Annotated in this window: 42 protein-coding genes (1 of these 42 running past the window's edge); 16 read left to right on the top strand and 26 right to left on the bottom strand. The window is 40.9% G+C overall.

Features of this window, described 5'->3' with window-relative positions:
* The first annotated feature begins 73 nt into the window (after positions 1 to 73).
* The gene (locus tag ACHFIY_RS00005) at positions 74 to 472 is read left to right on the top strand and encodes a nuclear transport factor 2 family protein (RefSeq protein ID WP_410843978.1); all 399 of its coding nucleotides are present in this window, start codon (positions 74 to 76) and stop codon (positions 470 to 472) included.
* Positions 473 to 861: 389 nt separating this feature from the next.
* Positions 862 to 2,406, top strand: coding sequence for a magnesium chelatase (locus ACHFIY_RS00010; RefSeq protein WP_410843979.1), 1,545 nt, complete (start codon positions 862 to 864; stop codon positions 2,404 to 2,406).
* 124 nt (positions 2,407 to 2,530) lie between these two features.
* On the opposite strand, the gene ACHFIY_RS00015 is transcribed toward ACHFIY_RS00010, so the two are convergent.
* From ACHFIY_RS00015 to ACHFIY_RS00085, 15 genes are all read right to left on the bottom strand, one after another.
* Positions 2,531 to 3,364: a TerC family protein gene (locus ACHFIY_RS00015; protein WP_410843980.1), complete on the bottom strand. Its 834-nt coding sequence runs from the start codon at positions 3,362 to 3,364 to the stop codon at positions 2,531 to 2,533.
* Between the two features lie 173 nt (positions 3,365 to 3,537).
* Positions 3,538 to 4,773 (bottom strand): L-fucose:H+ symporter permease, encoded by a 1,236-nt coding sequence (gene fucP, locus ACHFIY_RS00020; RefSeq protein ID WP_410843981.1) that lies wholly within the window; start codon positions 4,771 to 4,773, stop codon positions 3,538 to 3,540.
* A 291-nt stretch (positions 4,774 to 5,064) separates the two neighbouring features.
* A complete protein-coding gene (locus ACHFIY_RS00025; protein WP_410843982.1) occupies positions 5,065 to 5,961 on the bottom strand; it encodes an ROK family protein in 897 nt (298 codons plus the stop codon).
* A 236-nt stretch (positions 5,962 to 6,197) separates the two neighbouring features.
* Positions 6,198 to 8,510, bottom strand: a complete 2,313-nt coding sequence (locus ACHFIY_RS00030; RefSeq protein WP_410843983.1) for a hypothetical protein — start codon at positions 8,508 to 8,510, stop codon at positions 6,198 to 6,200.
* A gap of 566 nt (positions 8,511 to 9,076) precedes the next feature.
* Complete coding sequence (locus tag ACHFIY_RS00035; RefSeq protein ID WP_410843984.1) at positions 9,077 to 10,033, bottom strand: family 43 glycosylhydrolase; 957 nt, start codon at positions 10,031 to 10,033, stop codon at positions 9,077 to 9,079.
* A 154-nt stretch (positions 10,034 to 10,187) separates the two neighbouring features.
* Positions 10,188 to 12,512 (bottom strand): glycoside hydrolase family 31 protein, encoded by a 2,325-nt coding sequence (locus tag ACHFIY_RS00040; protein ID WP_410843985.1) that lies wholly within the window; start codon positions 12,510 to 12,512, stop codon positions 10,188 to 10,190.
* Between the two features lie 159 nt (positions 12,513 to 12,671).
* Complete coding sequence (locus ACHFIY_RS00045) at positions 12,672 to 12,791, bottom strand: CHRD domain-containing protein (RefSeq protein ID WP_410843986.1); 120 nt, start codon at positions 12,789 to 12,791, stop codon at positions 12,672 to 12,674.
* A 5-nt stretch (positions 12,792 to 12,796) separates the two neighbouring features.
* Positions 12,797 to 13,315, bottom strand: a complete 519-nt coding sequence (locus ACHFIY_RS00050) for a CHRD domain-containing protein (RefSeq protein WP_410843987.1) — start codon at positions 13,313 to 13,315, stop codon at positions 12,797 to 12,799.
* 79 nt (positions 13,316 to 13,394) lie between these two features.
* Positions 13,395 to 14,297: a DUF5017 domain-containing protein gene (locus ACHFIY_RS00055; protein WP_410843988.1), complete on the bottom strand. Its 903-nt coding sequence runs from the start codon at positions 14,295 to 14,297 to the stop codon at positions 13,395 to 13,397.
* Positions 14,298 to 14,322: 25 nt separating this feature from the next.
* Entirely contained in the window at positions 14,323 to 16,356 is a 2,034-nt protein-coding gene (locus tag ACHFIY_RS00060; RefSeq protein ID WP_410843989.1) for a RagB/SusD family nutrient uptake outer membrane protein, read from the bottom strand.
* A gap of 30 nt (positions 16,357 to 16,386) precedes the next feature.
* A complete protein-coding gene (locus tag ACHFIY_RS00065) occupies positions 16,387 to 19,695 on the bottom strand; it encodes a SusC/RagA family TonB-linked outer membrane protein (RefSeq protein ID WP_410843990.1) in 3,309 nt (1,102 codons plus the stop codon).
* 33 nt (positions 19,696 to 19,728) lie between these two features.
* Positions 19,729 to 21,636: a glycoside hydrolase family 97 protein gene (locus ACHFIY_RS00070; RefSeq protein ID WP_410843991.1), complete on the bottom strand. Its 1,908-nt coding sequence runs from the start codon at positions 21,634 to 21,636 to the stop codon at positions 19,729 to 19,731.
* A gap of 254 nt (positions 21,637 to 21,890) precedes the next feature.
* A complete protein-coding gene (locus ACHFIY_RS00075; protein ID WP_410843992.1) occupies positions 21,891 to 23,090 on the bottom strand; it encodes a glycoside hydrolase family 88 protein in 1,200 nt (399 codons plus the stop codon).
* A 503-nt stretch (positions 23,091 to 23,593) separates the two neighbouring features.
* A complete protein-coding gene (locus tag ACHFIY_RS00080) occupies positions 23,594 to 24,757 on the bottom strand; it encodes a PKD domain-containing protein (protein WP_410843993.1) in 1,164 nt (387 codons plus the stop codon).
* 164 nt (positions 24,758 to 24,921) lie between these two features.
* A complete protein-coding gene (locus tag ACHFIY_RS00085) occupies positions 24,922 to 26,199 on the bottom strand; it encodes a PKD domain-containing protein (RefSeq protein ID WP_410843994.1) in 1,278 nt (425 codons plus the stop codon).
* Between the two features lie 394 nt (positions 26,200 to 26,593).
* Here ACHFIY_RS00085 and mgtE point away from each other — a divergent pair, with 394 nt between their 5' ends.
* Positions 26,594 to 27,973 (top strand): magnesium transporter, encoded by a 1,380-nt coding sequence (mgtE, locus tag ACHFIY_RS00090; protein WP_410843995.1) that lies wholly within the window; start codon positions 26,594 to 26,596, stop codon positions 27,971 to 27,973.
* 222 nt (positions 27,974 to 28,195) lie between these two features.
* Here mgtE and ACHFIY_RS00095 read toward each other — a convergent pair whose 3' ends face one another.
* Together ACHFIY_RS00095 and moaA are read right to left on the bottom strand one after the other, a co-directional pair.
* Complete coding sequence (locus ACHFIY_RS00095; protein ID WP_410843996.1) at positions 28,196 to 29,137, bottom strand: nucleoside hydrolase; 942 nt, start codon at positions 29,135 to 29,137, stop codon at positions 28,196 to 28,198.
* Positions 29,138 to 29,305: 168 nt separating this feature from the next.
* Positions 29,306 to 30,286 (bottom strand): GTP 3',8-cyclase MoaA, encoded by a 981-nt coding sequence (gene moaA, locus ACHFIY_RS00100; RefSeq protein WP_410843997.1) that lies wholly within the window; start codon positions 30,284 to 30,286, stop codon positions 29,306 to 29,308.
* 1,275 nt (positions 30,287 to 31,561) lie between these two features.
* On the opposite strand from moaA, the gene ACHFIY_RS00105 reads away from it, so the two are divergent.
* The gene (locus tag ACHFIY_RS00105; protein ID WP_410843998.1) at positions 31,562 to 34,063 is read left to right on the top strand and encodes a T9SS type A sorting domain-containing protein; all 2,502 of its coding nucleotides are present in this window, start codon (positions 31,562 to 31,564) and stop codon (positions 34,061 to 34,063) included.
* 91 nt (positions 34,064 to 34,154) lie between these two features.
* On the opposite strand, the gene ACHFIY_RS00110 is transcribed toward ACHFIY_RS00105, so the two are convergent.
* Positions 34,155 to 34,631: an Lrp/AsnC family transcriptional regulator gene (locus ACHFIY_RS00110; RefSeq protein ID WP_410843999.1), complete on the bottom strand. Its 477-nt coding sequence runs from the start codon at positions 34,629 to 34,631 to the stop codon at positions 34,155 to 34,157.
* A gap of 307 nt (positions 34,632 to 34,938) precedes the next feature.
* Here ACHFIY_RS00110 and ACHFIY_RS00115 point away from each other — a divergent pair, with 307 nt between their 5' ends.
* From ACHFIY_RS00115 to ACHFIY_RS00155, 9 genes are all read left to right on the top strand, one after another.
* A complete protein-coding gene (locus ACHFIY_RS00115) occupies positions 34,939 to 36,396 on the top strand; it encodes a CoA-acylating methylmalonate-semialdehyde dehydrogenase (protein ID WP_410844000.1) in 1,458 nt (485 codons plus the stop codon).
* A gap of 106 nt (positions 36,397 to 36,502) precedes the next feature.
* Positions 36,503 to 37,849, top strand: a complete 1,347-nt coding sequence (locus tag ACHFIY_RS00120) for an aminotransferase class III-fold pyridoxal phosphate-dependent enzyme (protein WP_410844001.1) — start codon at positions 36,503 to 36,505, stop codon at positions 37,847 to 37,849.
* Between the two features lie 288 nt (positions 37,850 to 38,137).
* On the top strand, positions 38,138 to 39,586 hold the full coding sequence (locus tag ACHFIY_RS00125) for an NCS1 family nucleobase:cation symporter-1 (protein ID WP_410844002.1): 1,449 nt from the start codon (positions 38,138 to 38,140) through the stop codon (positions 39,584 to 39,586).
* Between the two features lie 233 nt (positions 39,587 to 39,819).
* On the top strand, positions 39,820 to 41,196 hold the full coding sequence (gene hydA / locus ACHFIY_RS00130) for a dihydropyrimidinase (RefSeq protein ID WP_410844003.1): 1,377 nt from the start codon (positions 39,820 to 39,822) through the stop codon (positions 41,194 to 41,196).
* 65 nt (positions 41,197 to 41,261) lie between these two features.
* Positions 41,262 to 42,128, top strand: coding sequence for a nitrilase-related carbon-nitrogen hydrolase (locus ACHFIY_RS00135; protein ID WP_410844004.1), 867 nt, complete (start codon positions 41,262 to 41,264; stop codon positions 42,126 to 42,128).
* 94 nt (positions 42,129 to 42,222) lie between these two features.
* Entirely contained in the window at positions 42,223 to 43,557 is a 1,335-nt protein-coding gene (locus ACHFIY_RS00140) for an NAD(P)-dependent oxidoreductase (RefSeq protein WP_410844005.1), read from the top strand.
* 123 nt (positions 43,558 to 43,680) lie between these two features.
* Positions 43,681 to 44,025 carry a four helix bundle protein gene (locus tag ACHFIY_RS00145; protein WP_410844006.1) on the top strand — a complete coding sequence of 115 codons (345 nt, stop codon included), beginning with the start codon at positions 43,681 to 43,683 and terminating at the stop codon, positions 44,023 to 44,025.
* A 132-nt stretch (positions 44,026 to 44,157) separates the two neighbouring features.
* Positions 44,158 to 45,426 (top strand): NAD-dependent dihydropyrimidine dehydrogenase subunit PreA, encoded by a 1,269-nt coding sequence (gene preA, locus ACHFIY_RS00150; protein ID WP_410844007.1) that lies wholly within the window; start codon positions 44,158 to 44,160, stop codon positions 45,424 to 45,426.
* A 151-nt stretch (positions 45,427 to 45,577) separates the two neighbouring features.
* Positions 45,578 to 46,126, top strand: a complete 549-nt coding sequence (locus ACHFIY_RS00155) for a hypothetical protein (RefSeq protein WP_410844008.1) — start codon at positions 45,578 to 45,580, stop codon at positions 46,124 to 46,126.
* A 1,090-nt stretch (positions 46,127 to 47,216) separates the two neighbouring features.
* On the opposite strand, the gene ACHFIY_RS00160 is transcribed toward ACHFIY_RS00155, so the two are convergent.
* The 3 genes from ACHFIY_RS00160 to ACHFIY_RS00170 all read right to left on the bottom strand — a co-directional run bounded on the left by ACHFIY_RS00160 (position 47,217) and on the right by ACHFIY_RS00170 (position 50,481).
* Positions 47,217 to 48,395 carry an acetate/propionate family kinase gene (locus ACHFIY_RS00160; protein WP_410844009.1) on the bottom strand — a complete coding sequence of 393 codons (1,179 nt, stop codon included), beginning with the start codon at positions 48,393 to 48,395 and terminating at the stop codon, positions 47,217 to 47,219.
* 209 nt (positions 48,396 to 48,604) lie between these two features.
* Positions 48,605 to 49,228, bottom strand: coding sequence for an HAD family hydrolase (locus ACHFIY_RS00165; RefSeq protein ID WP_410844010.1), 624 nt, complete (start codon positions 49,226 to 49,228; stop codon positions 48,605 to 48,607).
* A gap of 107 nt (positions 49,229 to 49,335) precedes the next feature.
* Complete coding sequence (locus tag ACHFIY_RS00170; RefSeq protein WP_410844011.1) at positions 49,336 to 50,481, bottom strand: formylglycine-generating enzyme family protein; 1,146 nt, start codon at positions 50,479 to 50,481, stop codon at positions 49,336 to 49,338.
* A gap of 91 nt (positions 50,482 to 50,572) precedes the next feature.
* Between ACHFIY_RS00170 and ACHFIY_RS00175 the strand changes: the two genes are divergently transcribed.
* The 3 genes from ACHFIY_RS00175 to ACHFIY_RS00185 all read left to right on the top strand — a co-directional run bounded on the left by ACHFIY_RS00175 (position 50,573) and on the right by ACHFIY_RS00185 (position 51,187).
* A complete protein-coding gene (locus tag ACHFIY_RS00175; RefSeq protein ID WP_410844012.1) occupies positions 50,573 to 50,791 on the top strand; it encodes a hypothetical protein in 219 nt (72 codons plus the stop codon).
* Complete coding sequence (locus ACHFIY_RS00180; RefSeq protein ID WP_410844013.1) at positions 50,791 to 50,949, top strand: type II toxin-antitoxin system VapC family toxin; 159 nt, start codon at positions 50,791 to 50,793, stop codon at positions 50,947 to 50,949. The genes ACHFIY_RS00175 and ACHFIY_RS00180 overlap by 1 nt, the downstream gene beginning before the upstream one ends.
* A 130-nt stretch (positions 50,950 to 51,079) precedes the next feature.
* Positions 51,080 to 51,187, top strand: a complete 108-nt coding sequence (locus ACHFIY_RS00185) for a PIN domain-containing protein (protein WP_410844244.1) — start codon at positions 51,080 to 51,082, stop codon at positions 51,185 to 51,187.
* 12 nt (positions 51,188 to 51,199) lie between these two features.
* Here ACHFIY_RS00185 and ACHFIY_RS00190 read toward each other — a convergent pair whose 3' ends face one another.
* The 5 genes from ACHFIY_RS00190 to ACHFIY_RS00210 form a co-directional block, all read right to left on the bottom strand.
* Complete coding sequence (locus ACHFIY_RS00190) at positions 51,200 to 52,093, bottom strand: PstS family phosphate ABC transporter substrate-binding protein (protein ID WP_410844014.1); 894 nt, start codon at positions 52,091 to 52,093, stop codon at positions 51,200 to 51,202.
* Between the two features lie 252 nt (positions 52,094 to 52,345).
* A complete protein-coding gene (locus ACHFIY_RS00195) occupies positions 52,346 to 54,181 on the bottom strand; it encodes an arylsulfatase (RefSeq protein WP_410844015.1) in 1,836 nt (611 codons plus the stop codon).
* Between the two features lie 193 nt (positions 54,182 to 54,374).
* A complete protein-coding gene (locus tag ACHFIY_RS00200) occupies positions 54,375 to 55,454 on the bottom strand; it encodes a sterol desaturase family protein (RefSeq protein WP_410844016.1) in 1,080 nt (359 codons plus the stop codon).
* Positions 55,455 to 55,685: 231 nt separating this feature from the next.
* Positions 55,686 to 57,548: an arylsulfatase gene (locus tag ACHFIY_RS00205; protein WP_410844017.1), complete on the bottom strand. Its 1,863-nt coding sequence runs from the start codon at positions 57,546 to 57,548 to the stop codon at positions 55,686 to 55,688.
* A gap of 50 nt (positions 57,549 to 57,598) precedes the next feature.
* On the bottom strand, positions 57,599 to 57,671 hold the 3' portion of the coding sequence (locus ACHFIY_RS00210) for a RagB/SusD family nutrient uptake outer membrane protein (protein WP_410844018.1). The gene runs 1,556 nt beyond the window's last position; 73 of the gene's 1,629 nt are visible here — the last part of the coding sequence; its start codon lies off the right edge, out of view; the stop codon is at positions 57,599 to 57,601.

The raw sequence follows: 57,671 nt of genomic DNA on the forward strand, positions 1-57,671 counted from the left end.
TTAACTCAAAAAGCCTGAGCGATTAGTACAGACGACAACAATTACAAACTCAAATCAAAATACATCGGAAGAAATGGGTAATATTGAAACAGTAAAAAAAATGTATGAGCTTTTCGCTACCAGAGACAACAACGCAATTAGACAAATATTTGGCGAAAATATAAAATGGAACCAGATGAAAGGTTTTCCCGGTGGTGGACAACATATTGGAGCAGACGCAATATTTGAAAAGGTTTTTGGTGGGTTCAGACAAAATTGGACAGATTGGAAAGCAACAATTACTCGTTACATAGACAGCGGTGACGGAGTTTTTGTTATTGGTTTTTATGAAGGAACTTTTAACACAACAGGAAAATATATGAAATCTGACTTTGCCTGTGAATACAAAGTAAAAGACGGAAAAATAACCGAGTTCAATCAATATACCGACACATTTTTAATTGCACAGGCAATGGGACTAACTAAAGAGTAACAACAAACCCCGCTAAGATGGTGTTTTCTGCTATGCTGATTGACGAATATGTACTAATCGTCTCCCCAGCTAGTCCACGTCAAGTTGCTGGCACAAGTCTATGACTTCTGCCCTTCGCTTCGTTCTTCCCGTCCTTTCGAGGTACGAGAAATCTAACCTAACTGTAAGCCTGATTGCTTTTTGCAAGCAACCTAACAAGATAAATAGTTGCCTTTGTGCGGTGAGAATTCTCCTAACGTGGAAATGACGAAGGATGCAAAACCGAGATTGCAGCTTCCCGAAAGCTTATTTTTCCCTTATTTCCAATTTGGTAATGCGTTTCCGCTAACAAAAACGTATGTTGGCTGTTTATTAAGCAGTTGATTGGTTTACAACTTTAAAACATTTGAATGAATATCAATAAAATCATCACTTTAGGGGAATTGAAGAAAAGTGGTTACCAACCGAAAAGCATCAAGGAAGAGGTAAGGAAAAACCTGATTGGCAAAATAAAAAACAAGGAAAACCCCTTTACGGGCATACTTGGCTATGAGGATACCGTGATCCCCGATACCGAGCGGGCGTTGCTAAGCCGCCACAATATCCTGTTCCTTGGCTTGCGTGGGCAGGCAAAAACCAGGATGGCACGCCAAATGGTTGATTTGCTGGATGAATACATACCCATTATTGCAGGCAGCGAAGTAAATGACGATCCCCTTGCCCCATTGAGCAAATATGCAAAAGACAAAATTGCCGAGCATGGCGACGACACGCCTGTACACTGGGTGCACCGCAGCGAACGCTATGGCGAAAAGCTTGCTACACCAGATGTAAGCGTGGCAGATTTGATAGGCGATATTGACCCTATCAAGGCTGCCAACTTGCGTTTGAGCTTTGCAGACGAACAAGTGATACACTATGGCATAATCCCCCGTAGCAACCGTTGCATTTTTGTGATTAATGAACTGCCCGATTTGCAGGCACGTATCCAAGTGGCATTGTTTAACATTTTGCAGGAAGGCGATATACAAATCCGTGGCTTCAAACTGCGGATGCCTCTGGATATTTTGTTTGTGTTCACTGCCAACCCAGAGGATTATACCAATAGGGGCAGCATTGTAACGCCTTTGAAAGACAGGATTGAAAGCCAAATATTAACCCATTACCCCAAAAGCATAGAAACATCGCTAGCTATTACCGAGCAAGAAGCGGATATTTTGCCTGAGCAGGAAGACAGGGTAAGCATCAGCGACTTGGTAAAACGCTTGATAGAGCAAATAGCTTTTGAAGCCAGGAGCAATGAATATGTAGATAAAAAAAGTGGCGTAAGTGCCAGGCTTACGATAGCTGCTTACGAAAACGCCATCAGCGCAGCAGAGCGCCGTGCCATTATACACAATGAAAAGCATACGCAGGTATGGGTAAATGACTTGATGGGCATTATACCTTCTATCACGGGTAAAATAGAGTTGGTGTACGAAGGAGAGCAAGAAGGCCCCTACCAAGTAGCTGTAAACCTGCTGGAAAGGTCTATCCGTACCCAGTTTGTACAATACTTCCCCAATCCTGAACAAGCCAAGAAAAGGAAGCCTACAGGCAAGAAATCGGTGGATGAAAAAGAAGCAGAAAACCCTTACAAGCAAATAACCCGTTGGTTTGATGCGGGCAACCACCTTGATTTTTTACTGGATATGAAAGACAGCGACAAAATTGCTGCCTTATATAAAGTTGAAGGCTTGTATGGGTTTGTGAAAAAACACTTCCACGCCGCTAACGACTTAGAGAATGCTTTGTTAATGGAATTTGTTTTACACGGATTGTCTTCTTATTCTATCATAAGCAAAAAAATGATTGACGGGAAAATTGCCTTTAAAGACTTGATGGGCAGCATGATAGATTTAGGAGGCATTAATTTTAATGATGATGACGAATTGACGGAAGATGATTTTAAATAATGTAAAATTTTAGCCACAAAGGCACTAAGAAAATAGGGCACAAAAGCATAGGTTTATGTATGCCACTTCCTAAAATAGGTTAGCTAAAATTTAAACACTATTAGTACCACTATGTTGCCGATTACTACCTACCACTTTGTTTCCTTTCCGGAAAATTAAACAGCCAGCTAGTAATTATGGGAATTGTAAAAATAGAAACAGTGGCTATGGATGTCAATACATCGCCCCATACCATGGCGTGGCCTTCTGGTATAGGCAGCCCATTTGATTGCAGGCATTCAGCATCGCCCTCTATAAATTTAGAAACATTGCTACAAGGGCTAAAATGAGCATATAATGAAAATAATAATTTTGCCCCTAGCAAAGCTATCACAGCGAATGCGGAAGTTTCTAAGAAAGGGTATTTCTCCATTAGGTTTACAAAAGCCTGCGCCACAAAACGCATGGCAAGCATACCCGTGAACACGCCTAGCCAAATAATAATAATATTCTTGGAAAAAGCTACGGCGGCAAAAACATTGTCTATGGAAAAAGCCATGTCCATCAGTTCTACCAATGCCACAGTGGCCCAAAAGCTGCCCATGTAGTTGATAATTGCCCTGTATAGCCAATTGCCGCTTTTGTCAACGGCTTTCTTCCCGGTATCTTGTTGCTGCTTTTGCTTGCTACGCCACCAACCCCAAACAAGGTATAGGAGGTACCCCCCTCCCAAAGGTTTCAAAAACCAGAATTTTACTAGGAAAGTTGCAAAAAGCAATGCCAACCCCCTGAAAACATAAGCTCCTACAATACCATATTTCAACGCTTTCTTACGTTGTTCCGTTGGCAAATCCATTACCATAGTAGCCAGCACGGCTGCATTGTCAACAGAAAGCAGGCTTTCTATAACAATCAAGCTAGCCACCATCAATAGCGATGGGATGGGGTTGTCAATAATCTGCCGCAGCAATTCTTGCATCTTTTTTAACTCTTTTTGCCATTAAAAACAAGCCCGCCTGTTTGTTGCAACAAGTCGGGCTGGCTATGCAAGATAAGTAACAATGCCGAATATTACTAGAATGAATAGGTGTATATAAAACCAAAACTTAGCAACAGTGCGTAGGCGATACACACTTAAGTGGTGGCCCACCATTAATGTTTTACCTTATATAATTTAAACCCAAACATAAAAATGACAAAGTAGCAAATAATAGGCAGGTAATAGGCTTGGGCAATATCATGGTTAGCTATTAACCCCATAAAGTAAGGGAAACAAGCCCCACCAACTACACCCATAGAAATGAACGAAGATGCCTGCTGGGTATGGCTGCCCAAGTTCTTTAGGCCAAGGCTAAAAATGGTTGGGAACATGATGCTGAAAAAGAAATTAATCATAAACAATGCCCCGTAGGAAGCCCAGCCCCAGCCCTGTGCTACCAATATGCAGCAGATAATACTGCCAAATGCAAAAGCTGCCAGCAATTTGTTGGGGGCAATAAATTTCATGAGGAATGTGCCAACAAAACGCCCAATAGCCATCATAGCCATGAAGCCTGACATATAATTAGCTGCCACTTCGTCTGTAAAACCCATTACCTTATTGCCGTAATTGATAAAGAAACTCCATGTGCCAGCCTGTGCCGCCACATTGAAAAACTGTGCAATAGCCGCCCAAACAAAATGCGAGTGCTGATACAATTTCTTATTGGGTGCTGCATCCACATTCACAGCATCCAAATCAATTTCGGCAACAGAAACATGTGGGTCGATGAGGGTAGGTACTTTTATAAAGGAAAAGGCAATGGCGATGGACAAGATGAAAGCACCAAGGAATGGGTATAAAATTTTTACAGAATCTAGGTTATTGCTTTCATTGCCGCCACCTGTACGCAACATGAAATAACCCCCTATGGCTGGACCAACAATGGCCCCAACTGCATTAAAAGATTGGGCAAAATTCACCCGTTGGTCGCTCGTGCGCTGGTCGCCCAAGGATGCCGCAAAAGGGTGGGCAACCGTTTCTAGAGTTGCCATGCCACAGCCAACTATAAATAAAGCAAAACGGAACATGCCAAACGACTCAGCGTTGGCAGCAGGGATAAACAAAAAACAGCCGCCAGCAAACAGCGAGAGCCCTAAAAGCACCCCTAATTTATAGCCAAAACGCTTCATGAAAATACCTGCTGGTATGCTCATAATAAAGTATGCACCAAAAACAGATAATGGCACTAATGCAGATTGCGACTTGCTTAACCCTAATACCTTTTGGAAATGGCGAATCAATACATCGCTCATGCTGTGGCAGATACCCCACAGCATGAATAAGGAAGTAACAAATACAAACGTAACAATAAACCGTTTCTCGGTAAAAGCAGCTTTTGGGCTCATTTTTTTGAATCGTTAGAGAGTGAAAGGAAATTTTAAATTTTGTATTTTAAATTTTATATTAATCACCATATAGGCACATAGTAAGAAAAAAGAAAAATGCAATTGTTTCATTATTACAAAGGGCAACATAGGCTATTCATTATGGCTTCTTTTTTTAGAAAATCTATTTCATTTTAAAACCTATGTTGGACTTTTTTATAAGCTTGTGGCTTTTTATATTTTATAATCTATGTAGCTATGTGTCTATCTTGGGAAATTATCAACAAAGAAATAAACTTGTGTTTACTCATTCTAAGAACCTGCTTGCAGCACTGCCGACTCCATCTTGAAGCAACAGGCACCGCCAATCAACAAAGCAGCTTCCCCCAAAATGGCTCTTTCTATTTTCGGCACTTTTACCAATACTTTAGAAAGGTTGCTTATTACATCTAGCATAAACAAGTCCCAGCTAAGTGTAATGTTGCCACCTAATACCACTATATCGGGGTTTTCGCGCTGGATAAACTCGTATAAAAACCAAGACAAGGCATCACTAAATATTTTAAATGCTTTTACTGCGTTTTCATCTGTTTTTACTTTGTCTGCAATTTCTTTTACGTTTTCAGCAGTTTTGCCAGACAATTGATTATAGGTTTTTACCAAACCCCTTGTAGATACGGCTTCTTCTATTTTATCTCCTTTGTATGGAAGCACGCTTAATTCCGCATCAATGGTAACCCCATCTTTGCTAATGGCAGAGCCTAAGCCCGTGCCTAATGTAATGCCAATGGCGTTTGTAAACCCTTTAGCAGCACCACAAAATACTTCCCCTTCCAAAAAAGCAGCGGCATCGTTTTTAAACCGTATCCTTTCGCCAGTAATATGCAATTTTTTGCTCAATAGCTGCCGGATGTCCATTTCATAAAGTGCCTCGTATTTGTTGAACCCTTTTATTAAGCAAATTCCATTCTCATAGTCAAAAGGTCCAGGCATGGCTATACCAATATTATAAAAAGAATTGGGGTGGCTATCTGCCACATCTGTAACAGTGCTTGCCCAAACCGCTATAATTTCCTCTGAAGAGGCATGAGGGTTTACTTTTTTGCGCACCTGCGTGTTTTGTATATAACGGGTATTTGCCAAATCTATCAATCCCCCTGTAATGTGCGACCCCCCAATGTCTATCCCCAGCACAAATTTCTTATTCATAACCACCTATTTTAATTGTCCCAATACCTAGCTTTATCAAAAGTAACATAAAGAAGCATAAACGTTTAACTTTTTATTGAAAAAATAGGATTTTGCATGTAAAAAAGCCTCCAAAAAACCTAGCAGATAGACCTTATTATTTTTGACCCCACCCCTACCCCCACTCCAAAGCCGAGGGGAAGCCAAGCTCCGACAAAAAGCAAGAGCATGAATCTTGGCAACTTATTATTAGCGTTCTACATTTTATATAAAACAACTGTTGTTTGCGCAGGCACCTTAATGGTTTCCAACTTCCCTATTTTTTTGCCGTCAACTAGGTTGATTGCATTGGCAAATGCTTTGGGCACAACTACCTCAAATTCTTTGTCTGTGGCAGCATTCATGGCCACTATGTAATTGCCATACTGCATTTTATAAAAATTTGCCCTGCCAGCAAGTGGGTGTTCCTGCCCAGTTTTATAAGGCACATCAACAGGTATTTTGGGGATAGGCAGCTTCTGACCGGCATTTGCAAGGTGCAAGTCATCGGGATATTTAAGCCCGCCGTTGGCAAAACCCATGTTTGTATAATCTGGCACGGTAAAAAACAGGCCGCTGCTGTCAAATTTTTCTTCAATGGCTATTGTAGCCACCCTATCGTAATTCGGTGTTAAATAATGAACCTTAGCCAAATTGTTGATTGCGTGCCTAGCTCGCCAATACAAAGAGGCATATAAAATTTCTTTGCCATTTTTTATAGCTACTACCCCGTCCTGCTCGTCTGCAAAAACAAAATCGGGCTGGTCCCAGCTCATCGGCAATTTATAGTTGGTGGGCTTTTGGGCTTTTGCCATTTCATATTGATCCGGCACTTGCAGCAAGCCAATGGTTACCCGTAGCCCATTTTCCTTCATCCTTGCTTTCACCGTAGCAAAATATTGATTATCATCAAACATTTGTTGTACAAAGCCTATCAACTTAGGGTTCAAGGTAGCTGTTGCCATTTGCAATGGGCCGCCATCCCATGAAGGCCGCTGTGCGTAGGTAACATCACCGGGGTAGTGTGCATCCCTCCAGCCTACATGTGTTTCTTGGCGCATCGCCGCATATTTGTCATCGTCTAGCATAGGGTAGCGGAAATAAGAACGTGCCAAGGCAATTTTCTCTACCTGTGCTTTTATTTTCTCGTCGCCGGGTAATTCTGGTTGTGGGCGAGTAGCTTCGTATATCTCGGCACACCAGTCTATCACTTCGCCATAATTGCCTACAAAGCCCAATTCCTTCGTTAAGCCTTTTGCTGTCAATTGCCAGTAATCTGTACCCATGCTGTAGTTTGGCTTGCCATCTTCACCATCGCTGCCAGTCCATGGCTGCAAGCCTACTGCCTCGTACAGGTAGTGCAAAACATCTTTTTCGGGTATTGCATCGCTAGGGCTAATGTCCTCTAGGGCTTTATTTGCATAATAAATGCCATACAAGTCCTTTATCATGGTTTGGTTGGTGTATTGCCTTCGGCTTTTTTGGTTCAGCCCCCTGGCATACAACAGCATTTCGTTATAAGCAGCCCTTCTTGTTATTTTATTTCCAGCACCATCGCTAATGCTTTCATCTAGTTTCTTTTTAAATGGCTCGTGCAATAAATGTATAGCCTGCCCTATCATGCCTACCCCAAACCATTCTGGGTTTGGCGTGCTTGGGTCTGCAAAAGCCAATTTTGGGTTTGCTTTGTACACCTTATAAAAATCATCTATGCTATACAGCACCCTGTCGGCAAGTTCTTTATTATTGTAGCCAAAACTCCATTTTACACGATATGCTTTAGCCAATAACTGCATTTGTGGCTGGTTCAAAGGTTTTGCTCCTTTGATTAATTTATCAATTTCATTGTTTACACGTATTTTAACGGCATCCAACACCTCTGCACCGGGAAAAGGTCGCTTGGCATAAGCTGGCGGCACGCCTTGTTTTTCATCGGCAGGTGGCGTAAATGCCCCATCGGTATGGGTATATACTTTGTAAATGCCACGGGTATCTTCCACCATATCTTTTTGGTATTTGTCCCAAGTTTGGCCATAACCCCAAATCAACCCTTGGCTCCTTATTTCAAATGTTAGTTCTGTTTTGCCTTTTGTGAGGGACAATGGCAATAGCGTGGTGGTATAATAAAACCGCTCGTTGTAAAAAGGGTAGTCGCTGCCAATATCCAGCATGTCTATATCGCCTAGGTGGCGGCTGCCTATCTGTTTGTCGCCGCAAACTAGATAAAGCCTATCGTGGCTAACATCGGAACCCCAAAAACGAACGGTGATATAATTTTGCATATCAGGGTTTACCTTGATGGTAAACGACATGCTGCCGCCCTGCCAGCCCTTTTCGGGCCTAGGCAGCAAAATCCTTGCTGTTTCACCCAATCCGCCTTTTATTTCTTTGCTCAATTCACCTGAAAAATGGTGGGCTTGCTCAGAGGCTGCATTGCCCAATATTAATTCATCGGTAACGCTGTTTTTACTTACTTGCCCATTTACTTGCAAGGCTGTCCATATAAATGCAAACAATACAATTTTTTTCATGCAATTCATTTTGTTCTTTGAGTAATTGGCAAGTATGACTGAATAAAGCATAATCGTTTAATCAGAAGGGGATAAAAATATTTTTAATGATTTTATGCAATTGAGCTATATGCTTAAATGTTATCTATAATCTCTCCCTTATTTCAACTATGCTATGGGCTACAGAAACCTCAGCGAATGGGCGTATGCAATACTCCCCTACATGCAGGGTGTTTTTGCCAATTTAAACCTAGAAGGTAGGCTGTTCAGAATAGGCATAAACATCTTCGTACAGTTTTAAGCGAAGGTTTAACCACAAAGGACACAAAGTTTTTCGCAAAGAAGCACAAAGGATGCTCCCTTTTAGGTAAAACGTTTCACTTGCCCCCACCCCCCTAAAGTGGGCAAAGAAAACACAAAGAATGTTGCAGCTGGAATACTAAACAGTAAATGTACTTATGCGTAGAGTAGCTGAAAACCGTACGAAAACACTTCCTAGATTCTGAACAGCCTACCTAGAAGGTTTCCTAAAACCTTCTAGGTTTAAATTGGCAGAGGCTTTGAAACAACCATTTGAACATCACTTACTAATCCGAGTGCCTAACCTTTACTGGTTTCAGTTCTTCAAACACATCAACTGGCAAAATATTGCCGTCTTTATCAAACCGCATAGGGGAGATGCAGGTTTCACGATGGTAGCCATTGCCACCCGGGATTTTAAATCGGTGATAGGCAATGTACCACTCGTCTTTTCCAGGAATTTTAACTACAGAATGATGCCCTGCGCCTTTTACAACGCCCATGCCTTTTAAAACAGGATTGTTCATTGCATTTACAAAAGGGCCCAAAGCAGAGTCGGATGTAGCGTAACATACAGAATACCTTGGGTCCCGGGTGTCATATTCAGACCACATCAGGTAATACTTCCCTTTCCTTTTAAATACAAACGGCCCTTCATTGTAGCCAGTTGGCTTGATGGTGATTACATTTTTTACGTCAAACGAAATCATGTCGTCTGCTAGTTTTACCATGTTGCAATTCCCTTGGCCAAAGTACAAATAGGCACTGCCATTATCATCCACCAAAACCATTGGGTCTATCATTTGCCCACGAAACATCCCTTTTCTAACCAGTGCTTTTCCAAGCGGGTCTTTAAAAAGCCCCGTTGGGTTGTCTGAAACCGCTACCCCAATACTGCCCTCAGCAGCAAAATAGTAATAATATTTCCCATTCTTGTAGGCGATTGCGGGTGCCCATGCTTTCTCTTTTGCCCAAGTAAGGTCCTTGGGAAAATCCAGTATCACGCTTTCATACTTCCATTTTACCAAATCCTTTGACGACCAGCAAGTGAAACTTGGGGACTTCCACCCCGCAATGCCGTCTGTAGTTGGATAGAGATAAAACTTTTTTCCAAAAACAGCAATATGCGGGTCGGCATAAAAACCAGGCAACACTGCTGGTGGCGCATGTAGCGTATCGGTTTGGCAATAGGCAATTCCTGAGAACAGGCATACAGTTAATAGCAACAAGAGGCGATGTTTCATATTTTTTAGGTTTTCTTTTTTGCACAATTAAAGGCAAAGCCTTGCTATTAATACGGATGATTAAATAATGGACATGATATAATGATGTTATGATATAAATACATGCAAACCTTTGCTTCTGCTGCTAGATTATATAATTTGTACAACTCATTTATTAGAATTTTGCAACCACTTGTTTCCCATTGTAAACAATTACCTTATCGTACTTGGCACTACTATTGGTGCCAAGCACATTTTTCTCATTCACCAAAACAATATTGAATTTTCTTGATGCCAACATACCATTAAAACTACCTTTTCTATCGCTTATGGTTAACGTTTTTGAGGTATTGGTCCAATGAAAAGCAATTTCTGTATAGCTGCCTTTTTCGTAATTATAGTTGTTGTTTTCATCTTCATATAAAACAAAGTCTGCATCTGCATCAGGGTAAACCCTTATTTCCAAGTCATCCCATTTTTTTTCCTCGGCAAACTGCACTTTTGGGCCCCATGGAATAATAGAACCTGCTTTTACATATAAGGGTAATATATTCATTGGTGTGGGTTTTTCAATGGTTTGGCCGCCATGAACAGATACTCCAGTCCAAAAGTCAACCCAATTAGTACCTTCTGGCAGGTAAACAGCTTGTTTTTTTGTGCCTTTTTCAGTAACTGGCGTTACTAATATTGATTTACCATAGAGGTACTCGTTATCTATGGCATACACTTTTTTATCTTTTGCATAATCCATAAATAAAGCACGCATAATGGAACCTGAATGACTGGTTACTTGCCATGCGGTAGCATACAAATAAGGCAACAAACTATAACGGAGGTTGATGAATTTTTCCTGTATATCAAAAATAGAATCACCACGTTGGCCAAACTGGTAAATTTCGCGGGGAACAGCGGTGCCATGCGACCGCATCATGGGGGTAAAGGCACCAAACTGTAGCCAACGTGTATATAATTCCTGAAAAGCGGGGTTCCTAGCACCACCATCTTTCACAAAAGCACCTGCAAAAAAACCACCAATATCGGTGTTCCAATAAGGGATGCCACACAATGAAAAACTTAACCCAGCTGCTATCTGCTTGCGGAATGTTTGCCAATCTGAATGGATATCGCCACTCCAAGTATTGGCAGCATAACGTTGTTGCCCTGCAAAGGCCGAGCGAGTTAAAATTGCAACCCTTTTTGCATCGGTTGTTTGGCGTTGATGATCGTACACGCCACCTACATGCTGCAATGGGAATGCATTGCGCACACTACGGAATGTTCCCAAATAAGTGGGCAAATCAAAATCGCTTTCTTTCAAGTACACATGATCTGGTTCTGAAGAGTCTAACCACCAAGCATCGGAACTTAATGAAAAAATGCCTCTATTCATATAGCCCCAATAAATATCCCTTGCCGATGGATTGTACACGTCATAAGGCCTGGAACCACTTTTGGGTGGCCATGTTTCAAAATCAATTAGCATGTTTTTTTGCTTAAACTCGGCAAACTGTTTGGTTTCAACACCAAAGCCAGGCCAGCCTACAATAAAAATATGTGCATTCATTTGGTGTACACTATCTATCATTGCCTTAGGCTCTGGGAAAGTGGTTGCATCAAAGCTCATGGCATTCCAATTGTCATTCTTGCCCCAATATTGCCAATCTTGTATAATGCCATCTAATGGCACTTTAAGGCTGCGGTATTTTTTTACCACATCTACCAACTCAAATTGTGTTTTATAACGCTCCCGCGATTGGTTAAAACCATATACCCACAAAGGCATCAACGGTGCTTGGCCTGTTAAATCACGCATTTGTGCCACCGTGCCATCACCACTACCCCCATATAAGAAATAGTAATCGGCACAATCGCCCACTTCCGAATCGAAAGAAGTTTCTTGCAGGTTATCTAAAAAAGTGGTGGGCGAATAATTATCCCAAAAAACGCCATATCCTTTTACAGATTGAAAAAAAGGAATGCACACTTTCCTATTGTCTTGACGCAAATAAACCTTTTGAAAACGTTGGCTCATTTTACCATTTTGCTGTTGCCCCAAACCATAAATTACTTCATCTTTATCTAAAAAGAAAGCTTGCCTCACCATAAAAGACTGTTTTGAAGCATCTTTTACAGGTGTAAATTGTGTGCCATAATCCTTTTCACTGAAAAGCGGATTTCCCAACAAATCGTTGAATACAACCTTTCCTGTTACCAGGTTCACATTTACTTGCATTGCATTGCTTTTCAACTCAGCAACCTCACCTTGTTGGGTAATACCAATATCAATGGCTTCGGGGGTTTTAATAACAGAAAGGCTTGCTTTTTTATACTCAAACCCAATTGGAGATTTTATCACACGGACAATTTTAGGGCTTAAAAACTGTATTTCTATGTTAAGCCCATCACTGGTTGATTTTACACCATTGCTTGTTTTTGTAAAACTTTGTGCAAATGAAATTTGATAAAAAAGTACGAAGAAAATGAAGCAGTTTTTTTTCATGTTTAAATTAACTGTTTTTTTAATAAACTCGCACATTAACCTCTTGCATTTATTAACAGGAATCCTTATATATAAAACTGGTTGCACATCACTAATAGACTTTTCATAAAGTCATTCCTTTATCCTTGCATGGCATTGCCATTGTCATTTATAAAGTTTTCAGTAAACTGTTTTTTCTAACTTTATCTGCCCCCTTATCTCGCCTTTGCTAAAAGCCCTTGAGCAAAGGACCACATAACATTTACCAGATTTTAAATAGGCCAACTCAGTTGCTGACAACGTATTTACTTGTAAGTAGAATCCACGACTATTCTCCCTCTTATTTCGCCATTTTTATTTAACCTAGTACTTAGCACTATGTAAGTGCGGTTATTTTTTAGGTTATCTACTTCAGTGTCAGACAAGGCAGAAAGCCCAGTAATATACCCTGAGATGCTATCTGTTTGCCTTCTATCGGAGGAAACTGCAGTACTGTTGAAAAGGTTTCGGGTTACTAATCCTAGCGTATTGCTATCGGCAGGGGCACCCCCATACAAGTTAATGGAACTAACAGAACTATCTAACCCAGTCCAAGTAATATCATAGTTTAACATCTTTAGGCTTGCATCATAAATGCCCTCAAAATGCCCTACACCATTTGTGGACAAGGGTAGCACAGCACTGTCTTGCTGAATAGTTGCTACCAATTTGTAAAGCCCATAATTTATATATGGGGTAGGGACTGGCTTTTTGCATGCATTTATCATCATGAGTGCAATGGCACCAAACATAAAAGCAACTATTTTATATATTTCTTTTTTCATAGTAGATTCAAATAAAAAATTAAACATTAAAGCAGCAATACATATTCCTTGCGCTACTGGGGAAGTTCATTAAAACTAGCTAATTCACGACAATTATATCTATTGGACGAACCACCTCTGCACTCTTGTTGGCATCAACATTATAGGCAACAAATACCACATGGTAAGTGCCAGCTTTTTTAAAAATGTATTTGAATTGAGCAAGCCTTGCCGAGATAAATTTCACTTTAATTGGGAGGTCTGCCGAAATAGTGGATACTTTAAAAGGCCGGGAAATCATCCAGTCTTCATTTGGCAAACTTCCTATGGCAGGGGCATTGAAGGCGATAGGGTCATTAAGAAAAACCCATTTGTTGCTGGCGTCTAAAATGCTCACACTTGAAAAACCCCCAGAACTAAAATTACTTGCAATAGTAACAGTAGTATCTGGGAAATATGTTTTTAAAGAGAACCCATTAACTGCCCATTTTCTAGCTACAGCAGTAGCAGTAGCCGAATCTGAAACATACCTGAAAGCCACATAAAAAGGAGCATTCGCAAAGCCTTCCAGATGTATTTTCCCAGAAAATTTATTTGCAGTGTCCTTGGAAATAGGCACAGTATCCAATTTGACCCAAGTGGCATTTTTGATGCTAGTTGCATTTAAAGTGCCATTGAAGTTTTGGGAAATAAAGAATGAAAGATTGTTTACAGAATCTGCTTGGCTGCTAGCAAGTCTAAGTGTTGACACTGAATTAAAAGACAACAAGGTAGAATCAGGTGTTGCCATGGTTCTATTCGCATAGATATACAGGTGATTTTGCTCACCAGAATACATCGAAATTTCATCGGGGTTTCCTTTAAAACTAAAAGTAACTGTGTCATTTGCATGATAAACCGAAGAGTCGGCAAATACCTGAAAATCAGATGGCTCTTTTATCCTCACTTTATTGCAAGCAAACAAAAGAAAAACAAAGAAAAATAGAATCAGCACATTTTTCATGAATTAATAAATTAATGGTAAAAAACTAGTACCCGGGGTTTTGGGTCATTTTTTTGTTATAGAGCAAATCATTAATTGGGATTGGCCAAAACCAATCTTTGTCTGAAATTGACAAAACAGGATATAGCGGCGTAGCATCACCATTTACTTTCAACTCCCTGCTCAAATTGGCTGCGGGTATACGTGCATATCTTGGGTCTGTGGTATTTTTCCCTGCTATGTCTAAAGCCAAACTTTTGATAGTGGGTATCAATATGCCCCAACGCTTCAAATCTTGCAGGCGCAAAGCCTCGTAACACAATTCCCTCATTCTTTCTTCCCTCACTTTTTGCCTAAACACTTCCTTGGAAAGCCCAGGCTGCAAATCCACTTGCGGTTGCCCACTCGGATACACATAAACAGTAGCGGCATTGCCAGCATAAGTAAAAACAGCACCTGTAGTAGCAGCAGAAGAAGACCCAGAAGTGTTGGTTGGTGGCACTAAAGTAGTAGTGCCAGCAGTTGTAACGGTGTAAAGCAGTTTATTGGCAGGGTTCACAATCTGCGTACCACGTTGATAAAATGTGCTTGCCACCCACGAAATACCCACATAAATGGCTTGCCTATTACTTGCAGGAAAACCAGCACCTGCAGATTCTAAGAGTACAGAGGAAACTTTGCCTCCGTTAAAACTGGCCTTGTAAGCAAACCCGTTCGGCGCAGTAAATCTTATTGGGGTAAAATTTGTATAGCCAGAACCACCATTTGCCAATAAAATGCTGTCGGCAATGGGCGTGTCAGACATACTCCTTTCCCTCACTTCATTGATGGCATTATAAGCTAATTGGGTGGGTGCTGCATTGGCTGGGTTTTCGTTTTCGGCTTCTGCCAGCATTAATAACACATCTGAATAGCGAAGCAAAGGAAAATTGACACTGGAAGAGTTTTGTGTAGCCCTGCTGCCGGGGGTTTCGTTTTCCCTTCTCCATTTGGCGGGCTGCCTAAGCCAATAAATATTATTGGCCAATGGGGTTTTCACAGCATTTGCATAAGTGAAATTAGCACAATTCCATTCCCTTCTATAATCGCCGTTTTCGTATGTAAAATACAATCGTGGGTGCATTTTTCCGTATCCATAGCAATACCCACTATCGGTGTTGGCAGTTTGGCCAATGCCAAAATAAACCCCTATCGTTCCTGATGAAGTGATGGCTCCTTGGACCCCGCTTTGGTTGTAGCCCACTTCCCACATAGTTTCTTTATTGTATTTATTTTGTCCTTCGTCAACAAATACTTGCGCATACGAAGGCAGCAAATAATTATATCCTGCGTTTTTTACTTTCAAAGCCCAATAAGCGGCATCTGCATACCGCTTGGTATCAAAGAAAGTTTGATTTGCTTGATAGTATCCCGCCGCAAATAAACAAACACGGGCTAGCATTCCTTCCACAACAGTATTGGTTACCCGTTCAGAATAAGTGAATGTGCTAGGTGTCTGGTCATAAAGCATACTGTCAGCAGTTGCCATATCTGCAATTATTTGGTCATACACTTGTTTCACCGGCGTTCTTGCAATCTGCCCTTCTTCGGGTGTTTGAATAGTGTGCAATTGCAACGGCACATCGCCCCACCATTGTGCTAACAGAAAATAATAGTAGCTTCTAAGAAACAAAGCCTCTCCCTTTGCCCTGCGTACAACGCCAGCATCCACTTTGCCTGCTGAGGAAGAATCAATGTTATCTAACAAGGAATTTGCATTATTTATTCCTTGGTAACAAGCAATCCATACATTGGCAATATCTGGATCGGTAGAAATGTTGTTGTAATAAGTATATGGTGCAGACTGGTTGTAGAAATAAGATTCATCTGTGGCAATAGTCATCCATTGTGTATAAAATTTAGCATACATCCCATTGCCTCTTAAGAAGGAATAAATGCCATTAACTGCCGCTTTAATTTGTGTAGTATTGGTGTACGATTGTATCGGTGTTAGCGAATCAGTAGCTTGCAAATCCAATATTTTCTTGCACGAAGTGAGTAACGTGAGGGTAAAAACAAGTAACAATAGTATCCTTTTCATGAATGACATGATTTAATAATTTATAAAAACTTAGAACTTAACATTTACGCCAAACGTAACCACTTTTGTTCTTGGGTAGGGCGAAAAATCAAATCCAGGGGTTAGGTTATTGCCAGAAAGGGTGGACACTTCGGGGTCAGTGCCAGTGTAGTGCGTGAACGTAAAGAGATTTTGAGCAGATAAATACATCCGCACACTGCTTATTCCTATTCTTCTTATAATATTAGATGGGATAGTATAGCCGAATGCCACTGTTTTTACCCTTAGATAAGATCCATCCTCAATAATTCGGGAAGTATATTGCCTTGTACCCCCAGTTTGTGCATTCACCCTGTAGTAGTCATTGCTAGGGTTAGTGGGTGTCCATCTATTGGCATAAGTAGCAAACATATTGTTATTGATATTCCCCGTTTTGGGGTCTGATGTAGCAGGCCCAGAATTGCCTCCCTCAAACTTCATCCTATTTGCATTCATAATTTGGTTGCCATAAGACCATTGCATAAAAATATTTAAATCAAAATCTTTATAGATAAAATTGTTGGTAACCCCTCCAAAATGAATTGGGTAAGGGTTGCCAATAACAGTATAATCACTTGGTTTGCTAGGTGTATTGTCAATAATGCCATCGTGGTTCAAATCTTTAAATTTGGGATCCCCTGGCTGCACTACCAAAGCAGGGTTAGAATTTGGAGCAGCAATGCTGTTTGGAGAAGCATAATAAGGAATATTTTCCTTTAGCACATAAAAAAAACCATTAGTGCCATTGGGCAATTTATAAAAATCGCTGTATTGATAGTTGCCATCAGATACCAAACCAAAAAATTGCGCTGCCGGTTTACCTACCTTGGCAATAAAATTGGGGAAATTATCTACAGAGGCATCATAAGACCTTGCAGTTAAAATAGCCTCTTGGTTGTCCACTAGGCTTAGGATCCTATTTTTGTTAAAAGAAATATTGAAACTACTTGTCCATTTAAAGTTCTTTTTGGTAACATTCACAGTGCTTATCGACAACTCCAAACCTTCATTTCTCAAAGAACCAATATTTTCATATATCCTTGCATACCCGGTACTGTAAGCAACATTGGCATTAGAAAGCATGTTTTTAGTAAGCTTTCTATAATAATCCATTTCCACGTTTATTTTCCCTTCTAAAAAGGAAACGTCTAAACCAAAGTCATTCTGCACAATGGTTTCCCACTTCAAATTTGGATTATTACCAGATGTAGCAATAATACCATTCAAAGTTGCTTCATTCATAGAAACTGTACCCCCAGTATTTAACAAGGCTTCGTAAGCCGTATTGGGCACACGATTATTGCCAGTTACACCAAGGCTCATCCGAAACTTGGCATCGGAAATATACTTAAATCGTCTCATGAAATTTTCATTCCCAAAATTCCAAGCAAATGCCCCCGATTCAAAGTAGCCCCATCGCCTGTTAGGGGCAAATTTGGAGGAACCATCTGCCCTCATGGAAAACGTAAATAAATAATTGCGCATTAAACTGTAGTTAACCCTGCCCAAATAAGATACCAAGCCATAATGGCCCGATGGCGATGATACTTTATTGGCAATCCCTTGCCCAAGGCCTTTAATACCTAATGATTCGTTGGGCAAATTTGTAGCAAGAATTCCTGTGCCACCTGTATTATTGATTTGCCATGTATATCCGATTACAGCATTTATCAAATGGTTTTGATTTATCTTTTTGGCATAAGACAATGTATTTTCATTTACTAAATTATTGTTTTGTGCATTATTTACAGACCCACTTAGCCCATATTGCTTGCCTGTGTTTGTATAAGGGCTTCCAGAAGCAGTATTAGAGTTATTAAAATTCTCTGATTTTGTACTCAACAAGCTAATGCCTATGGTAGAGCGGAATATCAATTCGTCAGTAAATTTATAATTCAAGTAGCCATTGGCACTAAGGTGGTTGGTGTAATTGTTAGTATTGGTGTTCAATGTGCCAATATAAGGGTTGATCCTATTGTCGGCTATTCCAAAATCGAGTGAGGTTAAGTCAATAAGGTTATCTACGAAGTTGTCGTTCAGCGCATTGGCATAGGATACAGGGCGATAAGACCAAAGCGATGTCATAAAATTGAACTGTGAACTATTGACTACTGAATTAATCGGAGTGTTTTGACCACTTGGTGTTACACCATAACTGTTCGTGTAAGCATAGTTTACATTTGTGCCAATTTTTAATTTAGGGTTAATTTCTTGGTCAATAGTAATTCTCGATTGGTATCGCCAAAACCCACTGTTCAGAATTAGGCCTTTCAAATCTGTATAAGACCCAGAAATGGTATAAGCCGTTTTATTGGCTTTGCTAGATACTGACAAGTAATGATTCTGAAAAATGGGGCTTTTATTGAATGTTAAATCTTGCCAATTTACACCTGGCACATTTTTATAAGATTCTTGCGTTTTGCCGCTGTTGAAATAAGCAAGGTTGGCCCAGGCAGGGTTGATGTCGTTTTGAAGCTTCACATATTCATAAGGGTTCATCAGTTCCATCTTCTTAATTACTTTTTGTGAGCCATAGTAGCTATTGTAATCTATCACAGGTGTGGGTGCCTTGCCCCTTCTTGTGGTTACAATAATTACACCGTTTGCCCCCCGTGCACCATAAATTGCAGTGGAAGAAGCGTCTTTTAGTACTTCAATAGATTCTATTTCAGCAGGGTTAATAGAATTAAAATTGCCATCTTCCTGTGGAAAACCATCCACCACATACAAGGGCGATGAAGATTGCGTAACAGAACCTACACCACGAATTACTATTTCTGCATTAGCACCTGGCTGCCCATCATTTGAAGTTACCTGCACACCTGCCACCCTGCCACCTAAGGCATCATCAAACGATTTTACAGATGCCTTTTGCAAGTCTTCCATGTTTACCCGCCCTATACTGCCTGTTAAGTCTTTTTTTCTCACAGTGCCATAGCCTATATTCACAACCACTACTTCGTCTAATTTAGATGTATATGATTGCAACTTAATTACGGGGTTCAAGTTGTTCCCGACCTCTATTTCTTTTTCTCCAAATCCCACAGAGAGAAATGTCAACTTGGGGTTTTTAATGTTTGCAAGGATTTTTATCGTAAAAGCACCCAGTTTGTTGGTAGCGGTTGAAACGGTAGTACCTTTCAATTTCACGGTTAAGCTTTCTATCGGGTTGCCAGCCGAGTCTATCACTTTCCCTTTTACAATCACAGGTGCCTGCCCCTCTTGTGCTTTGCCTAAATAGCACAAGAGCATTAAACAAACGGGCAAAACGAACAAAAAAAACATTTTTTTCAACTGTTTTATCATAACACCACTGCTCATATAGCTGCTTTTAATCTTTACAATTATTATTTCTTATTTCACCAGCTCCAACAAAACTGCCTGCCCGCCCGAAGCTTTCAATTGCATATCCAACATAGTGGCTGCGTTTACTTTCCGCTTTTCCACTTTTACTTTTGTTGCTGTAGCTACAGTGTCATCATCGCTGAAAATGGTAGCCATGTATTCCTTCCCTTTTGGCAAAAAATTAAATGAAAGGCTTGTTTTACGGGCATCGTTGTTGTTTAACGTGCCTACAAACCAAGTATTACCACTTCTGCGGGCAGTGGTAACATATTCGCCGGGCTGCCCTGCCAGTATTTTTGTATCGTCCCAAACGGTTGGTATTTTGTCCCAAAATTCCAGTTCTGGTTCGTTGTTGCTCATTGCAGGCTTGTCGTACCAGTACAGGGTTTGTATAGGGCTATAATAAACTGCCGCCATTGCCAATTGGTGGGCATGGGTGGTTTTGATGCGCTTGTCGTAGTAGCATAAAGTATAGTCGGAAGCTCCTGCAATGAATCTTGTGAAAGGCAGCACTGTATTGTGCGTGGCTTCAGGCATTTCCTCATTGCCCCGTATGCCTTCAGCGGTCATTAGGTTGGGGTAAGTGCGTTGCTCTCCAGTTGGCCGCCAGTCGTCATGGATGTTTACCATTATTTCGTTCTCGGCTGCTTTTTTTATCATTTCCTCTACCCATGTAGTCCATCGGTGCGAGCCTATTTGCACAAAGCCAAACTTCACGCCTTTTATCCCCCATTTGTGGTAGATGGCAAACAAAGAATCTGATTGTGAATATAGCCCTTGCAGGTTTACATACAGCCAAACGCCTACGCCTTTTTCCTTGCCATAACGCACTATCTCCGGCATATCTAAAGGGGCAACTACTTTGGTAACATCAGAGGTGAATGTGAATGCTGGGCCATACCATTTCCAATCGAACAAAATATATTGAAGGTTGTGCTTGGCAGCAAAATCTATGTTCTCTTTTGCATCCTTTGTTGTTTGGGTCATTACCCGCATTATCTTGCCGGGTTTTATCCAGCTAGGGTCTTTTATTAAAGAAGGTGGATTCAGGTTTTGGATGATGTAGTTATGCTCTACCAAGTCGCTCGGCTTCTCCCCTACCATTATTACACGCCATGGCGTGCCTATGGGTGAAATTAAATCTGCCGGGGTGTACATGGAGGTAAGTATGGTATTTTCCTTGGTGGTGCTTAGCTTAAATTTTGTGCGTGCATAGTCCGTCATCCTTGCTTCTGCAAGGCAGGCATATAGGCCATTGCCCAATTCTAGGGTCAGTGGGCGTTCGCTTTCTTGTGGCCAATCTTTCAAAGGCAGCAAATGATAAGGTGCTTGTGCCCATCCAGCAAACCAAGCTTTTGTGCCTTGAGGCAATGAAAAGGAAGTATTCTCGCCCATGATGCGGTAATAAGTACCTTTTTCATTCTCCGGAAAAAAATAGCGGATTGCGGCTCCCTCGTTGTAAGCACGTATTTCCACGTCCATTTTATAAATGGGGTTATCATCCTTTACTAGGTGTACAATCAAGTCATTATGGTTGTCTCTTATTTCGCTTCGTTCACCATATAGTGGCTTCCAAGAGGTATTTGTTGTGGCCGTTTCAACACCTGTTATCTTTAAGTTCTCGCACCATTTGGCATGGTGGTCCACCCGAAGTGCCATTGCTTGCTCAGAAAGATGGTTGTCTAGCTGTATATCCAAGTCAGATTCCAGTATTACCTCCTTCCCTTTATAAGAAACAGTGTAATACATTCCCCTTGTGCTGTCTGTTAGTTTTTTCAGGTAAAATTCAATACTTATGTTTTTATCTGGCGATTGAAGCGAATGCTTTGTTTCACCAATTATTTGTGCAGAAGCGGCAACACAACTAACATTAAAAACCGCCAATACAAAACCATATTTTGCAATTCCAGCAATCATCCTTTTCATTTTAATGGCAAACAAATTTTTATTAAACCTTTTCTATCAATAAAGCAAGCAATATCACAGCTATCTAGTATTCCAAAACAGGGGTAAAGTTAATAGTTCTATAAATAGAATAATCGTTTAAGCAAAAAACTTTAAAAAAAAGTTGACAAGATATTTTTTTCCCTTTTTCTACTTCCCTTAAAACTTTGTGCCTCTTTGTGTCTTCGTGCCTTCGTGGCAGATTACCCAAACTTGCACCTGAGTAGTTAAAAGTTATCTTTTGCTCTCAGCCTTAGTAATGCTTCCATGTAATAATAATCGGCATAGATAATAGATGCATCTACTTCACTATTATTGGGCTTATGACCTGTGCTATGTAGCAATATGGCATTGTTCACTTCATGGCTTTGGTATTTTTCCGTGGAAATTTCAGTAAGCATGGCTTTTGCTTTGCCAAGGTAATATGCAGACAGTTTGGCGTCTTTTATAAATGTTGAAAGCTCAATCAAAGCCGATGCCGTAACTGCTGCTGCCGACACGTCTTTTGGCGTATTGGGTATGGCCGCATCGTCAAAATCCCAATAAGGGATTAGGTCTTTGGGCAACCTTTTCAAGTATATGTTGGCAACTTTTTGCGCAAAACCTAGGTAAGCAGGGTTTTTTGTTTCGCGGTAGCACATCGTGAACCCATATATGGCCCATGACTGCCCCCTGGCCCACATGGAGGAGTCGGAATAGCCTTGGTGGGTAATACCTTTAATCTTTTTGCCCGTTATGGTATCGTACAATACTACATGGTAGCCAGAATAATCTTTCCTGAAATGGTTGGCCATTGTTTTTTTGGCGTGGCTTACGGCTATATTGTACAGTTTTTTGCTCCCCCCATTTTTAGAAGCCCAGAACAACAATTCTAGGTTCATCATGTTGTCCATGATGGTATTGTGCGCACCAAAATTTTTCACTTCCCTTGGCCAAGAAAGTATGGTACCCACTTTAGGATTGAACAATGTGGCCAACGTGTCTGCCGTGGCAAGTATTATTTTTTTATAGGCCTTATCCTTGGTGAGCCTGTACCCATTGCCAAAACTACAATACACCTGAAAGCCCAAGTCATGGTCGTAGGCAGGGCTGTAAGCCAATGGGGCCAATTCCCTTGAAAATTTATCAGCGGCTATTTTCAAAGATTTGTCCTTTGAATATTCATATGCATACCAAAGCACACCTGGCCAAAACCCACTTGTCCAGTCTTTATATCCTACATATTTCCAATCTGTTTTACCAGCAGGTATGCTGCGGGGTATATTGATGTCGCCATCCTTGCTTGCTTGAAGGCTTTTTTTTACTTGCGCTAAGCAATAGGCCAATTGTGCCTTCACGTTCAATGGAGCGGTTTGTGCCATAGCTGCATACTTGCAGCCAAACATTAATAGCATCAGAGCAAATACTTGCAGGCAATTTTTTTTCATTTTCACAGTACAATCGTATTTTACTTTTTTCCTAGAAAGGCCCACAACAATAGCATTATTACATACAAATTTGAAATTGATTAAACGTTTGAGCAAAAATATATAAAATCATTTACCCTTCAATTTTTAGTTATAAAAATATTGCTTGGGGAAAATTGCACCTAGAAGGTAGGCTGTTCAGAATAGGCATGAAAGACTTCGTACATTTTTAAGCTATTCATTCGCTTTCTTCATCCCCGTCATTTCGACGCAGGAGAAATCTAATCGCAAATAGCGTTTCTATTGTTTTATAAGGCTAAATCCTTCATGAAAATCAGTCGCTACTACATCCGGTTAGATTTCTCCTATCGTCGAAATGAAGGGGATGGGGTGCTTTAAACGCAATAATTCAAATATAAAGAGAACCCAAAACTGTACTCAAATACCCCGTTAATTCTGAACAGCCTACCTACAAGGTTTCCAAAAATCTTCTAGATTTAATTTTGGGCGTATGCAATCCTCCCCTACTTCGCTGGTATCCCCACACTTTGGTAAGCCGTATCGGCACAGCCATTGCCCGTAACAATCAACCTTATTTGATAGGTAGTATATGAACGGGTTTTTTGGTAGGTATTTTCTACAAAGCTGTTGTAGTCGTTATTGGTAACGTTATTGCCAAAATCCCAGATATAGCCATCAATGCCCCCATGCTGTATGGTGCTTTGGCTGTTGAAAGAAATTGGTACAATATTGGGGTTTTGCGTTTTTTCCCATGTGTAATAAAAACTAGCTTTAGGCTTTGCGTTAGGGCCTTTGGCATCTACCGCCTTGTGGGTGGTGTAAATAGTCCTGCCATTGAGGGTGATGTACATGATCACATCGTAATGGTTCATATAGGCAAAGGAATAGGTAATGGGGTTGCCGGTAAGGTCGCCCGTGCCATCAGAAAAATGCCAGTTATATATCGAGCCTGTAGGCACATTGGTGGCTTGTGGGGTAAACACAATGCTTTCGTTGGTACAGGCATCTTTTGCCACAGCACTAAAATCGCCCGTGATGGGGTAAGTGGCAGGCACCCAAACATTTACCACGGTATCTGCCGTGCAGCCAGCATCGGTGGTAATGGTGAGCTTTACAGGATAGTTCTTGTCCTGTGTAAGTATAGGGAACCCATGCCTTGTAAGGGCTGTTGCCGTGCTTTGGGTAGTGCCATCACCCCAGTCCCAAAAATTATTGATGATAGACCCATGGTTTACGCTGGAGGCACTATTGAAAGTAAGGTAGTTGGGGTTGTCGTTAAAATCTTGCTTGCTGCTAAAGATGGCTACTGGCTTCAACTGTTGCCCCCATGCTTTCACCCCAAAACTGGCTGACTCTACTACCTTGCCCGTATCGTTTGTTATTTCCAGCAACACCACAAAGGGTGCTGCATTGTCGTACCCATGCTGCACGCTGGTTCCAAGGCCTGTATGCCCATCGCCAAAATACCAATTGTAGGATGCATCGGCAGGCACGCCCGTAGCTAATCCCTTGAAAGTAAATATTTCCGTAGAAGGGTAGCAGGGTGATGTTTTGGTATAGCTAACGCTAACGGTGCCAACGGTTACAATAGTCGTGTCTCCTTTTGTGGTGGTGCTGCCCACAATAGTAGTGGTATCCCCTTTATTGGTAGTGGGGGTTGAACCCACGTCCCCGCTTTTTGTACATGAAAAAAAGCAGGTACCAATAGTAAAACAGATGAAAAGATATATAATTAATTTGTTCATATTGCTGCTAGGCAGCTACTAAATTATATGTTTTAAATTGAAAGCCTCTGTCGGTGAACTGTGAACTGTGAACGGTAAACGGTCAACTATTTCGCTGGTATGGTGATATACGAAATTGCCGTATCAGAACAGCCACTATTCCCCGTAACAATAAACTTAATAGGATGCGTAACGGGCATCGTGCCTTTTTGATAAGTATAATCAATATAAGTATTGAAATTAGTGTCAATTGTGCCATTGTCCAAATTCCACGTATACCCTGTAAAATAACCATGGGCAATATTTGCCTGGCTATAAAATGCCCATTTTACCGATGTTCCGTCCTCAAAAGAAACATTTTTAAGGAACAATGCTTTCGGCCGGATGTTTTGCCCATTTGCATGTACCGGGCTGCTTGTAACATAAAGGATTTTGCCATTCAAGCTGATGGTCATTTTCACTGCATACTCATTCTGATAGGTATATGAGTGTTTTATGGGGTTGCCAGTGGCAGTGCCGCTTGCATCGGCAAAATCCCATGTATAAACTGCACCATCTGGCACGCCCGTGGCATTAGACTTAAATAAAATATACTCGGCCGTGCAAACATCATAATGCGTAGTATCGAAACCGCCAGCAATGTTATACACCGCAGCAATGTTTACTGGCACAGTGGCCGTGTCTTTGCAGCCTTCGCTGGAGGTAACAACCAGTTTTACAGGGTAGGTAGTGTCTTTGGCCACAAACGGGAAGTTGTGTGGCGTATTGTCCGGCGTTGCGGCACTAGTAGTAGTGCCATCGCCCCAAATCCAGGCAAAATTGCTTATCGTGCCTCTTGGCACGGTGGAGCCATTGGCATTAAAATTATAGTTGTTCAGATAATTAACATCAAAAATTTGTGCGTAAAAGGAAGCATGTGGTGTTACTTGTTGCCCGTGGGTTTTCACATTTACAGTAACTGTGGATATAAGGTTTTTGCTTACGTCTGTAATTTTAAGTGTTACTGTATAATTTCCTGCAGTCTGGTAAATATTGGCTACGGTGGTAGTGCTGGTTGCTCCATTAATGGTATGCCCATCCCCAAAATCCCAATTAAAAATAGCACTTGTTGGCAACCCAGTGGCAGTAGCCGAGAAGGCAAAAATCTCATTGCTTGGGTAACATTGCGATGTGCGGCTGTATTTGATGGTTACATTTCCCACCGTGGAAACAACCGTATCAATATACGCAGAAGTAACCCCTCCTACTACGGGTACAGTAGGGATAGTTGTTGGTGTACTGGTGCTATCGGTAGTAGCTGCTGCATCTACACCCTTAGTGCATGAGTTCAGCAATCCTGCTAATACTAAAAATATAAGGAAAAAATATGGTATGGCTATTTTCATTGTATAGTTTGCGATAAAGCTATGTGAATATACAAAATTAAAGCGAATAAATTACTAATAAACCCCTTAAACAAGGGGGTGGTATGGTTTCTGCACTATTTTTGGCTTGTTTTCAACGCTAGGTTATAAATCATCATTTCGTAGGTCTGCTATAAAATATATGTTACTACACAGGTAAAAGTTTGGTTAATCTGCCACGAATGCATGAAGACCCAAAGAGGCACAAAGTTTTAAGGGAAGAACAAAGAAATAAAGAAGAAAAAATTATGTTATCAATAGCTTTTAACGTTCCTCCTCTTTGTGCTTCTTGCTGTTTTTGTGCCTTTGTGGCTAAAAAAGCATATTCGATGTAAGGAGTAGTAATCCAGCATTAAACCCTCAAAGCAAAAGCAAGATGAATTTAAAAGACATCAGGAAAAAAATACTATCGGGCGATTTTAGCAACCTGCTCAGTTTTGGCGAAAGCAAACGGAATATCCACCCGGCCGAAGTGGCCAGCATGTTTGTGTCGCTCCCGCACGAGGTAGCCTTGGATGCCTTCCAGTCCCTGCCAGAACACAATGAGGTAAAAGTATTCCCTTACCTGTCCATGCCTTTGCAAAAGCACTTGGGCAAAAGCCTGCCTAAGGAAAAGGCATCCAAAATTTTAAATGAACTTAGCTCCGACGATAGGATGTTGTTTTATTCCGCTTTAAGGGGGTTGGAGCTATCTTCTTTTATTGAATTGCTCAACGAAAAAAATAAAAAAGCCGTGCATAGTCTGCTAGGCTACCCACAAAAAAGCATTGCACGGCTCATCAATACAGATTTTGCCACCATCAGTCCCAGGCAAACCATTGCCGAGGCAATGCAGCACCTACGGGAACACCATAAGGACACGGAAGCTGCCAACGTGATATATGTGGTGGACAACGAAGGCAAACTGGTAGATGATATACCCGTAAGGAGGTTTGTGCTGAACAGCCCTGACAAAAAAATAGAGGAGATACTGGATGGCATGTGCGTGAGCCTAAAAATGGACGATAGCAAGGACGATGCCGTGAGCAAGTTTAAAGAATATGACCGTGTGGTGCTGCCTGTAACCAATTCAGAACATGTACTGCTAGGCGTGTTAACAGTGGATGACGTGCTGGACATGGAAGAGCAAAGGGCAACAAAAGACATCCAACAATTTGGTGGCTTGGAATCGCTTGATTACCCCTATGTGAATACTAGTTTTTTCTCCCTTATCAAAAAAAGGGCAGGGTGGCTTATTATTTTGTTTTTGAGCGAAATGCTTACTGCCACGGCCATGGGCTATTTTGATGCGGAAATTTCAAAAGCTGTGGTGTTGGCCTTGTTTGTTCCCTTGATTATTTCCAGCGGTGGCAATAGTGGCTCGCAAGCTGCTACATTAATCATCAGGGCTATGGCACTAAAAGAATTGTCCTTGAAAGACTGGTGGTTTGTAATGCGACGGGAAGTTTTATCAGGCCTTACCTTGGGCATTATCCTAGGCACTATTGGGTTTATCCGCATTGCGGTTTGGCAGGAATTTCATTGGTATGCTTACGGGCCACACTGGCTTTTGCTGGCCATTACTATTTTCTTTTCGCTTATTGGCATTATTACCTGGGGTACATTAAGTGGCTCCATGGTACCAATGGTATTAAAAAGCCTAGGCTTGGATCCCGCAACTTCTTCTGCCCCGTTTGTAGCTACATTGGTGGACGTTACTGGGCTGATTATTTATTTTAGCATTGCGGCCAGCATTTTAAGGGGTACGTTGTTGTAGGTTATTACTTTTATTAATACCTAGGCATTTTTAGCCACAAAGGCACGAAGGCTTTAAGCGGCACGAAGAAAAGTAAGAAGAAAATGCTTTATGTTATCCAATACGCTTACAGCTTCTTTTTCTTTATGCTTCTTCGTGTTTTTGTGCCTTTGTGGCTAAAAAAGTATTGACTATTTTGTGGCTCGTTTAAAAAAGTTAATTGATTACTTTTTCATTTACTTACTATTTCCGCATTAAATTCTGGCGAAGCATAGTATGGATGTACTTATCAAAATACTCCTCCATCCTAATATTGGTAGCTATTTCGCAGTTAGGGGCTTTGCTATCGACAATAATGGTATAGCCTTTATCGTCCACGGTTACATAAGCCTTTCGGGTGTCAAATACTTCTGGCCACAAAATCATCCCAATGGTTACTGCGTCATAAATAATAGGTTCTGGCTGTTTTCGCTCTAAGGACGACAATGAAAAAAGACTTAGCACTGCATTGGTAAGTGGCGAATTTCGCTGCATTAAAAGTTCTATGTACTCTTTTTTCAGGCGTACAAAAGTGGTTACATCCAAACCTGCAAATGTAAATTTTGCACCACTTGCGGCAAACTTCTGCGAAGCCTTGATATCTGCTTTTACATTCCACTCGGCACAAGGTATTGGGCTGCTGCCATAGCCCATGTAAAACGAGCCAAACATCGCATATACATGCTTGGCAAGCTTTAGTGCATCGGGGTCTTTGTCTACAACATCGCCCATGTTGGTTACGGGCCCAATGGTCACCAAGGTAATTTCATTGGGATATTTCCTTAGCTTTTCAATAATAAAATCAGTACCCGATTGCTTAATGGGTTTTACCTTTTCAAAACCTTCGCCCCAATAAAATTGCTCGGTATAAAAATGCTTCATCGTAAACTCATCATTGGTTTGGCGGCCAATAGCAACGGGTATATCTTCCCTTCCTACCTCATACAGCATCCTGCAGGCTACTTGTGCCCTTTTGGGCGTGTTGCCAAAATCTACCACCACGCCAATCACATCAATTTCGGGGCTGGCAAGCAGGAGGGCAAGCGCATTGGCATCATCAAAATCATCGCCAATATCAAAGTCAAGAAGCACTTTGTGCTTTTGCGCATTCGCATTTAAACCGCTTATTAATATCAAGGCCAGCATTAATAATTAAACCAGTTTTTTTTTCATTGTTGTTTGTTTTTTCGCCACAAAGGCGCAAAGGCTTTAAATCGGCACAAAGGAATTAAAGAAGCAGAAAAATAAAAAATAACCTGCTTTGTGTTATGCAATTTGCTTTAGACGTATCAAATGTCAATTATCTATTATCATTTACCCGCCAATAGCTATCATTGTCCTGTTTTGCATGTTCACTGCGTCTATGGCTTCTATTGCATTGGCAAACTGACCGCCACGCTCTTTTGCTTTTTGAAAAATAGATTCTTTTATAAGCGGCACTATGTCTTGCCCTCCCCTTAAAGCAGTAAGTAAATCAGTTTCCCCTGTGGAGAACAAGCAGTTTTTCATTTTCCCATCTGCCGTAAGCCTCATCCTGTTGCAGGTGCTGCAAAAAGGCGATGTAATGGTGCTGATGACTGCAAAAGTACCCGCAAAGCCAGGTACCATGTATTTTTTTGCAGTGTCGTGCTCGGCATCTTTCAGTTTTATGAAGCTGTATTTTGTTTCAATTGTGTCTAGTATTTGCTGCCAGCCAATTACTTTTTTGCTTTCCCAGCTATTACCCGAAAAGGGCATAAACTCTATAAACCTTACATGCACAGGCAAGTATTTTGTCCATGCTATAAAATCGTTTATTTCCTCATCATTTATGCCGCTCATCACCACCACATTTACCTTTATATGGACGCCCAAATTGGCAAGCAGTACTATATTGTCCATTACTTTTTGGAAATAATCCCGTTTAGTGATAAACAAGAATTTGTCTTTTTGCAGCGTGTCCAGGCTAATATTTACGGAACGGATATTAGTTGCCTGCATTTGCGGCAAAAATTCGTGCAGGCGTATGCCGTTGGTGGTAAACGTCAGTTCAACGGGCAGGGCTTCCAAGGCATCGATAATGGCGGCTGCATCTTTCCTTACAAGCGGCTCGCCACCTGTGAGCCTTATTTTGGTAACGCCTAGCGAAACGAATGTTTTGGCAATGCTTTCTATTTCATGTGCCTGCATCAGTTGGGCGGGCGGGGCAAAACTGTTATAGTCCTCAGGCATGCAGTACAAGCAACGCAAGTTGCACCTGTCGGTCAAAGAGATGCGTAGGTAAGTATGTTGCCTGCCAAAAGTATCGTGGAGCATGAGAGGAATTGATGAAAGATATAAAATTAATGCAAGGTATAAAAGGTAATGGACGTTTCTAAAATAACTTTCTGCTTTTAGTTTATAAATTAGGTAAATTTCTTAGCAAATAGAGTTGAATAGTCTTGACTGTTTTATTTAACCCAGATTTAGCGTGAGCCACTCTGAAAGAGTTGCTCAATTAACCGCCGCATCTTATTTATACCCTTTTTAGAGGCCTCGCCCTCTTTGTTTGGTAGTGTATTTTTGACCTTGATTTTAAATATTAGGCCTTCATTGATGATAACTCATTGAAATACAGTACTTTTTTGTTTTTTAAGATGAGTGTTTTGTGAGTGAAAAGTGAGTGTTTTTTGAGTGATTTGTGGGTGATTTGTGAGTGAAAAGTGAGTGATTTTCCATGTTTTTTGAGTGAAAATAAACATATTGAAACTTTTTAATTTGATGTTAAAAATAGTACCTCGAGGCTAAAAACCAATGCTAGGGCAAACGGGTTAGGTGCAGCCTAACAGCGGGAAGCGCGCCATATACTGTAAAATTGGGAATAATTTACGGGCTATTGAAAAGGGCAATCCTATATGGGGGAAATTTGGGATGCTGATGGGGGAATTATGCCCCCATATAGGATTTTTATTTTGGGCTTTATCCCTATCCATGCTAATTTTACATTAACAGAGCAACTAGGGGTACCTTGGTCTTGCCTCCCACATCGGATGTTAGTTGGCTTAGGAAAATGATAATCCACCATCCAAATCTTATCAGTTTCTTATCAATAAATTATTATTCCATTATCAATAAACTATCATTTTACTATCAATAAACTATCATAAAATTCACAAAAATTATCATAAAAAAAGAGGCTAAAAAAAACATAAATAACTGAATATCAATGAGTTACAACCAGAAAGAAAGGTAGAAAAAAAAATATAGGCACATATTGCTAAGCCTTAGTGTAAACAGTAACAAGGCTTAACAAATCATCCCACCCTTATCATTTTTTGAATTAACAAATCGTTTCTTTAGCCAGTATTGTTAACAAAAAGACAATCCCAAAACTCGAAATGGCTAAAAAACAAAGTTTAAATGCTCCCCAAAATATTTTACATATTAGCCATCAATCATGTACAAACAGCTACCACAGGTTGTTTTAAGGCTTTCTACTTTTACCAAGTCAATTATGCCTGTTGCCATGCGGGCTGTAGATAGTGCTATTTCCATTGCACTTTTCATTTTATTTATTTAACGATTGTTTCAAACTTTAAAAAAGATTGCCGTATGAAAAAAGTAAACCTTTTTTTGAACATTGTTTTGTTCTGCTTGCTTACCCCAGTATTTAATGCTAAAGCCCAAACCTATCAATGGGGCAACGTGGCCATGGGGGGCGGTGGTTTTGTGTCTGGCTTAATAACGAGTAAATACGAGCGGGGCTTGATGTATGCACGCACAGATGTAGGCGGGGCTTACCGATGGGATACACTCACCAGTTCTTGGAAGCCCCTATTAGATTGGGTTTCTACAAGTCAGCTTGGTTTTATGGGGGTAGAGTCTATTGCTATTGACCCAAATGCTACAAACCGGCTATATATGCTAGTAGGTACTAGTTATTTTAATAGTGGCAAAACGGCGATACTTACCTCTACAGATAGGGGGAACACTTTTACTATAGTAGATGTAAGCAGCCAATTTAAAACCAATGGCAATGGTATGGGGCGGCAAAATGGCGAAAAGCTGCAGGTTGACCCAAACAACTCAAACGTGTTGTATTGCGGCACAAGAGATAGTGGTTTGTTTCGTAGTTTTAATATGGGGGCTACATGGTCTAGGATCAATTCTTTAAATGTACGATCTACTAAAAATGGCAATGGTATCAGCTTTGTGTTATTTGATTCTACTAGTAAAAATGGCACATCTACTTCCCAAACCATTTATGTAGGTGTTTCCCGCAAAGATTCAGCCAATTTGTATGTAAGCAAAGATGGTGGCAGCACTTTCAACCCAGTATCTGGTGCGCCAACAACTTACATGCCGCAAAGGGCTGTTATTACCAAAGACAGCGGCAACCTCTATATTACTTATGGTGATGGTGCTGGCCCTAGTGGAAATGCTGACACTAGCTTGCATGAACCCATGACCAGTGGTGCTGTATGGAAATATACACCTAGCACCAACACCTGGCGGCAACGGACCCCTTCAGGTTTTACAAGGGCCTTTAGCGGGATTAGCCTAGACCCAAAAAACAATAAGCGTATTATTATCTCTACTATCAATACCTACCTTTCACAATACACCGATACGTTTGGCAATGTTGATTATGGCGATCGAATTTTATACACCACCAATGGAGGCGATAGCTGGACTGACCCCATTGGCAACAATGGCATGACACTCAATTCAAACGGTGTTACCTGGGTGAATGGTACCAGTATGCATTGGGTAGGGAGTGTTGAGTTTAATCCTTTCGATACGAATAAAGTGTGGATCACTTCTGGCCAAGGGGTGTTTAGTTGCGACAATATCTTAGCCGCTAAAACCACTTGGACATTTAAAGTTAGTGGTTTGGAAGAAACAGTACCTAGGGATATTGTAAGCATTGCAGGAGGACCATTGGTTTCTGTAATTTATGACTATGATGGGTTTAAACACACCGACATTACCCAATATTCCACCAGGCTTTCGCCAACAATGGGCACCACTACGGGTGTAGCCTTTGCTGGCACAGATAAAAACACTTTGCTACGAGCAGGGAATTTCCTTTATTACTCTACCGACCAAGCAGCTACATGGACAAAGTGCCCGGTGGCAAAAGGGACAGGTGGCAAAGTAGCTGTATCTGCCAATGGGTTTGCTTTTCTACATTGCCCTAATGGCTCTGATACCATCTATCGAACTACAGATAAAGGCACTACTTGGACAAAAGTTACCAACTTGATACTCCAAAATGCAGTGCCGGTAGCCGACATGGTAGATCCCCAAAAGTTTTATGCTTACGATAACAATACGGGTGCATTTTGGAAAAGTACCGACAGGGGTGCTTCCTTTACCAACATTGCCAGTATAGGCACAGGCGGTGCTAGGCTAATTAGGGCTGTACCCGATTCTAATGGGCATGTTTGGATAGCGATGAATAGTGGAGGATTGAAATATACACAAGATGCTGGCGCCACATTTACCAGTATCAGTGGTATTACCAGTTGCTCAGCAGTAGGTTTTGGCAAGGCATTGGTAGGCACTACCTATCCTGCTATTTATATCTGGGCAACTATTGGCGGTATTGAGGGCGTGTATCGTTCTACCGACAAAGGGGCGAATTGGACAAGGGTAAACGATGATGCGCACGAATATGGCGGCTTGGGCAATGGAGTTTTTGTTATTGGTTCTATGAATACTTATGGCCGTGTATTTATGAGTACTGCTGGCAGGGGCATTGCTTACGGGCAAATTACGGGCACAACTGGCGGTAACGAAGCCTTGCTGCAATTGGAAAGGGTTGGGGAAATTAGTTACAATGCCACCAGCATGTCATTATTTCCAAATCCTGTAGTAGCCAATTCATTTTGGGTTAGCATCGTTTCAGATAAAATACAAACGGCTACCCTGATAATTACTAGCATAGATGGCAAAACCATAGCCACAAAACCTGTGGTGCTGCAAGTTGGCACTAACAACATAAGGATGGATAATGGCGAATTGCCGAAGCAAACGGGTATTTATATGTTATCGGCAAAAGCCACAAGTAGCGGTAAGACATTTGCCAGTATTCAGTTTTTCAAAAAATAACACCATTCTTCCACATGACTTTTCAATAATATTATTAAACCCAGATTTTGCAGTTGAGTATTTTAGAATGAACTCAACTGCAAAATCTGGGTTAGCTATTCTTAATCAAAGCCAAATCGGGCTGGGCATATTTATATACCTTGAAATAAATAGTTGTCTTGGTTTGGAAGATGCCTTCTATTTCAGATATTGTATTGATAAATTTTACCAAGTGGTCGTTGTCCCTGCACATCACGTCAACCTCCAAGTCATAGTCGCCGGAAGTGCCGGCCAAAAAACTTACCTCGGGCATTTCCAGTATTTTCTTTACTACTGATTCTTTCAATGTGGCTGGCCGCACATAAATAGCCACATGGGCATAAGAGCGGAAGCCTACCTTGTCTGGATCTACCCTGCCTATAATATTAATAGTACCGTCCTCAATTAGTTTGTTAACACGGGTACGGATGGTGCCAACAGACACTTTTAGTTGGTCGGCCATCACGGTAAAAGACATCCTGCCGTCTTTTTGCAGGCAAGAAAGGATAGAAAAATCAAGGTCGTCTAACTCAATATGGTTTTTTTGCATAATGCTCCTCTTCGTTATTTTGATGGGTAAGGGTTGTTGTTTATATTTGATTGTACTTTATTCAAACTTCCAAAGCAGCTAAGCTAGTTGATGAAACAAGAACTCGTTTAGCCCAATTGTTACTTTAGTTTTTAATAGAACCAAGCGAAAATACCAATTATATGGTATAATATGGCTATTCTTATTTATAAGATTGTTAATAACCCATCATTTTCATAAAAAAACAATTATTATTTTGTTTAAAAATAAAAATATTTTACTTTCATGGCTTCTATTTTGCAAATAAAATATTGTAACAGACAAAAAAATGAAATACAGCGCCATTCAAAATTACATCAGCGGCCAATTTATTAGTGCTTCAACCACCAAAACGATGGATGTAATTTCCCCGGTAGATGGTACTTTCTTATCTACCGTTCCCATGAGTTCCTATGCAGATTTAGAAACTGCCGTGCAATCAGCCAAGGCTGCTTTCCCAAAATGGAGCAAGACACCTATTAAAGAAAGGGTACAGGTTTTCTTTAAATATAAAGCATTGCTGGAAAAGCATTTGGTAGAATTAGCCGAGTTGTGCAGTGAAGAAAATGGCAAAACATATGGCGAATCAGTAGCAGAAATAGAGAAGTGTATAGAGCTTACAGAATTTGCCACCTCGTTGCCGCAGTTGGTAACTGGTGAAGTGCTAGAAGTAAGCCGTGGTGTAGAGTGCCGCACCGAGCATGTGCCATTGGGTGTAGTAGCGTCTATCGTGCCTTTCAACTTCCCATCCATGGTGCCCAACTGGACTTTGCCAAATGCAATAGCCTTGGGCAACTGTATGATTATTAAGCCATCAGAAAAAGTGCCGTTAAGCTGCGGCAGGATTGCTGAATTGCTGAAAGAAGCAGGTTTACCAGACGGCGTGTTCAATATTGTTCATGGCGACGTGGAAATAGTGGAAGCTATCTGCGACCACCCCGGGATTGAAGCGGTTTCTTTTGTTGGCTCTACTAAAGTGGCCAAGATTGTTTACCAGCGTGCCACGCATAATTATAAAAGGTGCTTGGCATTGGGCGGGGCAAAAAACCACTTGATGGTCATGCCCGATGCTATTCCTGGCATGACAGCACAGAATGTTGCTGCATCTATGAGTGGCTGTGCAGGCCAGCGTTGCATGGCTGCCAGTGCCATGATTGGCGTAGGTGCAATTGACCATATTGTTGACAAGATTTGTGACGAAGCAAGGAAAATGATACCAGGCAAAAACTTGGGTGCTGTTATCAACAAGGCTTCTAAAGACCGTATAGAACAATTTATAAACGAAGCAGAAGCAGATGGCGCCAAGATATTGGTAGATGGCCGCCACACTGTTGTAGAAGGCAAGGAAGCAGGTACTTATGTTGGGCCTACCGTTATAGACTATGTAACGCCTGGCATGAGCGTAGCTACCGAAGAAATATTTGGACCAGTTATTTCTATCATCCGTACAAATACGGTGGATGAGGCATTGGTTATTGAGAATGCAAACCCTTACGGAAATGCGGCCAGCGTGTTTACCCAAAATGGTGGCGTGGCCCGGTATGTGATAGACCGTGCCAGTGCTGGCATGATTGGCGTAAATGTAGGCGTGCCTGTGCCTCGTGAGCCATTCTCCTTTGGTGGCTGGAACGAAAGCAAATTTGGCGTGGGCGACATTACAGGCAAAAGCTCCATTGAGTTCTGGACAAAATTGAAAAAAAGCACCACCAAGTGGAACCCAGAAGCGGGGGTAAATTGGATGAGTTAAGTTGTTTGTTTTGAGTTTTATGTTTTAAGTTTTGTGTTATGGGCTTAAAACGTAAAATATAGTAAATGAGCTTTAACTTAAAACTTAAAACACAAAATTTAAAACAATGATAGAAGAAGAAGTATTATCAGAAACGCAGGAGATTATTGAAGACAATATGAACTATACCCTGTTTTCGTGGAGCAAACAGAAGGGTATCAGCCCTATTGCTGTGAAATATGGCGAAGGGGTGTATTTGTATGACTACGATGACAAACGATATATTGACTTTTCCAGTGGCTTGATGAATGTAAACATCGGCCATGGCAACCAGCGCATTACACAAGCCGTTGTGCAGCAAATGCAGCAGATAAGCTATGTAACGCCAAGTTGCGTAACCAAAGTGCGTGGCGATTTGGGCAAGAAATTAGCCGAGATTTGCCCCGGTGATTTGAACAAAGCTTTTTTTACGCTTTGTGGTGCTACTTCTATTGAAAACGCTATTAAGCTTGCCCGTTTATATACAGGCAAGCATAAAATATTGAGCCGTTACCAGTCGTACCATGGTTCTTCCAATGGTGCTATGACTGCAAGTGGAGACCCACGCAAATTGCCAGTCGATTCCCAACAATCACCCAATTTCGTGCATTTCGATTTGCCATACCTATATCGTTGGGAATATGGCGAAGAAAACTTGCTGAAAGAAGCGGTTGCTTCTTTAGAGCGTATGATAGCTTACGAAGCCCCTGGCAATATTGCGGCTATTTTGTTGGAAGGCGAATCTGGTTCATCTGGTTGCTTGCAATACCCTAAAGGCTATTTGAAAGCTGTAAGGAAAATTTGTGACGATAACGGCATCCTATTGATTATGGATGAAGTGATGAGCGGTTTTGGCCGTACAGGTAAATGGTTTGGTTTTGAAAACCATGGTATTGTACCGGATATGATTGCGATGGCTAAAGGGCTTACCTGTGGGTATATACCATTTGGTTGCTTGATGGTAAGCGACAGAATAGCGGCTAAGTATGACGATGCCATGTTGGCTTTAGGGTTAACTTATTCTGCCCATCCTGTTGCATGTGCCGCAGCATTGGAAACCATACAAGTGTATGAAGATGAGAAATTGATAGAAAATGCCGTTTATATGGGTGAATACCTAAATGGGCAAATAGAGCTTTTGAAGAAAAAGCACAAAAGCATTGGGGACTGGAGAAATACTGGTTTATTAGGTTGTTTGGAAATTGTAAAAAACAGGGAAACAAAAGAACCAATGGCTCCATTCAATGCAAAACCAGCAGAATCGTTGGTGATGAACAAGGTAGCAGCAAAAATTAAAGAACTGGGCATGTACACATTTGTGCGTTGGGGCTATGTATTTATAGCACCTCCATTGTGTGTTACAAAAGATCAAATAGACGAAGGTTTGGCTATCATCAGCGAGGCATTACTTATTGCCGATGAACATACCTATTAAGCCGTAGCTGACTCTAATTGCAAAGTACACTAACGGCTGTTGGGTGAGTTGAAAAATGAGAGAAAAGAGATAGAGAGGCTAAACGCCGCAATGCGTTGTGGCCTCTCGCTTTTTTTAAAGGATTGCCTGCCACATAAGCACATACAACACATATGAAAGAAAAAAAATAGGGCATATAACTTTTCTTGTGTTTTTAGTTTTAAATAGGTAGAAAAAAGATATAAATTGCAGCATATGATTATTAGGAGGAAACCATCCTAATTCCTAATTTCTAATTCGTAATTGAGAATGGCAGCACAAGATATTACAACCTCTACGCTTTACAGTGAAGATTTGGCACCTATACCGCAGCATAAGCGCACTTGGAAGACTTGGAACTATGCAGCTTTATGGATAAGCATGAGCCTTTGCATACCTACCTACATGCTAGCCAGTTCGCTGATAGAAGGTGGTATGAATTGGTGGCAGAGTATCCTTACTATATTCATAGGGAATAGTGTGGTGTTGATTCCTATGATTTTAAATGGCCATGCAGGTGCTAAATATGGCATTCCCTTTCCTGTGTTTGCAAGGGCAAGCTTTGGTACTTCTGGTGCCAATATCCCAGCGTTGCTAAGGGCAGTTGTAGCTTGTGGTTGGTTTGGTATACAAACATGGATTGGTGGCTTTGCTTTGTACCAGATGTTCCGCTTGTGGATACCCGCTTTAGAAACCTTGCCCCTTGTTTTCCCAGCATCTTGGGGGTTGAAAACAGGGCCAGCTATAACGTTCTTTTGTTTCTGGTTATTGAATATGTACGTGGTGTATTTAGGTGTGGAAAGTATCAAAAAGCTATTGGTTTTCAAAGCCTTTTTCCTGCCAGTTGCTGCTTTGGCGTTGTTATTTTGGGCTATCTCCGCCGGGCATGGCTTGGGACCTATTTTGCAACAGCCCTCTAAGTTTGCCACTACTGCTGGGTTTTTCGCTTTTTTCTTTCCTGCATTAACGGGGATGGTGGGCTTTTGGGCTACCTTATCCCTCAATATCCCTGATTTTACACGCTATGCTGTAAGTCAGGATGCACAGGTTAAAGGACAGATTATTGGTTTGCCACCAGCCATGACATTATTCAGTTTTATAGGGGTTGTGGTTACATCTGCAACTACCATCATCTACGGCACTACTATTTGGGATCCATTGGTATTAGCAGGGCGATTTGATAGTAAACTATTGGTAAGTGTGGCGATGATAGCGGTTGCTATTTCTACGTTGGCTACTAATATTGCTGCCAATATAGTAAGCCCAGCAAACGATTTTGCCCATCTAGCCCCATCAAAAATTAGTTTTCGTACAGGTGGTTATATAACAGGATTCATTGGTATTTGCATCTTTCCATGGAAGTTAATTGCAGACCCAACAGGTTTTATTTTCACTTGGTTAGTTGGCTATTCCAGCCTTTTGGGGCCAGTAGGTGGAATTATGATTGTCGATTATTATTTTATCAGGAAGCAGACTTTGGATTTGGAAGGTTTGTATAACCCAAAAGGGATATATAGTTTTTCAAATGGTACGAACTGGGTTGCGGTGATAGCATTGATATTGGGCATTTTGCCAAATGTGCCGGGTTTTTTAACTATTATACATGTAGTAGGACCCGATGCTTTCCCTGGATGGATAAATGCTTTGTACAGCTATGCTTGGTTTGTGGGTTTTGGTATTAGTGGGCTGGTTTACTGGGCGTTTAGTAAAAAAGACTAGTGGGGTTCTTTTACCACAAAGGTCACAAAGGGTTTACACAAGGATCACAAGGTAGAAAACAACATATTTACAGAAATCTAAAAATCTTTTTTAAGGGCACAAGGAGGTGCTTTGAGAGTTAAATATATATTAGAGGTGTAGAATTTTCCTTGTGAACTTTTCCTTAATTATACTTTGTGCTCTTTGTGAATCTTTTCTCTTGTGTTCTTTGTGGTTAAAAAATTTGATTTAATATGAGTACTACGTTAATAAAAGGCGGAAGAGTTATTACAGCTACGGATGATTATGTGGCTGATATATTTATCGAGGGGGAAACTATCTCCGCCATTGGTAAGAACCTAAATGTAAAGGCAGATAAGGAAATAGATGCTGCAGGGCTGTTGGTAATGCCGGGTGGTATTGATCCCCATGTGCATTTGTCCATGCCATTCATGGGGACTTTTTCCAGTGATACCTATGAAACGGGTACTAGGGCTGCTTTACATGGTGGCACTACCACCATTATAGATTTTGTGTTGCAAACACAAGGAAAAAGTTTGCAACATGCTTTGGATGACTGGAACAGCCGTGCCAAAGGTACTGCCGTAGGCGATTATAGTTTTCACATGGCGGTTACAGACTTTAACGAAGACACCAAAAAAGAAATACAGCATTTTGTAGAGAAGGAAGGTATTACCTCTTTCAAAACCTTTATGGCCTACAAAGGTGCGTTGATGATAGACGACAGGCAGATGATTGGCCTGATGCAGGAAGTAAAGAAACAAGGCGGTATGGTTACCGTACATGCTACTAATGGTGATATGATTGATTACCTGATAGCCAAACATAAATCAGAAGGGAAATTAGCTCCAATATACCATTATTTATCGCAGCCCGAAGTGACGGAAGCAGAGGCTTCTTCCCGCTTTGTGGATATGCTTGATTATACAGGTTGCAAGGGGTATATTGTACACCTTACCTGTGAAGGCGCTTTGAATGCTGTAAGGGATGCTACCAAGCGTAACCAAAACCTTACAGTAGAAACCTGTATTCAATACCTTGTTTTGGATGCCTCATTATATGAAAATGATTTCGAAGGAGCTAAATGGGTAATGAGCCCACCGCTTAGGGAAAAGAAAGATCAGGCTACTTTATGGGCTGGTATCAATCAGGGTTTGGTGAACGTAGTAGCCACAGACCATTGCCCTTTTATGTGGGAGCAAAAGTTGATGGGTAAAAACGATTTCTCTAAAATACCCAACGGTCACCCTGCCATTGAAAACAGGATGGAGCTATTGTTTAGCGAAGGCGTGAACAAAGGCAAAATCTCTCTAAATAAATATGTGGAAGTAGCCAGTACCAATGCGGCCAAAGCATTCGGCATGTTCCCTAAAAAAGGAACGATTGCCATTGGTAGCGATGCCGATATTATATTGATTGACCCAAATGAAAAGCACACCCTTTCTGTAAAAACCCACCACATGAATGTGGACTATAGCGGCTACGAAGGCTGGGAATTGACAGGCAAGGTTAAAACGGTATTGCTAAGGGGTACAGTAGCCATTGACAATAATGAATGCTTCGTAGATAAAGGATTTGGCCAATTTGTAAAAAGGAACAAGGTAGGATAGAACCGCATACCCTAAAGGGGTATAAAAAACTTATAATTCATAACTCATAATTCATAATTAAAAAGATGCCTCGTATTGTAAAGTCTGGTTTAATACAAATGAGTTTGCCCCTCACAGAAGGGGAGGGCACTATTGATGAAATAGTAGAAGCCATGTACCTGAAACATATCCCGCTAATAGAAGAAGCGGGTAAGCAGGGTGTACAGATATTGTGCTTGCAGGAAATTTTCAATACGCCTTATTTCTGTCCAGGTCAGGATAAAAAATGGTATGCTTCTGCCGAAGCAGTGCCAGGGCCTACCACAGAACGCTTAGCTGTATATGCAAAAAAATACAGCATGGTAATCATAGTGCCCATTTATGAAAAGGAACAATCGGGCTTTTTATACAATACGGCTGCGGTGATAGATGCTGATGGTACATACCTAGGTAAATACCGTAAAAATCATATCCCACATACAGGAGGTTTTTGGGAGAAATTCTTCTTCAAACCAGGCAACTTGGGCTACCCTGTTTTCCAAACCAAATATGCCAAAGTAGGGGTGTATATCTGCTACGACAGGCATTTTCCAGATGGGGCAAGATGCTTAGGATTAAACGGGGCAGAGATTGTTTACAATCCTTCTGCTACTACAGTCGGTCAATCCCAATACTTGTGGAAATTAGAACAACCAGCACATGCAGTAGCCAATGGTTACTTTATGGGTTGTATCAACAGGGTTGGGGAAGAAAAGCCTTGGAACCTAGGTAAGTTTTATGGCACCTCTTATTTTGTTAACCCTAGGGGACAAATTTTTGCAGAAGCCAGTCAGGACAATGACGAACTATTGGTTGCCGAGTTTGACTTAGATATGATAGAAGAAGTCCGCAACAATTGGCAGTTTTTCAGGGATAGAAGGCCTGAAACCTATGGGAAGATAGTAGAATTGTAGACTTTATAAAATTCCCCTCTAGAGGGGTGCCCGAAGGGCGGGGTGGTTACTTCGCTATTGCGAAGTGTTTTATTGAACTTTAAAACTTAAAATAATGATTTCCAGCAACCGTTTAACACCGGCAGAATACGAAATAAACTTTAGCGATATACACCCTCCATATGCTACCCAAAATGGAGCGTTGGTGGATGCCAATAAATGTTTGTTTTGTTATGATGCACCTTGTACCAAAAGTTGCCCCACAGGTATAGATGTACCTAAGTTTATCAAACAGATTGTAACAGGTAATATAAAAGGCTCTGCCCATACCATTTTCAGCTCCAATATTTTGGGTGCTGGTTGCAGCAAGGTTTGCCCAGTAGAAAAATTGTGCGAAGGCAGTTGCGTATATAACCTAATGGAAGAAGCGCCTGTGGAAATAGCTCAATTGCAACGCTATTCTACAGAAAAAGCCATTGCCGAAAAATGGCAGTTGTTTACCCGCAAACCATCAACAGGTAAAAAAGTAGCGGTTGTGGGTGCAGGCCCAGCAGGATTAAGCTGTGCGTTTAACCTAAGCAAGGAAGGTGTAGATGTAACCATCTATGAAAAAGAAAGCAAGGGCGGTGGCTTGATGACTTATGGCATTGCTGCTTATAAAGTAACCCCTGAATTTTGTGAGGACGAAGTAAATTATATCTTGTCCATCGGTGGTATTGAAGTTAAGTACAATCAAGAATTAGGAAAAGACATTACGATAGAAGGTTTAAAAGCAGAATACGATGCTGTTTATTTGGCTTTTGGCGTTGGCTTGGCAAGGCAACTATCAGTTCCTGGTGAAAACTTGGAAGGTGTGGTAGATGCTATCAGCTTTATTTATGGCTTAAGGGCAGATGGTTTTGCTTCAGTTCCGGTTGGCGATAAAGTAGCTGTGATTGGTTTGGGCATGACGGCAATTGATGCTGCTACCCAAGCAAAACGCCTAGGCGCAAAAGAAGTAACCATTGTTTACCGCCGTACGCAGGATGAAATGCCTTGTACAGAAGTAGAGTTGGATATTGCTAAACTAGATGGCTGTAATATCATTTGGCTAGCTGCACCTAAAGAAGTATTAGGCGTAGATGGCAAAGTAAGCCAATTGGTTTGCGAACAAATGGAATTGGGCGAACCCGATGCAAGCGGCCGCCTCAGCCCTGTTGCCACAGGCAATAGCTTCACCCTTGATGTAGACATGGTAATAAAAGCAGCCGGTCAAATGCCGTTCGAAGGCTTAGTTAATGCAAATCAACTGAGCAACAAGTCTGGTAAAATAGCCGTAACAGATAAATCAATTACTAGCACTACAGGCGTCTTTGCAGGTGGTGATTGTGTGAATGGTGGTAAAGAAGTGGTTGATGCGGTGCAAGCGGGTAAGGACGGCGCTGTTGCTATTTTAAGATATTTGTTTTAAGTTTTGTGTTTTAAGTTTTGTGTTAAGAAACCAACATTAACTTAAAACCTAAAACTCAAAACCTAAAACACCACACGTTTCCCTAACTTAAAACACAAAACATATAACTTAAAACAACAAGCCGTGGCTGAAACTAAGATTTTAGATTTATCTTTTGACTTTGCATTGCAAATGATTGAGCTATATAAAATTTTAGTTGAAAAAAGGGAATTTGTTATTTCGAAGCAATTATTAAGAAGTGGAACAAGTATAGGGGCAAATATAGAAGAGGCAGGAGCGGGACAATCAAGAAAGGATTTTATTTCTAAAATGTCAATTGCCTCTAAAGAAGCGAGGGAAACAAGGTATTGGCTTAGGTTATTGGATAGAAGTAAGTTAGTAGATATAGATTATTCCAAGTATCTGCTTTCAATTGATCATATTGTAAATATATTGACAAAAATAGTAAAGACGGCAAGTCAAGGATAGTTGTTTTAAGTTTTGTGTTTTAGGTTTTGGGTTTAGAAAATTGTATTAACTTAAACCTTAAAACACAAAACCTAAAACAACAAAAAGGGCTTTAACTTAAAACACAAAACATAAAACTTAAAACAAAAAAGTATGGCTGATATATCATCAAATTTCCTTGGCATCAAATCGCCAAACCCTTTTTGGTTGGCCAGTGCACCGCCTACCGACAAAAAAATAAATGTACTCCGTGCCTTTGAAGCGGGTTGGGGTGGCGTGGTATGGAAAACACTGGGTAGCCAGGTAAAAAATGTTTCCTCCCGCTATTCGGCTGTTAATTATGGTGGTAGCAAGATAATGGGCTTCAATAATATTGAGTTGATTAGCGACAGGCCACTGGACATCAACTTAAAAGAAATAACAGAGTGCGTTAAATTATTCCCCGATAGGGCAATGATTGTATCGTTAATGGCAGATAACAACCGTGAGGCTTGGCACGAACTCATCAAAAAATGTGAAGATGCCGGCGCAATGGGTTTTGAGCTAAACTTCGGTTGCCCACATGGTATGACAGAGCGTGGCATGGGAGCCGCCGTGGGTCAAGATCCTGAAATTGCCAAAATGGTAGTGGAATGGGTAATGGAAAAAGCAACCATTCCGGTTATTACCAAGCTTACACCAAATGTACATTCTGTTGTACCTACTGGCCGTGCGGCGGTGCAAGGTGGTACAAATGCCTTGAGCTTAATCAATACCATCCAAAGCGTTACGGGTATAGATTTGGACACTTTGGTGCCCAATCCTTATGTAGCAGGGAAAAGCGTGTTTGGTGGGTATTGCGGCCCTGCCGTGAAACCAATTGCCTTGAAAATGCTCACTACTATTTCGCAAGACCCACTTACTTCCAAAGTGCCTATTAGTGGTATTGGTGGTGTAAGTACTTGGAGAGATGCGGTAGAATTCATGTTGCTAGGCAGCAGCACGGTACAAGTTTGTACCGCCGCCATGAAGCATGGTTTCCGTATTGTAGAAGATATGTGCGAAGGCCTAAACAACTGGATGGACGAAAAAGGCTTTGCTACCATTGAGGACTTTATTGGCAAAAGCGTTGAAAAAATTACCCATTGGGAAGATTTGGATATTAACTATCACCACATTGCAAAAATAAATCAGGATAAATGTATCCATTGCGGCTTGTGCTATATTGCTTGTGAAGATACCTCGCACCAGTCAATCAACCTTGCTTACGGAAAGCCTTACAACACCTATACTATCAAGGAAGAAGAGTGCGTAGGGTGCAACCTTTGCCAGTTGACTTGCCCTGTGGATGATTGTATTACGATGGAAGAACACCGTGTAGCCCCAGATTATATCAATTGGAAAATGTGGCAGGCAGAAGGAAGACCTTTGAATGACCATTAATATTTTAGGCTTATTTTTTTAGGGATGCCAACTTTCAAAAAGTTGGCATCCCTTTTTTCTTTGCTACTGTCGCCAACCAACTTAAAATCAATAGTTTTTTAAATAAAAGGCATGGTATTTTCATTATTAGGATAAATTAAAAATTATAATAATGAAAAAAAGTATCTTAGTTACATCAGCCGCTGCGGTCTTGATGGTTGTAGCCTGCAACAACAACACTACACCTGCAAATGCAGTAGCACCCAATGCAGACAGTGCCGTTACCACTACTACCACTACCAAAACAGTTTATTCCAAACGCCGTTTGGAAGGCACTAAATTGGTTGACATACAAAATAATAAAACAATCGTATTAAAGTACGATACAGTGCATTATTACTATGTAGATGCTGCCACCAACGAGCCACCTAAAAGTTATTACTACGATGAAGCCACCAAAGACACTTTTGACTACAGGGGCTATTTGGTAAACAACAGCCTGATTGCAAAAGACGGCAACTATACGGTAGATGAAGCCAAATTGATGGACAATCCTTATAATGTAGAAGTAAAGAAAGACATGGTTATTGTCACTGCTCCAGATAGTGCTGTAAGCAAGAAAATGAAAGACAATGGCAATGCATACAAAGAAAAAACCGATACCAGTAAAGTAAAAATTACTTCCCGCAAAACAAAAATAAAAATCAAGAATGATAACTAGTTAGTCTGTATAATATTTTGTAAAGCCGCTTTGTACAAAGCGGCTTTTTTAGGCATTCCTTGTAAATGGGAAAATTTTTTGTCGATTTTTTTGTTCCTTCATTTTTCTGGTTATTTTTTATTTTTATGGTTGGTGTTTTTGATGGGTCTTGATAAGTTTTTCCCTTTAGGGTCATTTCCTGGCATAGGTATCCAATCAACTGCCTTACTAAGGCTGTTTTCAATAGATTTTAACTGCAAAATCTAGGTTTAAAAAAGTATCCTATGGGGGAAATTTTGGATACTCATGGGGGCATATTTCCCCCATATAGGATTTTTATTTTGGACTATATACCTTTTCATGCCAATTTTACATTAAAAGTGGAACTAGGGGCATCTTGGCCTTGCCTCCCGAATCGAATTTTAGTTTACTTAGGAAAATGATAATCCACCATCAAAATCTTATCAGTTTCTTATCAATAAATTATCATTCTATTATAGTAAAACTATCATTCCATTATCAATAAATTATCATAAAATTCACTTAAATTATAATAAAAAATGAGGCCAAAAAAACAAAAAATAGTTGAATAACAATGAGTTACAAGCAAAAAAGATAGGCTAGAAAAAAAAGAAATCACGGAAAAAGAAGAAAAAAATCATTTCAAATGTTCGCTTAGTTCTTCTTATTCCCTCGTTTGTTCTTGCTCCATCTCCCTTGTTCTTACCCCCCTCTCCCTTTGGAGAGGGTTAGGTGAGATTGGGAATTAGGGTACGACTATCACCATCAATTATATATCTCGCTGATAAATTAAAAAGGGGAATAAAAAGCGAAGATTTGAAATGCACCCAAAAGTTAAGGGGAAACAAAAGTGGATACTTGCAAAAACTGGCATATACACAATTACGGCAGCCTTATGCATTTGGAAACAAGAATTGAAACCAATGCTATTATCAGTGAATAAAAAATGTGGATTAGCAATGCAAGCTTGTTAAAAAGTTAGTTAAAAAGATGTTTGAAGCAAAGTGTTGTATTCAAGATATATCTGCCTTAAATGGCGTGATAATAATAGCTTAAAAAAAGCAACTACTTGCTTGCACTTTTTTTCAAGTTAGTACCTAGCAATATCCAATTTTTGAGAAACCAACTTTGCAATCATTAACTCCTCATCTGTTTTAATAACTAGCACCGCAACTTTGCTTTTTTCAGTAGAAATAACAGGGGCATTACTTTTGTTTTTTATTTCATCCAGTTCTATGCCCAAAAAGCCTAGCCCATTGCATATTTTGCTGCGTATTGCTGGCGAATGTTCGCCAATGCCGCCAGCAAAAACCAATGTATCCAGCCCCTCCAGCACGGCTGCAAAAGAGCCAATCCATTTCTTTGTTTGGTAACAGAATAGTTCTATGGCTTCACTGGCACGATTATCATGATATTCCTTTTCCATCAACTCTCGCAAGTCGGCACTTGTTTCCGATATACCCAAAAGGCCAGATTCATGGTTTATCAAGTGGTTAAATTGCTTTGGGTTAAGTTTTTCAAACTGCATTAAATACCATACCACGCTAGGGTCTAGGTCGCCGCATCTTGTACCCATTGGCAACCCTGATACGGGTGTAAAACCCATGCTCGTATCCATGCATTTGCCGTCCTTAACGGCAGCAAGGCTTGCACCACTGCCTAGGTGTGCCAAAATTACCTTGCCATTTGCAACTTTTTTCCCTGCTTGATTTTGTAATTCGCCCATCAGGTAGGTGTATGAAAGCCCGTGGAAGCCGTACCGTTGTATGCCTTTGGCAAAATAGCGGCGAGGGATGGGTAGCATTTTGGCAACAAGCGGCATCTTAGAATGAAAGGAAGTATCGAAACAAGCTATCTGTGGCAATTGAGGGTAATGCTTGCCAAATAGTTCTATGAGTTTAATTTCTTCTGGTAAATGCTCGGGATCGTAGCTGCTTATTTGTTTCAGCTCGGCCAATAACGCAGGCGTTATTTTTTCTGGGGCTGTGTGCTGCATACCATGCACAATCCTATGGCCAATGGCAATGATTGAAGTAAACTCCTGCTGTTTCTCCAGCAAGCTTACCAGCAGTTTTGCGGCTTCGTCATAGTTTGCTGCTTGCGCAGGTATCGTTTTTTTTTGCCCAGCAATGGTGTTTTGAAAACTGAGCGTGGCTTTTGCACTGCCTATGCTTTCTATTTGCCCAAAAAGCAACTTAGTAAAAAGGCCATCGATTGAATAAAAGGCAAACTTGATACTGGAAGACCCGCCATTGATGGTTAATATCATTTCATAGGTTTATTTATAAATAAGGTTTAATACTCACCACATCGAAATGCTTTTTTAGCCACAAAGGCACAAAAACACTAAAAAAAGAAGGCTAAAAGGTATTGATAACCTAATTTTTCTTCTTTTTTCTTCTCTTCTTCTTCCTTTAAAACTTTGTACCTCTTTGTGTCTTCGTGGCAGATTAACCAAACTTGTACCTGAATAGTTACCTAATCAATGTTTAACCCAATTGCTGCTAATTCACTTGCCGTTGATGAATAATCCTTGTGCAAAATGCCCTTGATGCCTAAGTCTGCAGAAACATCTATTAACATAGGTGTATCTTCTATATAAATTACTTCACTGGGCTGCACCTGTGCAATGTTTAATGCCATGCGGAAAATATCTGCATCTGGCTTTCTTAAATGCACATAGCAAGATGAAATAAAAAAATCGACAAATGTTGCCAACTGGAATTTTTGTATCCTGTATTCATTTAACACCTTTGCCTCATTGCTTACCACAGCTATCTTTAACCCGTATTTTTCTTTTAGTTTTTTTATAAGGTTAATCATCTCAGGAAACGGGGTAGTTTGGGAAAACATAAAATCCCTAAACTGTTCATTGGTAAACTCACGCTCCTTATAAAACACAACCCGTTTCAAATATTCGTCCAGTGCCAACTTCCCTTCCTCGTGCGAAACAAATATAACCTGGTGCCGATTTTCCATTTCCTCGAAATCAATGTTGAACATGCTAGCTGCCAAGTGCCGAGACTGATGCGACCACCCATTGCTAAGAAGTACGCCCCCAATATCTACGAATAAAGTAGTAATTGCCCCTTTTATTTCCATGAGTATGTATTAAACAATAAAGTTAATGCACCAATTATAATGGCACGCAAACATTATTGGTATCTTAACACAACCCGTGCCGTAAAATTATTTAATCATCAGTACAATTATTGCACGCACCTGAAACCCAGATGCTCCATGCCACTATCCTCCGATGTTTTCATGCGGCGTGCCACACGGTAGCCAGAGCAATAGCTGTCGTTGCAAAGAAATGAGCCACCCCTTATAACCCTTTTGGTAACCAATGGCTCCTGCGGGTCATAGCTTTTTGATGGGCCTTGGGGGTTAGTAACACCTTCGGGCTTATTGGTTGCAGCATAGTATTGGCTATTGTAATAATCTGCACACCATTCCCATACATTACCAGCCATATCAAATAAACCGTACCCATTGGGCTGGAAAGATTTTACTGGGGCTGAATAGTAAAAATGATCTTCCACCGTATTCTTATTAGGGAACTGGCCTTGCCAGTAATTGGCTTTTTGTTTGCCTGTACCTACTGGTTCATCACCCCAAGGATAAATTTTATTGTTCAAACCACCCCTTGCTGCAAATTCCCATTCTGCTTCAGTTGGAAGGCGCTTGCCCGACCATTTGCAATAAGCAACAGCATCTGTCCAGGCAATATGCACCACCGGATAGTTTTCTTTTCCTTTAATGTCGCTGCCGGAACCATGTGGGTGTTTCCAGTTAGCACCAGATTTCCACTCCCACCATTGGCCGTAATCATCCTGGCCTACAGGTTTGTCAGGCTGCTTAAATACCAATGAAGCAGCAACTAACACACTTTCATCCGGTTTGGGTGTACCGGGAGGCAATTGCTTTTTTAGTTCTTCCCAATCTGGTTTGCGCTCTGCGATTGTGATATAATGCGTGGCATCTACAAATTTGGCAAATTGGGCATTGGTTACTTCGTTTACATCTATCCAAAAGCCACTAACGGTTACTTTGTGTTTGGGGTATTCGTCTTCGGAAGCTTGTTTATTATCGCCACCCATCATAAACGTACCGCCGGGTACCCAAACCATACCTTCGGTAGATGCTTTTTTATTGCTATCCGGCAGGCAATTGGCAAGTGTACCTTTTACACCAAAGCGGTTGGGGAGATTAGATTCGCAGCAAATAGCTTTTGTTTTTTTTTGTACCTGTACCTCAGCAACAGCTGTGTCTTGGGCTGTCTGTTCTTGTTTTGTATTCTTGCATGCTGCAAGGGAAACCAAGCCTATTAAAAAGATATTCTTGAATATTTTCATTTTGCTTTATTCTAATTCTTGTCTTAAATTCCATTCAAGTAGACTATTGAAAGCACTAAAATGCTTAAATTTGTTTGTAAATTTAATACTCATGCTTACTACTATCAAAGGTGTTTACCATAATGGGCAGATTATTTTAGAAGAAGCCCCTGATACTTCCATGCCAGTTGAAGTACTTGTTACATTTACAAAAGATGTGGAAGTACAACCAAAAGAAAAAAAACCTCTGGTTTTTGGATTTGCTAAAGGCAGTGTCCTCTATATGGCTCCTGATTTTAATGCCCCCCTTGACGAACTAAAAGATTATTAATGAAATTGCTTTTAGATACCCATGCATTAATATGGTTTATGGAAGGCAATACTTTTCTTTCAGAAAAAGCAAAGAACTCTATTGAAAACCCATTGAACACAAAGTTCGTAAGTATAGCGTCCTATTATGAAATGACAATAAAGCTAAAAAACAGGTAAATTGAATTTAAAGTACTCACTTTCTTTTTTTCTTAATGAACCTGTAAGCCGTGACATAATTATATTACCCATTTCAGAGAAGTATTTACTTGCATATTAAGATGTTCCCCTTTACCCAACCCACAAAGATATTTTTGATCGTTTAATTATTGCTACTGCACTGGCAGACAATCTTTCCATTTTAACTGTAGATGAACAGTTTGACCATTACAAAGACCTGATTAACATTGTGTGGTAAGTCTAAGTCCTTTTATTTACTAACTGTTATTGCCGACTGACGTTTCACTTCATCTGGCAGGTTTAGAAAGCCGTATTGATGGTTGTATTTTTGCCCCTTTTCCAATACCCATTTCAGGAAAGCTGTTTCTTCTTTGCTCCTCCCCTTTTCCTTAAATAAGACATACACATTTTCTATCAAGAGCTTAGGGCTGTTTGTTTTTTCGGCGTAATTAATTACTTCGTCCAAATTATTGTATATCTTTTCTTGCTCGTCTATTTTACCGTTTTCATTAAAATCGATTGGTACAATGGCGATGCTGTCTACCAATTTCCTGGTTTGGATATTGTAAATAAAACCGAGGTTATTGTAAGAAATGCCATTTTTATCTTGTTTTACTGCTGAAAGTAAATCTTTATCATCACCTACCACTCCAATGCCTTTGATATCCTTCTGCTCACTACCAAAATGATTGGCGAATGATTGAGAAGCACAGGCCGACTGCTTGCGTTTATAAACAGTAAAAACTGCATCGGATACTAACGTATTACCAGCAGCCTTTTCGTCAAAATAAACTTCTTTGAAAGAGGCATCTGTAAAGCCTTTTTCTTGTAAAGCTGCTACATCAGGGCGACTGCTGTTTACCACTGGCAATTGTACATAACGGCTAAGGGCAATATAGGTTTTACCGGGTTTTATATCAGATGGAGCCAGTTTGTGCGATACAATGGAAATATCTACACTGTCGGCCGGTATTTTACTGTTTAATATAAAGGTTGTACCGGGGTGCTGTTTACTATATTCATCTATCCATTTTTGCATCAAAGGATAAGTAAGGCGGGTACCTGCAATACGGATGGTGGTTTGCTGAGCGTTTGCAAAGTAGGCGACTGCCAACAATGAAAGGGAGAAGATTACTTTTTTCATTTTAAAGTTTTTATTGCCACAAAGGCTCGAAGGCACAAAGTAGCACAAAGGAAAATATAAGGTTAACGGTTTTATTTAATTACCATAGCATTCCATTTCCTCCGATTAAAACGAGAGGCTACAATATCGGCCATGCTTACGGCATTTGATTTCTTATTCAGGATTAATAATGGAAGCCTACATTGAAAAACAAGGTTTCACAATGCAGGCATGCCACTACTTAACTAACAATTAAAAACACGAAACTTTTCATCATTTTTTCTCTGCTGCCTTTTTGGCTAGTGCCAAACGTTTGTTGGCAACATCTACCCAATCTATCAATGGATATAAGTCATATTTATGCGCTTGCACGTCGAACAAAGCTTTTAATTCAGCCAACTTTGCAGGGTATTTCGTTGCTAGATTGACTGTTTCTGTTGGATCTTCTTTTAGGTTGTACAGTTCCCAAACATCTTTGCTGTAATCGCTTTTAGGCAATACTTTGTTTACATTAAAATTACCAATCACTATATTGTCTGGATAGTGGGCAGCACCGGCTTTCCAGCCATCATCGTAGATTGCCCTTGCACCGAAAATATAGTAATGCTGTATTTTATGGGTAGAAGCTGCAGTTGCATTATTGATGGAATAAAATAATGACTTTCCTTGTAAAGTATCTTGTTTGATACCATGAATAACTGATGGGTTTTTGATACCCACAAAGTCCAATGTGGTAGGCAATATATCTATCACATGCCCGTATTGGTTGCGGATACCACCTTTGTCTTGAATCCCTTTAGGGTAAAATACAATCAAGGGATTGTGTGTACCACCTTCGGCATTTGCATCTTGTTTCCAGAATCTAAATGGGGTATTTGCGGCTTGTGCCCAACCTAATGGGTAATTGGCAGAGCCTTCTGAGGTACCTATCTCGCCTATTTCTTCTAAATTCTTCCTTAGGTATTCTTCTTCAGCTGAATAGGCAGGCGGATTTTTCTTAGGGTCTATAAAGCCATGGTAGGTACCTTCTTTGCTGGCACCGTTATCACCGATCATTACAAAAATAGCTGTGTTATCTAGTTGGTTTATTTCTTTCAGGTAATTTACTACTCTGCTCACTTGGTAGTCTGTATAGGTAAGATAGCCTGCATACACTTCCATGAATTTAGCATATAGTTTCTTTTCTTCTGCTGGCAAACTATTCCACTCTTTTATGTTGGGATTACGGGCTGGCAAAACTGCATTGGCAGGTATTGTACCAAGGCGTTTTTGGTTGTCAAATACCTTCTGGCGGTACACATCCCATCCTTCGTCAAACTGGCCTTTGTATTTGTCGCTCCATTCTGATGCAACTTGGTGTGGGGCATGTGTGGCGGCAGGTGCATAGTATAAGAAGAAAGGCTTGTCTGGTGCTGCTGCTTTTTGCTTGGCTATATAACTGATAGCTTTGTCAGTCAATTGTTCACTGAAGTGCCTGCCATCTGGTTTTACATGTGCATTGTCTTCCACCAAATCGGGTTTGTATTGGTCTGTTTGCGAACCTAAGAATCCAAAGAAATGCTCGAATCCTTTGCCTAAAGGCCAACGGTCGAAAGGACCTGCATCGGTAGCATCTTCGTCTGGTGTAACACCATATTTACCTACGGCAAATGTATTATAGCCATTGTCCCTTAATATTTCTGCTACTGTTCCTTTTGTTTCAGGGATGCGGCCATCATAACCAGGATAGCCGGCAGACATTACTGTATGGGCAAAACCGCCCATGTGTACGGAATGGCTATTACGACCTGTCAACAATGCCGAACGGGTAGGCGCACAAATGGCGCATGTATGGAAATTGGTGTATCGAAGACCTTGATTGGCCAAACTATCAAAAGTGGGTGTGCTAATCAAGCCACCAAAAGTGCTGGTTGCACCATAGCCGACATCGTCCAACAATATCCATACAACATTGGGTGCGCCTTTGGGGGCTGTTGGTACTGGTGGGTACCATTCTTTTGAATCGGCGGAGGTTTTGCCTACTACACCTTTAAAAGGCTCTTTTGATTGGGCATTTGCTGTAGCACCTGCTATAAGGAATGCTGATGCTGCGATTATTTTTTTATACATGTTATCTATTATGAATTATGAATTATGAGTTGATGAGTTATTTCCTTTAAATCACGCCTTTTTTGCCATTTTGACACCTTTAAAAGCTCGGTTCTTTTAGCCTATCGCTCCATCATCGCTCCAAGGTCTCTCCAAGGTAGCTCCGCTTCCTGTCCGTTATAGACGTACTGAAGTTTTATGACAGACTGTCTTATTAGGCAATCCTATAAGCACCTTGGTATTCTGGCTCTTCTTGTTCCAGTTCTTCACCACCTACTACTGGGCCGTTGGCCGCTAATTCGCTACCTTCTTTTTTGGATTTGAAGATGGGCCATAGGAACTGGGCATACCATTCTTCCTGCTTGTAATGTTTCAATCCAAAGCCTGTGGGGTATTGGCGGGTTATGATGCCTGTCTTGAAAATTACATCCCATATAAAAAACATATTACCGAAGTTGCCTTTGTAATAGCCAATGCCATCATCGGTTGTGTCGGCATGGTGGGCATGGTGTGTGGCAGGGGTGGAAATCAATCTTTCCAATACCCAGGCTACAGGATGTAATACTTTGTATTTGTAAAAAGGCTTGTCCCAACGGATGCTGGAATGTGCCGCTAACGTAATGATTGATTTTATCACGGTAACAAACAAGGCAGAATAGCCCAAGCCAAGGTACACCAAGGCAGAAGTAACATATATCTGCGAAAAGAAAACAGTGTAGATAAAGTTTTGCCTGCTTGCCATGGCCATGCCCATATAAGGCGCAGAATGGTGTGTGCGGTGGAAACGCCACAATACTGGCAATTGGTGGTGCAAACGGTGGTACCAATATTGGGTAAGGTCGTCTGCAATGGCAATTAGGAAAAAGCCACCCCAGAAAGGTACCCATGAAAATACATTCGCTAGGTGTGGTATTGCCAATGGCAGTACATGCAAACTAAAATAAGCCGTAACCGGGGGCATTAAAAACTTAGGCGCCACGTAGCAAACAATATCAATCTTGCGTTCGCTGCTTGTCCATTTATTGTCATAGAGGCCAAAGGCAAATTCTACGGCTCCCAATACAAAAGTAATTGCGTAGAAGCCCCATTCCCTAAGGTTGGTGAAAACGGGTGCCAAGAAATGCAGGAAATGCGGGGCAGTTGCCTGTTGGTTTGCAGGAGGGTTTTTCCAAGGTGTTTCACCTGTGATTTGGAAATATACCACTAATGCCAAAATAGGCAAGGCATAAATAAACAGGCTGGTTACAATATCTTTGCCTATTCTTTTGGGTGATGGAGGGAGCGTTTGTGCCATAATCCTTGATTTTTATTTGTTAAGAAACTGACTGATTAAATATAATCCCCCTGCCAAAAGGGCTAAGGGAACAATGAAAGCTGCGATACCGATGGCTATTTTTTTTGCGAGTATTGAGATGTCTTGTAAGGAGAACATATTTTTTGTTTTAAGTTTTATGTTTTGCGTTTTAAGTTATATGCGACTTATTTAAACCTATAAGGTTTTTGAAACCTTATAGGTTTCGCCACTCTATTTCTTATCTGTAGGGGCTGCGGGGGCGAAGAAAGATTTTACACCTGCTTTTAATGTCCTGCCTTTGAATACATCTATCCAATCGACAAGAGGGTATAACTTGTTTTTCTTTGCCTGTACATCAAACTCCTTTTTTAACTCTGCCAATTTCTCTGGATACTTGGCAGCGAGGTTATTAGTCTCTGTAAAATCTTCATTCAGGTTATACAATTCCCACTCGTCTTTTTCGAAATCACCATCTGGGATGGGTTGGCCAGCAGATATGTATTTGCCAAAATCAACAAAGTCTGGATGGTGGGCTGCTGCTGCTTTCCAACCGTCTTTATAGAGCGCCCTGTTACCAAATATGTAGTAATACTGTTCGGTATGTTTTGATGGTGCCGTAGCATTGTCAAAAGCATAAGCCAATGAGGTACCTTGTACATCCTGCTGTGGAACGCTACGTATTTCGGATGGTGTTTTACCCCCAATAAACTCTAAGGTTGTAGGCAATATATCTATTACATGCCCGTATTGGTTACGGATGCCACCTTTATCCGTAATGCCTTTTGGATAAAACACAATCAATGGGTTGTGTGTACCGCCTTCTGCATTGGCATCTTGTTTCCACAACCTGAAAGGGGTATTTGCAGCCTGCGCCCATCCTAATGGATAGTTGGTTTCAGAAGCTAAGGCAGTACCTATTTCGCCAATCTTATCAAGGTTATTTTGAATATTTTTTTGCTCGGAGGGTAGTTTTCCTAAAGGAAAATGGTCAATCACACCGTTATTAGTACCTTCTTTGCTGGCACCATTATCGCCAATGATTACAAATATCAAAGTATTGTCCAGTTGCTTGGAGTCACGCAAGTAATTCACCAACTCCCCTATTTTATGATCGGTATAAGTAAGATAGCCTGCGTAGACTTCCATGAAACGGGCGTAGAGTTTTTTCTCTGCTATTGGCAATGTTTCCCATTCCTTTATATTAGGGTTGCGTGGAGGCAGCACTGCATTGGCAGGTATTACACCTAAGCGTTTTTGGTTGTCGAAGGTTTGTTGGCGATAAGCATCCCAGCCTGCATCGAATTTGCCTTTGTACAAATCGCTCCAATCCGCAGTTACTTGATGCGGGGCATGAACAGCACCAGGGGAATAGTACAAGAAGAAAGGCTTGTCTGGTGCGGCCTTGTGCTGACGCTGTATATAGCTGATGGCTTTATCGGTAATCTGATCGTTTAAGTGCCTGCCATCTGGTGTTACGTGTGCTTGGTCTTCTACCAAATCTGGTTTATACTGGTCTGTTTGAGAGCCTAGGAAACCAAAGAAGTGGTCGAAGCCTTTGCCAGTAGGCCAATGGTCAAATGGACCTGCATCGGTAGCCTCTTCATCAGGTGTAACACCATATTTGCCTACTGCAAAAGTATTATATCCATTATCACGCAGTATTTCTGCAATTGTACCTGCGGAGGAAGGCACACGACCATCCCAACCGGGGAAACCAGCGGAAGCACCTACATGAGAGAAGCCCCCCTCGTGTACGTTGGAACTATTCCTGCCCGTTAACAAGGCAGCCCTTGTTGGGGCGCAAATGGCACAGGTATGGAAATTGGTAAAGCGAAGACCATTATTTGCCAAGCTATCAAATGTGGGTGTCTTGATTAAGCCACCGAAAGTACTGCTGGCACCATAGCCCACATCGTCCAATAAAATCCAGACTACATTGGGCGCACCCTTGGGTGCCTTGGGAAGCTCAGGCCAATCGGCCTTTGACTCTTTTACGGTTTTTCCTATTGTGCCCTTGAATTCGGGGGTTTGCGCATGGATGGCAGTTGCCGAGGCAATTGCAAAAGCCGATGCGGTAAATATTTTTTTATACATAGTATATTTTTTAGTAGACAGTTTACAGTAGTCAGTAGACAGACTTTAGATTAATTCCAACCTGGGTTTTGTTTGAAATTGGGGTTGCGGCCACCGTATAAATCAATTTCCGTTTGTGGAATA

This window comes from Parasediminibacterium schistidii (genome assembly GCF_046546515.1).
In the GTDB taxonomy this organism is placed as follows: domain Bacteria; phylum Bacteroidota; class Bacteroidia; order Chitinophagales; family Chitinophagaceae; genus Parasediminibacterium.

What these genes read in the sequence shown, in the direction of transcription:
- ACHFIY_RS00075 (WP_410843992.1), bottom strand. Translation starts at nt 23,090, where the DNA reads ATGAAAAAAAATTGCCTGCAAGTATTTGCTCTGATGCTATTAATGTTT.
- hydA (WP_410844003.1), top strand. Translation starts at nt 39,820, where the DNA reads ATGAGTACTACGTTAATAAAAGGCGGAAGAGTTATTACAGCTACGGAT.
- ACHFIY_RS00175 (WP_410844012.1), top strand. Translation starts at nt 50,573, where the DNA reads ATGCTTACTACTATCAAAGGTGTTTACCATAATGGGCAGATTATTTTA.
- ACHFIY_RS00030 (WP_410843983.1), bottom strand. Translation starts at nt 8,510, where the DNA reads ATGAAAAAAATTGTATTGTTTGCATTTATATGGACAGCCTTGCAAGTA.
- ACHFIY_RS00065 (WP_410843990.1), bottom strand. Translation starts at nt 19,695, where the DNA reads ATGAGCAGTGGTGTTATGATAAAACAGTTGAAAAAAATGTTTTTTTTG.
- ACHFIY_RS00085 (WP_410843994.1), bottom strand. Translation starts at nt 26,199, where the DNA reads ATGAAAATAGCCATACCATATTTTTTCCTTATATTTTTAGTATTAGCA.
- ACHFIY_RS00010 (WP_410843979.1), top strand. Translation starts at nt 862, where the DNA reads ATGAATATCAATAAAATCATCACTTTAGGGGAATTGAAGAAAAGTGGT.
- ACHFIY_RS00120 (WP_410844001.1), top strand. Translation starts at nt 36,503, where the DNA reads ATGATAGAAGAAGAAGTATTATCAGAAACGCAGGAGATTATTGAAGAC.
- ACHFIY_RS00035 (WP_410843984.1), bottom strand. Translation starts at nt 10,033, where the DNA reads ATGAAACATCGCCTCTTGTTGCTATTAACTGTATGCCTGTTCTCAGGA.
- fucP (WP_410843981.1), bottom strand. Translation starts at nt 4,773, where the DNA reads ATGAGCCCAAAAGCTGCTTTTACCGAGAAACGGTTTATTGTTACGTTT.
- ACHFIY_RS00025 (WP_410843982.1), bottom strand. Translation starts at nt 5,961, where the DNA reads ATGAATAAGAAATTTGTGCTGGGGATAGACATTGGGGGGTCGCACATT.
- ACHFIY_RS00190 (WP_410844014.1), bottom strand. Translation starts at nt 52,093, where the DNA reads ATGAAAAAAGTAATCTTCTCCCTTTCATTGTTGGCAGTCGCCTACTTT.
- ACHFIY_RS00070 (WP_410843991.1), bottom strand. Translation starts at nt 21,636, where the DNA reads ATGATTGCTGGAATTGCAAAATATGGTTTTGTATTGGCGGTTTTTAAT.
- ACHFIY_RS00105 (WP_410843998.1), top strand. Translation starts at nt 31,562, where the DNA reads ATGAAAAAAGTAAACCTTTTTTTGAACATTGTTTTGTTCTGCTTGCTT.
- ACHFIY_RS00050 (WP_410843987.1), bottom strand. Translation starts at nt 13,315, where the DNA reads ATGAAAAAAGAAATATATAAAATAGTTGCTTTTATGTTTGGTGCCATT.
- ACHFIY_RS00155 (WP_410844008.1), top strand. Translation starts at nt 45,578, where the DNA reads ATGAAAAAAAGTATCTTAGTTACATCAGCCGCTGCGGTCTTGATGGTT.
- mgtE (WP_410843995.1), top strand. Translation starts at nt 26,594, where the DNA reads ATGAATTTAAAAGACATCAGGAAAAAAATACTATCGGGCGATTTTAGC.
- ACHFIY_RS00095 (WP_410843996.1), bottom strand. Translation starts at nt 29,137, where the DNA reads ATGCTGGCCTTGATATTAATAAGCGGTTTAAATGCGAATGCGCAAAAG.
- ACHFIY_RS00110 (WP_410843999.1), bottom strand. Translation starts at nt 34,631, where the DNA reads ATGCAAAAAAACCATATTGAGTTAGACGACCTTGATTTTTCTATCCTT.
- ACHFIY_RS00170 (WP_410844011.1), bottom strand. Translation starts at nt 50,481, where the DNA reads ATGAAAATATTCAAGAATATCTTTTTAATAGGCTTGGTTTCCCTTGCA.
- ACHFIY_RS00140 (WP_410844005.1), top strand. Translation starts at nt 42,223, where the DNA reads ATGATTTCCAGCAACCGTTTAACACCGGCAGAATACGAAATAAACTTT.
- moaA (WP_410843997.1), bottom strand. Translation starts at nt 30,286, where the DNA reads ATGCTCCACGATACTTTTGGCAGGCAACATACTTACCTACGCATCTCT.
- ACHFIY_RS00135 (WP_410844004.1), top strand. Translation starts at nt 41,262, where the DNA reads ATGCCTCGTATTGTAAAGTCTGGTTTAATACAAATGAGTTTGCCCCTC.
- ACHFIY_RS00160 (WP_410844009.1), bottom strand. Translation starts at nt 48,395, where the DNA reads ATGATATTAACCATCAATGGCGGGTCTTCCAGTATCAAGTTTGCCTTT.
- ACHFIY_RS00060 (WP_410843989.1), bottom strand. Translation starts at nt 16,356, where the DNA reads ATGAAAAGGATACTATTGTTACTTGTTTTTACCCTCACGTTACTCACT.
- ACHFIY_RS00055 (WP_410843988.1), bottom strand. Translation starts at nt 14,297, where the DNA reads ATGAAAAATGTGCTGATTCTATTTTTCTTTGTTTTTCTTTTGTTTGCT.
- ACHFIY_RS00005 (WP_410843978.1), top strand. Translation starts at nt 74, where the DNA reads ATGGGTAATATTGAAACAGTAAAAAAAATGTATGAGCTTTTCGCTACC.
- ACHFIY_RS00040 (WP_410843985.1), bottom strand. Translation starts at nt 12,512, where the DNA reads ATGAAAAAAAACTGCTTCATTTTCTTCGTACTTTTTTATCAAATTTCA.
- ACHFIY_RS00180 (WP_410844013.1), top strand. Translation starts at nt 50,791, where the DNA reads ATGAAATTGCTTTTAGATACCCATGCATTAATATGGTTTATGGAAGGC.
- ACHFIY_RS00015 (WP_410843980.1), bottom strand. Translation starts at nt 3,364, where the DNA reads ATGCAAGAATTGCTGCGGCAGATTATTGACAACCCCATCCCATCGCTA.
- ACHFIY_RS00165 (WP_410844010.1), bottom strand. Translation starts at nt 49,228, where the DNA reads ATGGAAATAAAAGGGGCAATTACTACTTTATTCGTAGATATTGGGGGC.
- ACHFIY_RS00205 (WP_410844017.1), bottom strand. Translation starts at nt 57,548, where the DNA reads ATGTATAAAAAAATATTTACCGCATCGGCTTTTGCAATTGCCTCGGCA.
- ACHFIY_RS00195 (WP_410844015.1), bottom strand. Translation starts at nt 54,181, where the DNA reads ATGTATAAAAAAATAATCGCAGCATCAGCATTCCTTATAGCAGGTGCT.
- ACHFIY_RS00200 (WP_410844016.1), bottom strand. Translation starts at nt 55,454, where the DNA reads ATGGCACAAACGCTCCCTCCATCACCCAAAAGAATAGGCAAAGATATT.
- ACHFIY_RS00115 (WP_410844000.1), top strand. Translation starts at nt 34,939, where the DNA reads ATGAAATACAGCGCCATTCAAAATTACATCAGCGGCCAATTTATTAGT.
- preA (WP_410844007.1), top strand. Translation starts at nt 44,158, where the DNA reads ATGGCTGATATATCATCAAATTTCCTTGGCATCAAATCGCCAAACCCT.
- ACHFIY_RS00125 (WP_410844002.1), top strand. Translation starts at nt 38,138, where the DNA reads ATGGCAGCACAAGATATTACAACCTCTACGCTTTACAGTGAAGATTTG.